The following is a 56555-nucleotide window of genomic DNA, read 5'->3' on the forward strand; positions in this document are numbered from 1 at the left end:
AGCGAGTAATCGCGCTGTGTCCGTTTCACACCTTGTCCCATCGGGTTCTCCATTTATTGGGGGGAAAGGTGTAAACCATATTCAGGACGGGACATGGCGATCAAAAAAGCCCGTCACCAAGGTGACGGGCTTTTTCATGGCATAGTGCCAGAGCACAAGGTGATGCGATTACAGCACCTTGGCGATCGCCTCGCAGAGGGGATCGATATTGGCGCGGGTAATACCGGCTACGCTGATCCGGCCTGAGCCGACGATGTAGATGGCAAATTCGCTCTTGAGGCGCTCCACCTGATCCTTGGTGAGACCGGAGAAGGAGAACATGCCGTTCTGCTCGCGGATAAAGCTGAAATCCTGGCTCACGCCGAGGGCAGCCAGCTTCTCGACCAGCAGCTCGCGCATCTCGCGAATACGCACCCGCATGGCAGCCACTTCTTCGACCCACTCGGCATAGAGAGCCGGATCGCTCACCACGGCGGTGACCACAGCGGCGCCGTGTGACGGCGGGTTGGAGTAGTTGGCACGAATGACGGTCTTGACCTGAGTGAAGGCCACATCGGCGATCTCTTTGGTCGCGCTCACCAGCGTGAAGGCGCCGACCCGCTCGTTGTAGAGGCCGAAGTTCTTGGAGAAAGAGCTCGCCACCAGCAGCTCGTCATGGCACTCGGCGAAGATGCGCAGGCCTTCGGCATCCTCTTCGATACCACGGGCAAAACCCTGATAGGCGAAGTCAAACAGCGGCAACCAGCCGGCCGCAGCACTCTGCTTGGCCAGCGCGCGCCACTGATCACTAGTGGGGTCGATACCGGTCGGGTTGTGGCAGCAACCGTGCAGCAGCACCAGCTCACCCGGCTGCACTTCGGCCAGCGAGGCCTGCATGGCAGCAAAGTCGAGCCCCTTGGTGGCGGCGTCGTAGTACTTGTACCACTTGACGGTCAGGCCCGCGGCCTGGAATACGCTGACGTGGTTGGCCCAGGTGGGATCGGAGATCCAGATGGTCTTGGCCAGACCGTTGCGCACCACGAATTCGGCCGCGATACGCAGGGCACCGGTACCGCCCGGCGCTTGCGCGGTCTTGGCGCGACCGCTGGCAACCAGCGCAGAGTGCTGCCCGAACAGCAGTTGCTGCACGATGCGGCCATATTCGATATTGCCTTCAATACCGAGGTAGTTCTTGGTCTTCTCGTCGGTCAGCAGCTTCTGCTCGGCTTTCTTGACGCAGTGAAGAATGGGGGTGGCACCGGACTCGTCCTTGTAGATCCCTACGCCCAGATTGATCTTGTGGCTGCGAGAGTCAGCGCGGAAGGCTTCGGTCAGGCCCAGGATCGGATCCGCTGGGGCGGCAACAACCTTTTCAAACATGGTATTCCCTGTATTCCGTTGAGTTCGTTGGGTGGCAAAGCGGCTTGATAAACAAAAGCGCTCATCTGGCGAGCGCTTCGTCAACTCTTTATATCACCGCGTTCAATGAGGGAAAACCGCTTTTTGGCTCGCTTTCAGGCCAATTTCAACCAACGGCATGCCACGCTGGCGCCAGCGCACACACCTCGGCCGACAAGCCACCATTGGACTCAACCAAACCGCTACAAACTGCTAACAATGACTTGGGGATCCGGCTCGGTTCCCACGGCCTAGCCTCAGTCAAAGGTTGGGCATACGCACTGAGGATGGGAGCCAGATCACGGGGCAGCCACCAGCTGGCCGGACGACCCAAGCGCTGGGCCAGCGCCTGCAGCCGATCCACCCCGGCAGGGTCGAGGGCGGTGAGATGACTCCACAACACATTGGGGGGCAAGGCGGCCACCACCTGCTGCAAGGCAAGGGGAGCCGATGGGGGTGCCCACACCAGCAAGGTGCCAGCATCAAGGGGCAACTCGGCAAAGGCGCCGACGCTGTCTGTGGTGATCACCCGCTCGATACTCCCCTCCCCCCACAGGATCTTGCCAAGACCCGCCAGGGTGCGCTCGGGCAGCGCCACCTCCCCCAGCGCCTGCAACCAGGGGGCTGCGTCGATCAGGGTGCCGCCGCTAAAAAAGAGGCTGAACGGCTGGGCGGCGCGCAAGCGCAACAGCTGATCGGCGCAGAGCCGGATCCCCTTGTCCTCGAAATCAATCTGCTCGTTGGGGGTGAAGTTCACTTCGCTCTTGCGATAGAGCGCCGCCAGCACCCGTTCGTTGACCAGCTCCCCCAATTGCCAGCCCTGTGCATGCAACCACTCCTCGGGCTCGGGGGGGGCGGTGGCGATCTCGGCCAGCATCAGTTCGCGGGTGAGATAGCGCCGCCCGGCCGGAGTGAGCTCATAGCTGTGGCTGCCATGGGCGAGCAGCAGCTGGTTATCCTTGAGCAGGCCCACCAGCGGTTGCCACTGGCGGCCACGGATCACCACAGGTGAGTGGCTCAGCAACTGCTGCGCCAGCGCCCGCCATTCGGGGTGACTAAAGTCGATCAATTACAATCCATCCCTGTCAGTGCTCAATCGGATAAACAGCCTGAAAAGTTACCGTTACAGGCCGATGACGCCAAGCCTCCCGCGCCAATTACGTGACCTCGCTCCCTGCAATTCTCCCCAAACAGAAGAGCCCACCGTGGGGTGGGCTCTTCCTTGGATAACACTCGACGCTTATTCGACGTTAAGACGCAACTCGGCATCGTGCCAACCCAGTGGCAGGGTCAGCAACTGATCGATCAGCTCCCGGCGATCGGATTTCTCCAGATAGGCAAGATAGAGCGGACGGCTCAGCGGCTGGCCCCCCTCCACCAGATGGAGCGCCCCCTTCTCGAGGAAGGGGCTAACCATCCGCCGTGGCAGGTAGGCAGCACCACCGTTGGCCAGCACGAACTGCAACGCCATGCTGGCGGAGCTGGAGTGCAGCACCGGGGTCTTTTGCAGGCTCTGCAAGCGGCTGGGTTGCGGCTCGAAGCTGGTGCCCCAGTCGAGGTGGATGTGCGGCATCTGCATCAGGTTGTCGGCATTGGCGGCCGGATCCCGGCTCACTAGCTCGAACACCAGCTCACCGATGGGATGCAGGGCAATCTCGTCGATCTTGGTGGGCTCGGAGAGCAGGGCCAGATCGAGGGAGCGCTCCAGCAACTGGCGGCAGAGATGCTCGCGGGAAGCTGTTTCCAGCCGCACCGCCAAACCGGGCGCCAGCGCATAGATGTGATTGAGCCAGTCGTTGAAATCGAGCTCCCAGAACACCGCGGGCGCGCCGATGGCCAACTGCTGGCTGAATCCCGGCGAGAGTGCCACATCCTGCTTGGCACGACCAAGGGTGTGCAAGATGGCGTCTGCGTAGGGCAGCAGACGTTCACCGGAGGCGGTCAGACGGATGTTGTTGCGATGACGGGCAAACAGACTGACACCCAGTTGCTGCTCTAGCTGGCGGATCCGGAAACTCACCGCCGACTGGGTCAGGTAGAGATTTTCAGCAGCCCGGCCAAAATGCCGGGTCTTGCTCACCTCGATAAAGGTCCGAAGCAGCTCGGTATCCATTAATCGATGGACTCGTCACTGCCACCACCGCTGCCACCACCGACATCAAAGCTGCCGCCACCGCTGCTCTCTTCGCTGGCGCCGCCAACGACGGTGCAGAGGCGATGAACGCGCTTGGGACCAATCACCTTGAGGTACTTGAACCACACCTTGGCATGGGGGTTGGCACCGGCTTCGCCGGATTTGACCTGCTCGACGAAGGCGGACTCGACATCGTCACGGGGTGCAAGGTTGCCCTGGTAGAGTGCCAGCATGGCGGTACCATACTTTTCCAGACTGTCCGCTTCGGCCACAGTGAATTCGCCACTGCGACGCAGGCCACGGGGAAAATGTTTGAAGTCGTTGAAACGCTTGTCTGATTCGAAGCTCATAGTGCTCTTTTTTCTGGTTAGTTTGACCTTTGCGGGCAAGTATCATCAGGCCATCGCCGAGTGCAAAATCAATTTTCTCACTATGTTAATAAATATCTTTTATCGAAGTCACTTTGCCCCATCGCTGACGCCGATTTTGTGGCATAACACACAAAAAACGTTGATAAATAATAAACTTATGTAAACGTGCAGCCAATTTGCACGTCACTTTTTGGACTGTGCAGGCAAAAATAAAGCGCCATACGGCGCTTTATTTATCACATCAGGTGAACCAGCTGAACCTTTGGTTCAAACATGCTTACTCAATCATGGCCGGTTGGGCCAGGTTGTCGGCACGCCACAGACGGTAGCGCACTTCATACTCCTGCGGCACGTAGATCACGAACGGCAGTTTTGAGTTGTAGTTCACGAAGAAGCCCTGACCGTAGATCTGGACGAAGGTCTCTTTCTGCTGGTTATCCGGGCACATCATCAGGGTGCTGATGGGGTCGGAGACCTTGCCCAGTTTCAGGTAGTTGTAGCCCCAGCCTTTGACGCTGTGCTGTTCCAGGTTGCCTGCAAAACGCGGTACGTTGCAATCAACCATCATCTTTTTGCCGACCTGCAGCTCGACCATCATGTCGGCTTCTTTTTCGACTTCAGGCAGGCGGATCACCACACGTTCCTGATTCACGTCAGCGGCTGGGAACATGCTGATATCAAATTTTTTCGGCTCGGCGGCGAAGGCATGGCCACCCAGCAACAAGGCGCCCAGCAGGCTAAAACGCAATACGGTTTTCATCTGTACCTCATGGGGTTGGTTCAACGCCGCTAGACTAACCGCTCTGCCGATTTCATGCCAGCGATCTGCTACGTAAAAACTGCGTAAAATGATGCAGATCCGGCACACCATGACGTGATCTGGCTATTTTCTGACAGGGCGCACACTCCCGTTGCAAGAGCCTGAAACAAAAAGCGAGGCCAATTGGCCTCGCTTTGCATTCAAATGGCGCCAGAGTGCTATTTGGCCGCATCTTGATGGGCCTTGATGACGGCCACCGCCTTGTCAGGGAAGTCACTGAACACCCCGTCCACATCAGCCTGATAGAGGAAGATGTTAAGGAGATCGGTAAAGTCCTTGGCATAGGCCGGGATCTGCCCCTCATCCTGACGGAAGGTATAGGGGTGAACTTTCAGGCCCGCCGCGTGGGCTTCTTTTACCATGCCGGTGAAGACCGGCTTGCCCAAAGTGCCCGGCTCGGTGACGATCATCGGCTTCCACGGGCCAATCCCTTCGGCATAGCTGGCGATGGTTTTCATCGCCCCCGGCTTGAACATCCAGTCATAGTTGTAGGGGGTCGCCTTGCCCTTGGCGTCGTAGACCATGGTCTCGTTCCAGTCGGTCTCGGCCATCAGCTGCACCAGTTTCAGATCCATACCCATGGCGGGCATCAGTTCGCTGTTGATGCGCTTGAGTTCATCGGCATCGAAGCACTGCAGATAGACCTTGTCATCCTTCCCGGTGTAGCCGTACTCCTTGAGCACCTTCAGCACCGCCTTGGAGATATCCTTGCCTTCGTGACGGAACAGCCAGGGCGCCTTGATCTCCGGGTAGATCCCGATGTTCTTGCCGGTGCTCTTGTTGAGCCCCTGAATCATCTCGATCTCCTCCTGGAAGGTATGGATCTTGAAGTCTGACTTCCAGAGCGGGAAGCGGGCCGGATAGACCGGCACCTGCTTGCCATCCACCAGCTGGAACGGCTCGGTCATACGCAGGGAGCGCACCTCGTCCAGGGTGAAATCCACCACATAATAACGGCCGTCCGGACGGGCACGACCGGGGAAGCGCGCCGCCACATCGGTGATGCCATCGAGGAAGTGATCGTGCATCACCACCAGCTGGTCATCCTTGGTCATGACCAGATCCTGCTCCAGATAGTCAGCGCCCATGCCATAGGCCAGCGCCTTGGACTCCAGGGTATGCTCGGGCAGGTAGCCGGAAGCGCCACGGTGGGCGATCACAACCTTGCCTTCATCGGCAGCCAACACGGGTAATGAGAGGGATGCCCCAAGGCTCAAGGCGATGAGAGAAACGGCGAGTTTTTTCATATGTGATGCTCTTTATTATTGTGTGTAGGTAATTGTTCTATCAGAGGTTTGTTGCATATTTACGGTGGAAAGCGGTGGGCAGCAGCGCACTGCCCACCGTCACTCATCAGCTCGCCTTGCGCAGAGCCTGATGGTATTGGTCGAGCCAAATCTGCAGCATCTGCTGCTCTGAGTCGTTCAGGCGCAGCCCCAGCTTGCTGCGGCGCCAGAGGATATCGTCCAGTGAACAGGCCCACTCCCGCTCGATGAGATAGCGCACTTCCGACTCGTAGAGACCGCTACCGAAGTGAATGCCGCGATCCTCTTTCAGCCAGAGACGGGCATGGGCGCCATAGGCCTCGGCAATGCGCAGGGCGCTGCGATCATCGAGCCAGTCAAACTCCAGCGCAAAGGCGCGGGCCAGCTCGCGAACCGAGCAGTCAAACTCGCCACCCGGCAGACGGCTGGTCGCCGTCCAGTCATCCCCCATCTGGCTAAACCAGGGCTTGAGCTTGTTGCAGGCAGCCTGCGCCAGCTTGCGATAGGTGGTGAGCTTGCCGCCAAATACCGAGAGCAGCGGCGCACCATCCGATTCGCCAGAGAGCTCGAGAGTGTAGTCGCGGGTCACCGCCTGCGGCGAGTCTGACTCGTCGTCACAGAGCGGACGCACCCCGGCGTAAGTCCAGATCACATCTTGCGGCGCAATTTGGCGAGTGAAGTGGGCGTTGACCACCTTGCACAGGTAATTGATCTCGGCATCGCTGATCTTCGCTTCCCGCGGGCTGCCGTGATGTTCCACATCCGTGGTGCCGATGAGGGAGTAGTCCTGCTGATAAGGGATAACGAAGACAATACGGTTGTCCTCGTTTTGCAGGATATAAGCCTCTTCGCGCTCATGGATGCGCGGCACTATCATGTGGCTGCCTTTAATAAGGCGAATGCCGCGGGGTGATTTCTCGTGCAGGCTCTCGTCATAGAAGGTCTTGACCCAAGGGCCCGCCGCATTGACCAGACCACGGCAGGTGGCGGTGAACTGCTCGCCCCCTTCCCGCTCCAAAGTGAGCGTCCAGTGTTTGGAACCGCGCACCGCCTTGATGCAGCGGGTGCGGGTCTGTACATCGGCCCCCTTGTCACGAGCCATCATGGCATTGAGCACCACCAGCCGGGCGTCGTCGACCCAGGCGTCCGAGTATTCAAACCCCTTATTGATCCCTGCGGTCAAGCCATCTTGCGGCAGGAAGCGCACGCCACAGCTCCCCTTGAGCTTGTCGCGCTTGGCCAGATTGTCATAGAGGAACAGACCGGCGCGGATCATCCAGGCCGGACGCAGGTGCGGGCGGTGCGGCAGGCGAAAACGCATGGGACGGGCGATGTGAGGCGCCATACCGAGCAGCACCTCACGCTCCGCCAACGCCTCTTTCACCAGCCGGAATTCGTAATGTTCGAGATAGCGCAAACCGCCGTGGATCAGCTTGCTGGAGTTGGACGAGGTGGCAGAGGCGAGATCTTGCGCCTCAAACAGGGCAACCTTCAGACCCCGTCCTGCCGCATCGGCTGCGATGCCGACCCCGTTGATGCCGCCACCGACGACAACCAGATCATAATGTTCGCACATGTTCACCTACTTTCATTTTTATGATTGCTACAACAGCAATGTTTGATTTCGCTCATTTTAGAACATGAAAATACAACAAACGAACATTTTATGGTGAAAGTGTGATCGCCACAGCCCGCCAGAGGTGGCAAAGGGGACAGGTCAGCTGAGCAAATGGCGTCGGGCCGAAATCAGCGGGTTACTAGCCAAAAAAACCAGATTGAATAGTGGTTTTGGCAATACCCATAAAGGGGTGAGATGACGCAGGAACGGGAGAGAGAAAGGAGGCCGCCCTGACGGGCGACCGGCACAGCCTGGGCGTGTTTCGCCGTCAGCAGATGTGGCAGGCGATCTGGTGTTGCGCCATCAATCGCGTCAGCTTTTCCGGTGGCTCCTGATCGGTAAAGAGGGCGTGGATCTGGCTGAGATTGCCCAGATTGACCATGGCATTGCGACCGAACTTGGTGTGGTCGGCGGCAAGGAACACCTGACGGGAGTGGGCGATGATGGCTTGGGCAATCTTCACCTCGTGATAGTCGAAATCGAGCAGGGAGCCGTCGTTGTCGATCCCCGAAATCCCGATGACACCATAGTCCATGCGAAACTGACCGATAAAGTCGCGGGTCGCCTCCCCCACGATGCCGCCATCGCGGTTGCGGATCTCGCCACCGGCAATGATGACGGTGAAGTCATCCTTGGCCGTCAAAATGCTGGCCACGTTGAGGTTGTTGGTGACGATGCGCAGCTCGCGGTGATCGAGCAGGGCGCGGGCAATGGCTTCGGTGGTGGTACCTATGTCGATAAAGAGCGATGAGCCGTCGGGAATATTGGCCGCAACCTCGCGGGCGATGCGCTCTTTCTCCTTGAGTTGCATCACTTTACGGGCGCTGTAGGCGGTATTGACGGTACTCGAATGCAGGGAGGCACCGCCATGATGGCGCCGGATCTTGTTCTGTTCGGCGAGATCGTTCAGATCCCGGCGAATGGTCTGGGGGCTGACGTCAAAGTGGGTCACCAGATCGTCGGTCGAGACAAATCCCTGCCGCGTCAGGACGTCCAGGATCTCCAGATGTCGTTGGGTTTGCTTCACGCTTGCACTCCGATGATGAGACAAAAAAAGGCCCCGGCAGATGCGGGGCCTTTTGGCAGTTTACCTGATCCCCTTTGGGATCAATAAGCTGAGGATCACGTTTTATGCCTTATGGGCAGCCGCTTTCTTGGCCGCAACGGCAATGTTCTCATGCTTGAGGGTCATCGCCAGCAGGATGATGGAGAGCACGCAGGAGACGGTCAGCACCATGAAGCCGCCATCCCAACCGAAGTGGTCAACGGTATAACCCAGCATGGCGTTGGCTGCCACGGCGCCGCCCAGATAACCGAACAGACCGGTGAAACCTGCCGCAGTACCGGCTGCTTTCTTCGGTGCCAGCTCAAGAGCATAGAGGCCGATCAGCATGACAGGGCCGTAGATCAGGAAGCCGATAGCCACCAGCGCCATCATGTCGATGGTCGGGTTGCCGGCCGGGTTGAACCAGTAAACCAGCACAGCCAGAGTCACCAGCACCATGAACAGGATACCGGCCGGTGCACGGCGGCCCTGGAACATCTTGTCAGAGATCCAGCCACACAGCAGGGTGCCCGGAATACCGGCCCACTCGTAGAGGAAGTAAGCCCAGGAGGAGTTGTCGACGGTGAAGTGCTTGGCCTCTTTCAGGTAGGTTGGCGCCCAGTCCAGCACACCGTAACGAATGAGGTAAACGAAAGCGTTGGCGATCGCGATGTACCACAGCAGTTTGTTGTGCAGCACGTACTTGACGAAGATCTCCTTGGCGGAGAACTCCTGCTCGTGGCTCTCGTTGTAATCCTTCGGATAGTCGTTCTTGTACTCCTCGATGGGAGGCAGACCGACCGATTGCGGGGTATCACGCATCACGAAGAAGGCGATCACCGCGATGGCGGCCGCCGCTGCCGCAGGCACATAGAAGGCGCTGCGCCAGTCGTTGAACCAGCCCATCCCGAGGATAAACAGCGGGCCAATCATGCCGCCACCCACGTTGTGTGCCACGTTCCAGACCGCAACCACTTCGCCGCGCTCTTTCTGCGACCACCAGTGCACCATGGTGCGACCGCAGGGCGGCCAGCCCATGCCCTGTGCCCAACCGTTCAGGAACAACAGCACAAACATGATGGCAATGCTGGAGGTGGCCCAGTGCATGGTACCCATCATGAACATGATGGCAGCCGAGAGCAGCAGACCGGCGGAGAGGAAGTAACGGGCGTTGGAACGGTCGGAGACGTTCCCCATCAGGAACTTGGACAAACCGTAAGCGATGGAGACCCCGGAGAGCGCGAAACCGAGATCACCACGGGAGAAGCCCTGCTCGATCAGATAGGGCATCGCCAGACTGAAGTTTTTCCGTACCAGGTAGTAGCCGGCGTAACCGAAGAAGATCCCGAAAAACACCTGCCAACGCATGCGTTTGTAGAAGGGGTCGACCTTGTCAGCCGGGAGCCTGTCGATGTGCGCCGCAGGCCTGAAGAGACTAAGCATGTTCTGCTTCCTTATTGTTGTTATGGGCGGTTGAGGATGCCCTGACCATTCCAACGAATCATGTGAGTCCACTGATTCGTAAGCGAGCCTATTGTGCTCATATGCGCTCATTTAATCTGTGATGCATGCTCAAATATTGCAGTTTTATTACAAATAAAAGCTCCAAATGAGAAATTACTCAGCAAGCGCCAGCCCTTGTGTGGCAAGGGTTACAAGCTACCCCCTAAGTGGTAACTGGCGTTAATCAAGATGCTTTACGTCACATTTTCTTAGCAATGAGTGGGATCTTGTCCACATTTCCTATGGAGGGGGGATGGTGAAATTATTGGGAAGGGTTATTTTCTGTCACGACCGATAACGAGCGCAAACGAGCATAACGTTTGCGCAAGACGCAAAAACAACAAGGAAACGTTTTTGGCGGCAACGGATAGACACAAAAAGATAAAACGGAACATCAAACCTCTACGGGTGGATATAAGGAACAAAAGTATGAGCATACAAAGACCCAATACCCTGCTTGGCGAGTGCATCGCCGAGTTTATCGGAACCGGCCTGCTGATATTTTTCGGCGTCGGATGTGTGGCGGCACTGGTGCTGGCTGGCGCCAACTTCGGGCAGTGGGAAATCTCCATTACCTGGGGTCTGGGTGTGGCCATCGCCATCTATGTGACCGGCGGCATTTCAGGTGCCCACCTGAACCCGGCTGTAACCCTGGCGCTGATGACCTTCTGCGGGTTCGACAAGCGCAAAGTGGTCCCCTACATCATCGCCCAGATGGCCGGTGCCTTCTGCTTCGCGGCCCTTGTCTACTTCCTTTATGGTAACCTTTTCACCCAGTGGGAAGTGACCCATAACGTGGTGCGCGGCAGCGTCGAGAGCCTCGGCACCGCCGGGATCTTCTCCACCTACCCCAATGCCCTGCTGACCAATATGCAAGCTTTTGCCGTCGAGTTGGTGATCACCGCCGTCCTGATGCTGGGCATCATGGCGCTGGGTGACAACAACAACGGCGCCCCCAAAGGTTTCGCGGCCGCTCTGCTGATCGGTATCCTGATCGCGGTGATCGGTGCCTCCCTTGGCCCGTTAACCGGTTTTGCCATGAACCCGGCCCGTGACTTTGGTCCGAAACTGTTCGCGTTCTTTGCTGGCTGGGGTGATGTTGCCCTGACCGGTGGTCGTGACAACCCCTACTTCTGGGTTCCGATCCTTGGCCCCATCGTTGGCGCCCAGATTGGTACCGCGCTGTATGTCAAAGTGCTGGCTCCCTGCGTCCCGGGCAACCGTGTCGTCACCACCGAGCAAGCGACCCAAACCGCCAAAGAAGAGGCTGCCGCATAAGAGCGGCCCCCTCCAACGTATAAAAACGTGGAAAATAGAAACGTGGAGAACATCATGTCTGCTGAAAAGAAATATGTCGTCGCTCTGGACCAGGGAACCACCTCTTCCCGCGCCATCGTGTTTGATCAGGATGCCAACATTGTCGGTACCTCCCAGCGCGAGTTCACCCAGCACTACCCGAAAGCGGGCTGGGTAGAGCACGACCCGATGGAGATCTGGGCGACCCAATCCTCCGTCTTTACCGAAGTGCTGGCCAAGACCGGCCTGCGCAGCGAAGAGATCGCCGCCATCGGTATCACCAACCAGCGTGAAACCACAGTGGTATGGGAAAAGGCCACCGGCAAGCCCATCTACAACGCCATCGTCTGGCAGTGCCGCCGCACCGCCGCCATCTGCGAGGAGCTGAAAACACGTGGTCTGGAAGAGTACGTTCGCGAGAACACCGGTCTGGTGCTGGATGCCTACTTCTCCGGTACCAAGGTGAAGTGGATCCTCGACAACGTGGAAGGTGCCCGCGAGAAGGCGATGAACGGCGAGCTGCTGTTTGGCACCATCGACACCTGGTTGGTCTGGAAGATGACCAATGGCGAAGTGCATGTCACCGACCCGACCAACGCCTCCCGCACCATGCTCTACAACATCCGCGAGCTGAAGTGGGACGAGAAGATGCTGGACGAGCTGGGCATCCCCATGTCAATGCTGCCGGAAGTGAAACCCTCTTCCGAAGTGTATGGCTACACCACCCGTGGCGGCGGCTCCCGCATCCCCATCGCAGGTATTGCCGGTGACCAGCAGTCTGCCCTGTTCGGCCAGCTCTGCTTTGAAAAAGGGATGGCCAAGAACACCTACGGTACCGGCTGCTTCATGCTGATGAACACCGGCACCGAGCCGGTTCGCTCCAGCAACGGCCTGCTGACTACCGTTGCCATCGGCCCGAAAGGGGAAGTGAACTACGCGCTGGAAGGTGCGGTGTTTATGGGCGGCGCCACCATCCAGTGGCTGCGTGACGAGCTGAAGATCATCCACGATGCCCGCGATACCGACTACTTCGCCTCCAAGGTGGGTGACACCAACGGTGTCTATCTGGTACCAGCCTTCGTCGGTCTGGGTGCGCCCTACTGGGATCCGTATGCTCGCGGCACCATGGTCGGTCTGACCCGTGGTGCCAACCGCAACCACATCATCCGTGCTGCGCTGGAATCCATCGCCTATCAGAGCCGCGATGTGCTGGATGCGATGCAGCAGGACTCCGGTATCAAGCTGGCAGCGCTGAAAGTAGACGGCGGCGCCGTAGCCAACGACTTCCTGATGCAGTTCCAGGCTGACATGATGCACACTCCGGTGGTACGTCCGACCCGCATCGAGACCACCGCCATGGGCGCCGCCTTCCTGGCTGGTTTGGCAGTCGGCTTCTGGAAGAGCTCGGACGAGCTGGAAGACAAGTTCAGCGTGGACCGCGAGTTCATCCCGCAGATGGACAGAGACGATCGCGCCAAACGTTACAACGGCTGGCAAAAAGCAGTTGAGCGTTCACGCCGTTGGGCTGAAGAGGATTGATCGGGCATCCGACATTCCGTTGAGATAAACCCCAGAGAGGCCGACCGCAATGTCGGCCTCTCTTTTTATGCTTTCCCTTGCCGGTTTCTGCCCCCTTCCCCGCTCATTGCTCCCTCCTGTTTTTCTGCCACCCTCTGTTGTCACCATCCGCCACAACACAATTGAGTTCTCTATCTATAATCATCATCTGGGTCGCATATGCGACCTTATTTATGAGGAGAGCGATATGGAGAGGGCGATACACCGTTTTACACTGCAATCACTCTGGTCAGGGCTCGGGATCCGCACCCGGATCCTCGCTGGCGTGGCGATACTGATGGCCATCGCCATCAGCTGCATCACCTTGATCCTCGAGCAGATATCCCACAGTCAGGCCCAGCAGCGAGTCGAACGTTACGAGCTGCCAAGCAGCGTGGATCGCATTGCCAACCAGCTGACCGCGCAGCTTATCCAGCACCTGACCGAAGCGCAGGCGCTGGCCAGCAACCGTTTTGTCATCGACTGGCTGACCGCTGGCATGCCAGAGCAAGAGTGGCCCGCCATGGAACGCTACTTTCAGGATCTGCAACGGCGGATCGGCGGCAACGTCTTTATCGCCCCCCGCCAGAGCAACACCCTGATCAACTTCAGCGGTGGCCCCACCGCCCAGAAATCGCTGAGCGAATCAGACCCGAAAGATGGGTGGTTTTTCGGCTTTCTCAAACGCAGCAAACCCTATGAGCTGAACCTCGACATCTCGGATTTTGACAAGCGCGCCTCCCTCTATATCAACACCGCCGTCACCCACGAGGGCAAGACCCTGGCGGTGGCTGGCACCTCCATCGATATGAGCGCCCTGAGCAAACTCATCAGCGGCTACCGGATCGGCAAGAGCGGTCAGGTCTATCTGGCCGACATGGAGGGCAATATCGAGATCCACCCCGAGCAGGAGGTAGAAGGGGCCGCCCACCACCAGCAATCCTTCCTCGATACCGTCAAGCGGCTTATTCCCAATGCCCGGGAACAGGTGGCCGTAGAGGCGCTAACGCTGGAGGGACAAACCTACCTCATCGCGGTGCGTTACATCCCCACCCTCAACCGGCTGCTGATTGGCGAGATCAACAGCGCCGAGCTGGAAGAGGGCCTGCAGGAATCCCGCCAGCTCATTATCATGGTCTCGCTCGCCATCGGCGGGATCGCCATGCTGGCCTCCGCCTGGCTGGCTCACTCCATCAGTCGCCCCATTCGTCAGGCTGCCGATGGCATGCACCACATCACCGCCGATCGGGATCTGGCAACCCGCCTCGACTTCTCTGACGAGTCGGAGCTGGGGCTGATGGCCCAAAGCTTCAATCGGCTGATCCAGAGCCTGAACCAGAGCTTCTCCCGCTTCCAGCAGTCAGGCAGCGCCCTCTCCGCCCAGTCGTCCCAATCCATGCAGCAGGCCCAGGCACTGGCAGGAGAAGCGTGCCAGCAGGCCCAGAGCATTCAGGAGCTGACCACTGTGGTCACCACCATCGGTGACAACGCCGAGCAGATCGCCAGCCGCTCTGAAGGGGTCAACGACGTGACCCAACGCATCGCCAACCATATGCTCAGCATCGAGCAGGATGTGACCCAGAGCGCCGCGCAACTCGACACCTTGCGCAGCAGCATCGGCAGCTCCTCGGCCCTGCTAGATGAGGTGGTGAAAGACAGCAACAACATCACCCAGATCATGAACCTCATCCGCGATGTCTCGAACCAGACCAACCTGCTGGCCCTCAATGCGGCCATCGAAGCGGCCCGTGCGGGGGATATGGGACGGGGCTTTGCGGTGGTGGCCGACGAGGTACGCCAACTGGCTGTGCGTACCCAGACTGCCACCAAGGATGTGCAGGATCTTATCTTGCGCCTGCAGGAGGGAACCCGGCAGGCCAGCAGCTCGATGGCAGACTCCCGCAACCTGAGCGAAGAGGGATACAACCGGATGAATCAGGCCAGAGAGGTGCTGGTTGATGCCACCAGCCAGATCAACCAGACCGCCCTCGAGATCAACGAGATCAGCGCGCTGGCGCAGGCGCAGAATCAACAGATGGGGCAAGCCAGAACCGCGCTCGACGAGCTGGCCATGGTGGCCGAACACCAGCGGGAACACGCGCAAGAGAGCAATGCCGCCAGCCGCGAACTGTTCGAACTGGCCAAGGCCATCGACGAGCAGATCCGCCAATACCGGATTGGCTAGACCCGGCGCTTCCCTCTCTACTCTCAATAACCAAGACGCCACCACAGGGTGGCGTTTTCATTTTGCAAATCATTTTGCCTGCGCTCTCGAAACGGGAATGACGAGAATAACTGCAAACCATTGATAATTAACATGAAAAAATGTGGAACGGCCATTGCTTAGTGATATCAGACTCACCAGAGGGATATCGCCATGAAACCGACCACTACTCAAGCGCCCGTAGCCCACGTCGCCACTCAAAAAGAGACACTGACCCCCCGCGAAGGCACCTTCCTGATGATGGTGGCCCAGCTAGTGGTGCTCACCTGCATCGTACTGGCCGCCACCATAGGCGGCCTCTCCTGGCAGTGGACCCTGCTGCTGGCCATTCCACCGGTGATCGGCGGCGCCCTGCTCAGCCGGGTATGGGGCAAACTGCCACGGTAACTGCGCTTCAGCTCACACACCTTCCCGAACCGGCGGCCGACCCTCAAGTCGGCCGTCTGTTTATCTGCCACCTGGCTAATGCTGATTGGCCGCAACGAAGGCGCGGCTTGTTTTTCGTTAAGCAAACCGCAGCGACGAACCGTTCAAACAAACCGCACAAACCAACCTGAACTACAGGGTATGGCTGCCCAGCTGCTCTTTAAGAAAATCGAGCCAGACCCGCAGCCGGATATCCCGCTGGGCATCGGAGTAGAAGACCGCATTGATGGGGCGCGAGGCGCCGCTGTTGCTGCGGGCCAGCACCTCCACCAGCGCGCCGCTCTCCCGATCCGGCCCGGTCATGAAATCTGACAGACAGACAATCCCCTGACCCGCCAGCGCCAGCTGACGCAAGGTTTCACCGCTGCTGGCACGCAGGCTGGGGGTGATGGCAAAGCGATCCCCCTGCTCGGCACTGAGCAGCGGCCAGTGGTTGAGGTGATCGGGATGCAAAAAGCCGAGCAGCTCGTGACCGCTCAGCAGATCCGCCGGTTGGCGCGGGGTGCCGCGCTCGCTCAAATAAGTGGGGGAGGCCAGCAGCCGCAGCCGCGAACGGCCCAGCGGCAGCGCACGCAGGGAGGAGTCGGTCAGCTCGCCGATGCGGATGGCCATGTCCACCCGCCGCTCCATCAGATTGATAAAGCCCTCCGAGCTGTGCAGCTGCAGCTCGATGGCAGGGTAGCGACGGCGAAACTCGCCGATGATCGGCACCAGCCGGTGCAGAATAAAGGGGGTAGCGGCATCTACCCGCAAGATCCCCTCTGGTTGCTCCCGGCGCATCAGCAGATGCCCCTCCGCCTCGCTCATCTCGGTCAGGATCTTCACCGCCCGCTGATAGAACCAGCTCCCCTCCTCGGTCAGACTGACCCGGCGGGTGGTGCGATTGAGCAGCACGGTAGAGAGTTTCTCCTCCAGCCGCTTGATACCGCGGCTCACCACCGAGTTGTCCATGCCGAGGTTCTCCGCCGCCTGGCGAAAACTGCCCGCCTCCACCACCGCCACAAACAGGGTCAGTTCATCAGAATGGGTCTTCATTGCTGTTATCCGGACAAGAGTAATGGGCCTTTATAGGCGTAGCTACTGTGGATTGGCAAGCGTGCTCAGACTGACGATCTTGTTTTTCGAAGAGAAATAACCAGAGAGAATCACTATCTCTCACCCTGTTTAATCAGTAGAATGCGATCAAGAGGAATCGTATGAAGCCAGATCATCAAGGAGATACATTAATGGAGTTTGAAGAACGGCTGGCTATTGCCCATCAACTACTGGCTGACAGTGGCCTCAAGGAATTTCACTACAATCCGTGGCTGTTCAAATTGCTGCGTAAACTCGGCGTCCCCGTCAAGCCGCCTTATTACGCGGGCTGTTTTACCAATTTCCTCTGTTCCGGCCTATCTATTGCGCCGTTATGGGGTCTGATTATGTGGACATTCGTCTGGCATCCAGAGGGAAGGGATCTTTTATCAGCCCTGTTCAACACAGCCATGTTCGCTGGCGTATTTGGTCTTTTCACCTTAATTGGACTCTGGCTCAAACGCCGGCAGCTTGGATTGACCCCATGGGAGCAGTTGGAGCACCAGCACATCAGTGAAGGCACAGCAGAAGAAGGTTAAAGCCCCTGCTGCGGATTGAAACTGAGTGCAATACAGGCTCTGAAGAGCACACTTTCACAGACTCGGACTCTCACCTTGCCGGATTTCGTTAAATTTTTTATCAGCTTTTCAATTAACTGCCTCATCCAAACCGCCATTGGCCTCTTGGTTCTCGCCTACAGGCTTTTCCGCCACCACAATGGCAACTGGCGCAGCTATCGACGAAGCTGGGATCCTCTCCCTCTATTTGCCTCCATTTTCCTTGGCATGGTGATCGCAAAAAAGCTTCATCCGGCCATCATGGCAGCCTTGTAGTGATTGGCCATAGCTTGGACGTTCAATCAAGTAGTTCACCAGATGATCAAACAGTTGTGCCCTCACTGTGAGATAAGCACTGGATCAAAGCGTCCATACGGGCCAGTAATATCTCTTTGCGGGTTTTAGGTGGTTTGCCATTGAACGCGCAATCAGCGAAGGTGAGCTGGTGACTCATGCAGAAACAGGGGTGTTGGCTACAAATTCAGACAATCATTCATAAAAATTTCTCACTACTGCTATTGCTGCTCTCCCCCCAATACTGTTTTGCGACCAGCGCCCTGTTTCCAGCAAGTCACGGCAGGCATACTGACCCTTCGTTTTTGCCAAGGAGGTTCAGATGTCATCACCCGTGATTGTGATTGCCCAGCTTGAAGCCAAACCCGAATTCGCCGCCCAGTTTCGCGCCGCCCTTGAGCCGCTGATTGCGGCCACCTTGCAAGAGGCGGGCTGCCAGCGCTATCAGTTGCATCAGGACTTGGACAATCCAAACAGCTGGATGCTCTACGAGGTGTGGGAGAGCGAAGCGGCCCTCACCGCCCATCAGGGTCAACCCCACTTTACCGAATTTGTCGCCAAGGCCGAGCCCTGGTTTGCCAGCAGCACCATTCGCCGCTATCAGCCTCTGGGCGCCTGACTGGCCCCTGTGCCACTTTCCACTTAGCCCATCAAGGGCCAACCACCACCCCATTGAGGAACGAGATGATCAATATGCCACCCATGGGTCTGGGCACTTTCCGCCTGAAGGGCGAGCCGCTGCTTGCCACCCTGACCAACGGTCTGGAGCTGGGCTATCGCCATATCGATACCGCCCAGATCTATGACAACGAAGCCGAGGTCGGCGCCGTGCTGACCCGCAGTACTGTTGCCCGCCACGAGATCTACCTGACCACCAAGGTGTGGACCAGCGAGTTTGGCCCGGGCAAGCTGATCCCGAGCCTTGAGGTGAGCCTCGAAAAACTGGGCACCGACTATCTGGATCTGGCGCTGATCCACTGGCCCTCCCCCAAGGATGAGGTGCCGATGGCAGTCTATCTGGAGCAGCTGGCCGAGGCCAAAACACAAGGCCTGACCCGGGAGATCGGGGTCTCCAACTTCACCGTGGCCCAGCTCAAACAGGCTATCGAGATTTTGGGGCCGGGGGCCATCGCTCACCAGCAGCTCGAGGTTCATCCCCTGCTGCAAAACCGCAAGGTGGTCGAGTTCTGTAAAGCCCAGGGTATCGCCGTCACCGCCTATATGCCGCTCGCCTATGGCAAGGTGCTGAGCGAGCCGCTGCTGATGGAGATTGGCAGACGCCACGGGGTATCGGCGGCGCAGGTGTCGCTGGCCTGGCTGCTGGCGCAGGAGATGACAGTGATCCCGAGCTCCACCAAGCGGGAGAATCAGGCCGCCAATCTGGCCGCTCTCGATATCACCTTGAGCAGCGAGGAGATGGCCGCCATCGCCACGCTGGATCGGGGCGAGCGCTGCGCCAATCCCGACTTTGCCCCTGCATGGGACTGACGCGAAAGGCGTGAGACTAACGCGAAAGAAAGGCTGGCTCGCCAGCAAGCCAAATTAAACAGGGAGAGCATCATGCTCTCCCTGTCTCTTTTCTTGCCTCACGCTTTGCAGCGCTTGCTGAACGTCCAGTCGCCACATTGATGCCAGATACAGCCCCGCAATCAGGGCGCGTTCTGGCAAAGGGCGGGATCGAATACCTGATTCCAGTCTGATTTCATGTCGACCACCACCCAGCCCCGCGCTTTTGCCTGTGCCAGCCCGTCGATCAGCTTGCCGCTGGCTGGCGGATGGCTGTCGTAAGCATATTCGCGCTTGGCATCGGTGTGGTGCACCAGCAGGCCGAAGGTGTGGTAATCCGGGTTGGTCGAGGTGTATTGCAGCATGGGCACGTCGCCATCGCTGTTGCCAAAGGCGCCGACCGGACGCTGCCCCATAAAGAGGTGAATGGCGGCCGGTTTCGCCTTGCTGTCATCGAAATAGGCGCCGTTCATGGTCTTGCGGATCTCGCTGCCCTCCCCGGTCAGGGCAAACTCGCCGAGGGTAAAGGAGCCAATCACCTGCTGGGGCGGGATGCCATACATCTGCTCGGACATCACCCGCATAAAATCGACGCCGCCGCCGGAGACAATCCAGGTCTGAAAGCCATTGTCCCGCAGATACCCCAGCAGCTGCTTCATCGGCAGATACCCGAGCTGATCGTAGTGGCAGCCAAAACGGGGATCCTTGCTGCTGTTGACCCAGCGAGTGACCCGCTCGGCAAACTCGGTGGTAGTCATGCCGCTGTGGGTCAGTCCCACCAGCTTGGCGAGCCCCTTCTCCCCCGATTTGGCCACGGCCTTGAGGTCGTTGTTCAGCACTGCCGCGACAATGGGGTCGGCCTTCCACTCCGGATGTTCCGGTGCCAGGCGCTTGATCTCGTCCATCGCAAACTGCAGCTGATAGGTCATGGGCGCTTCAGGCCAGAGGGTGCCGTCATTATCAAACACCACATGGCGCTTCTCTGGCGGAATAAAAGTGGCCTGTTGCTGATCGGTGGCATTGGTTACCCAGCGGGTGATCGCCTGCTTGGCTGCCGTGTCATTCCAGGCAGAGAGGGGATCGCTCTGGCCAGCCTGTACCGCAAAGGCACCGCACAGCAGCAAAAGAGAGGAGAGTCGATTCAATGCCATCATGTTACCTGTCAGCTGGATATTGCCTGTCTATTGCCTGTAGATGAAAGCGCACGGCCATCACAACACCGGCGCGCATGGATTCAACACACTCGGGTTTCACAGGGAAAATCCTATGGCGGCCCGCTTGTACTGGAGCTTAAGCAAGCTCAGAAAAGGAGCAGCGTTCATCCCGTTCTGCGAGGCAGATCACTGCGTTGCGCTCACGCCGCGGGCAACCCCCCCCCCCTCCCCATCGTCATTGCTGCTGATTTGGCAAAAGTAATTTGATGTTACCGTCATTTTTGCCAACAAAACCCATCGGCATACTGGCGCCATTCTCCCGTCGGGAGTCCCTATCCAAGGAGTTGTTATGCCACTGGCGTTATTTGCCCTTACCTTAAGTGCCTTTGCGATCGGCACTACCGAATTTGTGATCGTGGGGCTTATCCCCACCATAGCCCAGCAGCTTAATGTCTCGCTCCCCTCGGCGGGCCTGCTGGTCAGCCTCTATGCCCTTGGGGTAGCCATCGGCGCCCCCGTGCTCACAGCGCTCACCGGCAAGGTGCCGCGCAAGTGGCTGCTGGTGGGACTGATGGCACTCTTTACCGCCGGCAACCTGCTGGCCTGGCAGGCCCCCGGTTACGAGAGCCTGATCGTGGCCCGCATCCTCACCGGATTGGCGCACGGGGTCTTCTTTTCGGTAGGCAGCACCATCGCCACGGGTCTTGTGGCCAAAGAGAAGGCAGCGAGCGCCATCGCCATCATGTTCAGCGGCCTCACCGTGGCACTGGTAACCGGCGTACCGCTCGGCACCTGGATTGGTCAGGTCTTTGGCTGGCGTGAAACCTTTCTGGTAGTAAGCCTGCTCGGCCTCATCGCCATGGTGGGCAGCCTGCTGCTGATCCCGAGCAACCTGCCCAAGGGGGCAGCCTCGACCATCCGCGAGCAACTCTCGGTACTGACCAAAAAGCCGCTGCTGCTGGTCTACGCCAAAACCGCCCTTGGTTATGGCGGCGCCTTCACGGCCTTCACCTTCCTCGCCCCCATCCTGCAGCAGGTGAGCGGCTTTAGCGCCGGTGCGGTGAGCCTGATCCTGCTGGTGTACGGGGTATCGGTTGCCGTCGGCAATATCTGGGGCGGCAAGCTGGCCGACAAGATGGGCCCATTGCCCGCACTGAAACTGCTGTTTGCCGGTCTGGCGCTGGTGCTGCTGGCCCTCACCTTCACCGCACCCCATCCGGTGCTGGCCGTGCTCACCGTGCTGGTGTGGGGCGCCTTTGCCTTCGGCAACGTGCCGGGTCTGCAGGTACTGGTGGTGAAGCAGGCCGAACTGCACACCCCCAAGGCGGTGGATGTGGCATCGGGCCTGAATATTGCCGCCTTCAACGTCGGCATTGCACTGGGATCTGTGGTTGGTGGCTTGGTGGTAGAGCACCTCGGCCTGATGCACACCCCCTGGATCGGCGCCCTTATCGTTCTGCTGGCCTACGGGCTAACCCATGTCAGCGAGCGCCGCGAAGCCCTCCGGCTCGCTGCCTGTCAGGCATAAGCTGCGCCAGCAGGCGTCACGCAAGGGCGTGGCGCCTGCTGCAATCGGCGCGGCAGGCTTCTATGCTGTGACACAGCCTCAAGCCCTCAACTGTTTCAGTAACCAAGCCGGTCACCCTCGCATCATTTGCCACGGAGTCTGTTATGAAGGTGCTTATTGTCTATGCCCATCCCGAACCCAAAAACTTCAACGGTGCCCTCTTCTGCCACGCCATCAGGGCGCTGGAGCAAGCGGGTCACACAGTGATGACCAGCGATCTCTATGCCATGGGCTTTGATCCCGTCTCGGATCGACGCAACTTCACTGCCGCCAGCGATCCCGATTTTCTCAAGCTGCAACTCGAAGAGCTGGCTGCCACCGAGCAGGGCAGCTTTGCCCCGCAGCTGGAGCAGGAGATGCAAAAGCTGGAGGCGGCCGACCTGCTGATCTTCCAGTTCCCGCTCTGGTGGTTTGGCCTGCCCGCCATCCTCAAGGGGTGGGTGGATCGGGTCTTTGCCATGGGGCGGGTCTACGGTCAGGGCCATATCTACGAGAGCGGCAAGTTTCGCGGCAAGCGGGCCCTGCTGAGCCTGACTACCGGCGGCCCTGCCGAGACCTATCTGCCCGACGGCTTCAACGGCGATATCGACGGGGTGCTGCGCCCCATCCAGCGAGGGATCCTGCAATTTGTCGGCTTCGATGTGCTGCGCCCCCATATCTGCTATGCCCCGGTGCGGGTCTCGCAAGAAGAGCGGGAAGCCTGGCTCGCTCAGTGGGCCGAGCGCCTTGGCCAGATTGAGCAGGAGTCCCCCATCGCAGTCGGCCGCTACCAGTAACAGCTGCCCCCCCACACAGCACAAAAACAGCGAGCGGCCCCTGGCCGCTCGCTGTTTTTCACGCTCTGTCGTTATGGTTTTTGTTATCCGTGGGCAAGCCTTATGCCGCCTGTTGCACGCCTGCTTTGCCGGTCACCGCCCGCTTGAGCCAGTAGTCGAGGCTGACGTAGCGGCCACCACCGTAAACCAGCAACACCAGCAGCATCACGAAGTAGGTAGCGGCAAACTCCATCCCGTTGTTGAGCATCACGGGATCACCCAGCTCAGTGATGTAGTTGTAGCGACCGGGGAAGTTGGCGGCCAGCCACTCGATAAAACCGTTGAGGCGCAAGGTGGCCTCCATACTGCCAGTGGCGATGGCGTCCCAGCCGTGCTTCCAGTGCACCATGGCGCTCGCCACGCTCATCAGGAAGATGGTGGGAATGGCCATGATGCGGGTAAAGAGGCCAAGGGCGATGCAGATGCAACCCAGTACTTCGGTGCCCGCCGCCAGAAAGGCGAGCAGGGTCGGGAACGGCAGGTTGAGCCCCCCTTCCGAGACCGGCGCGCCAAACCAGGCGACCGTGCCGGCAAAGCCCATCACCTTGGAGTGGGCCCCCACATAGATGACCGGAATGAGATAGAGGCGAATGGCCAGCAGGGCCAGAAAATCGAGCCGCTTGCACTGGGCCACCGCCCGCTCGTACCACTGGATCAGAGTGTTGTTCATGGGAATTCTCCTTGGTGTTTGCTAAATGGGGGCAAGGGGCGGCCGGGCTGGCGCTCGCCAACGGGCAAGGTCAGCAGACCCAGCCGGTAAAAATGGCGTGCCCACTCGATCAGATCAAAGTCGCGGCGAACCTGTTGTACCTGTTGTTGGAACGCGGCTTGGGTGATCCCCGGCTGCTGTTGCAGCAGCTGGATCAGCGCCACATCCCATTCGCGCAAGCGCTGGGTCACCACCTGATGTTCCGGGCTGCGAAACAGGCCATAGAAGTGGTTGCCCTGCCGGGTCGGCACCACGCCGCTGCGACGAATGGCAAAGGGGAGCTCAAGCAGTTGCAGGGTGGGATTGAGCACAAACGGACTCTCCGCCGTCACCTCCTCCCCCGATATAACTTGCGGCACTACCCCTTCATCAATCTCGACACAGAGGCTGGCCCACTCGTACTCCAGCAGCGCCAGCCGCTGCCTGGGCCAGTTGAGAGAGCCCTCGCCGTGGCGATGCTGCACATAGCGGACAAACTCGGTGGCGATATGGTGAAACTCCGGGGCCTCGGCGCCGTGCTGGATAACAAAGCCCTCCACCAACTGCCACCTGTCCACCGGCGCCCAGCGAGCGTGGGTGAGCGGAAAGGCGCTCTCCAGCACCGACTCCACATTGGCGCGCACGCTGCGGGCATAGTGGCTGGCGATGCCATCCTGCGGCAGCCGCACCCGGCTCGCCAGCCAGGCGGTCTGCTGCTGCATTCGCTGCGGCGCCGTTTTGGACGCAGTGACCAGAGATAACCGTCTATCCATAACGCACCTCCCGCACCTGACGGTCGATCGCCTCACAACAGGCGCCATGCACCCGCGCCAGCTCGGCCTCCAGCTCGGCCAGCGGCGGCAGATGGTGATCCCGCTCCAGCAGCAGGGGACGCAGGCCATGGGTCTGCACCGTATAACGGGCCAGCGCCACCACCTCCTCGCACACCGGTTTGCCATGGGTATCCAATAAAGTGCCGTCTGCCTCTTCCAGATGACCGGCGATATGGAAGTAACGGATCGCATTGCTCGGCAGACCGGCGATCATCCGCTTGGGGCAGTAACCGTGGTTGCGGCTGTTTACAAAGACGTTGTTGATATCGAGCAGCAGCTCGCAGCCGCTGCGCGCCACCAGCTCGGCGAGAAAATCCTCCTCCGGCATCTCGTGGTCATAGCCGTGGTAGTAGGAGATATTTTCCAGCACCAGCGTGCGGGCCAGCGCATCCTGCACCTGCGCTATCCGCTCGGCCAGATAGGGAATGTTCTCCCACTGGCGCGGCACCGGCAGCAGTTCGTAGAGATAACCCTGCTGGTCACGGGAAAAGCTCAGGTGCTCGCTATAGATCTCTATGCCGAACTCATCCAGAAAGGTACGGATCTGGCTGAGCAGGGTGCGATTGAGGGGCTGACAATCGCCGAGGGAGAGGCTGAGGCCGTGAGCCACCAGCGGGTAACGCTCGGCCAACTGATGCAACTGCGCCCGCCTGGCGCCGCCGATGGCCATCCAGTTCTCCGGCGCCAGCTCGAGAAAGTCGATGCCGGGGCGGACGGGGCCGGAGCAGAGCGCATCCAGATGCTCCTGGCGCAGCCCGATCCCCCGACTGCGGGAGCTTATTGGCCGCATACCCCCTCCGTCATCTTGCTGCCGTTGCTGGATCTGTCGCCATCAATCCCATCGCCCGCCACGCCACACTTGCCATCGCGGGCGCGCACCAGCCGCCCCTGCGGATCACTGTCTAGGGCTTGCTTCTCGAAGCGCTTCTCGGTGCCGCACTTGCCCGCCGCACACTTGCCGCCGTGCTGTTCGCTGGGGGCGGCTTTCACCGGCGCATCGCTCGGGGTGGCCGCCAGCGCCAGCCCTGGGGTCAGGGCAATCAGGCTGGTCATGGCGATGGAGAGGGTCAGTTTGCCGGTGGTTTTGTTGCTGCTTGAGTTACTCATGAGCGGACTCCTTGACGGATGAAACGGGGTAGCTGGAGAGATCGCGGGCGGCCACGATCTGGCCGTGGAACTGCTGTTTGACGATGGCCATCGCCTCTTTCTTGTGATTGAGGCCAACCCCCATCCAGTGGTTGAGCACCAGCAGCTTGGGGTTCACCTCGGCGGCAATTTTGGCCACCACAGATGGCTTGGCATGGAGCGAGGCGGAGATAGGGTCGGCCCCTTCGTGGATGGCGAGCGGCATCACCAGAATGTCGGCCCCCTTGGCAAACGGCACAAAGGCCGGGTTGCTGCCGTTCTGATCCGCCGAGATGACGATGGTCCCCTCGGCGCTCTCGATGCGATAGGCCAGACAGGGCACGTCACCGTGAGGAATGCCGAGCGCGGTGATGGTCAGCCCATCCTGCTGATAAACGGTGTGAGGCCGCGGGCTCTGGTAGGGCACATCATGGAGAGTGATGGGGAAGAGGCCATCAGTGCCATCCTTGAAGCCGCTCAGGTAGGCATAAGCGCCCTTCTCCTTGTTGAAGAGGGCATCAAAGTAGCCGCTCATGCTGGGGAAAGCCGAACCAGCCTCTGGCCCCGCCAGATCCAGCGGATCGCTGCGTTCGAAGAAGTAGGCCCCCTTGAGCAGGGCGGGCAGGTCGGTCACATGGTCGGTGTGGAAGTGGGTGATGCCGATAAAATCGACCTCTTCGAGCTTGGCCCCCGCCTGGCCGAAGCGCAGGTAGACGCCGCCACCGGCATCGATCAGGATGCGGGATTTCCCCTTCCACCAGATCACCTCGCTGGAGGAGGCACGCAGGTCGTCGGAGATGGGGCCGCCACTGCCGAGCACCTGCAGGGTGAAGGTTTTATCCAGTGGCGTCAGTTGTACCGGTTCGGCACAGGCCGGGGCGACGGTGAGCGCGCACCCGATGGCCAGCGCCACCGCTTTCAATCTCTGTTTCATCACAATTACCTGTCGGTTGGTTGTCGGTTGAAAGTGTGTCGTTTGTGTCGTTTAAAGAGGGGGAGAGAGGGGCCGATGGCGACGTGTGAACGCCAACCACCGGCCGTGGCGGGGCGCGAACCCCGCCGTCAGTTACCGTCCCGTTCGTCCGCCTGCCAGCGCGCTTCCAGCCAGAGCAGGTTGCACAGGCCCAGCAGCAGGGCGAATCCGAGGCCCAAAATCCAGGTGAAGTACCACATAGCAGATCCCTTGAGGTCAGTAGAGTTGATGGCTGTCGCGCTTGATGCGGGCACGGTCGAGCTTGCCGCGCACCACCCGATAGACCCAGCCGGTGTAGCCCAGGTTGACCGGCATCAGCACCAGCACGAGGCCGAACATGATGGCCAGGGTCTTGTAGCTGGAGGTGCTGTCCCACAGGGTCAGGCTGCTGACCGCATCGAGGGATGAAGGCAGCACGAAGGGGAACAGGGCGATGGCCACCGAGCAGAGCATGGCGGCGCAGGCGATGGCGCTGGCCAGCAGCGCAATCCGGCCCCGCTCCAGCCAGGAGGCAATCCCGCTCACCAGCGGCGCCAGCGCCCCGATGATCGGCACCAGCCACAGCAGCGGATAGTCAAAATAGTTGCGCAGCCAGCCTCCGGCGTGGGGGATCACCCCCTTCATCAGCGGGCTGATGGCAGCATTCGGGTCAAAGGGTTGTGTGCCGACACCGGTCAGCTGAAACCCTTGCAGATCCACCAGATGCCAGCCGGCCAGCAGGTAGCAGAGGCTCACCAGCGGGGCCAGCAGGATGGCGATGCCCCGTGCGCGCAGCGCAGGGGTGCCAGTCACCTTGGCTTGCAGAAAACCGGCGCCGTGCAGTAGCAACAGGGTGATGGCGGTGGCCAGCACCGAGAGCAGCCAGCCCCAGTGGAAGTCGAACGCGCCGTAGTGCAGACGCAGCGCCGTATCGAAGCGAAACGGCAGCCCCTCCATCACCAGACCGATAGCCGCACCGAGGATGAGCGCCGGTATCAGGCCGCCGGCCACCAGCGCCCGATCCCACCAGCGGCGCCACAGCGGATCGGCCAGCTTGCTGCGATAGTCAAAGCCGACCGGACGCAAAAATAGCCCGAGCAGCAGCACCACCATGGGGATGTAAAGCCCCGAGAAGGCGGCGGCATAAACCAGCGGCCAGGCGGCGAAAAGGGCACCGGCGCCGGCAATCAGCCACACCTGATTGCCCTCCCACACCGGTCCCACGCTGTTGATCACCAGACGGCGGTCGTCGTCATCTTTCGACACCACCGGCAGCAGCATGGCGATGCCGAGATCGAAGCCATCCATCACGATAAAACCGACCATCATGAAGAGCACCAGCGCCCACCAGATGAGTTTCAGGGTTGCGTAATCCATCAGGCGATCCTCGCAAGTTCGGGTTGTTCACCGCTGTAGCGGCCGGTATGGAGAATGGCGGGCCCCTTGCGGATCACATGGCGCAACAGGAACAGCTCCACCACCAGCAACAGGGTGTAGATGGAACAGATAGCAATCAGGCTGAACCAGAGTTGGCCCGGCTGAAGCAAAGAGACCGAGGCCGAGACCGGCAGCACGTCGCTGATGGTCCAGGGTTGACGGCCGAGTTCGGCCACCAGCCAGCCCGCCTCGATGGCGATCCAGGGCAGCGGAATGCTCCAGAGCAGGGTCTTGAGCAGGCGCGGCGAGTCTTGCAGCCGGTTGCGGCAGAGCTGAACAAAGCTCACCACCATCAGCCCCAGCATGGTGACGCCAAGCCCCACCATCACCCGAAAGCCCCAGAACAGCGGTGCCACCGGCGGGATGGAGTCATCGACCGCTTTGGCAATCTCTGCCTCACCGGCCTTGGCGATATTGCTGGCATAGGGGGTGAGCAGCATGCCGTAGCCGAGATCCTTGCCGTGCTGCTCGAAGCGGGCACGGTTGGCCGGGCTGTCATCACCTTGCCGGATCTGGTCGAGAGCCTCGGCCGCCACCATGCCGCTACGAATGCGCGCCTCGTTCTGCACCTTGATATCCTTGAGGCCGGTCACCGCCTCGTCGATGGAGCGGGTGGCGATGATCCCCATCAGATACGGGATCTTGATGGCGGCGTGGGTGGTCTCGGCAGCCTGATCCGGGAAACCGAACAGGGTGAATGACGCGGGGGCCGGCTCGGTCTCCCACTCCGCCTCGATGGCGGCGAGCTTGACCTTCTGCACCTCGCCGGTGCGATAGCCCGACTCATCCCCGAGCACAATGACCGAGAGGATGGCCGCCAGCCCGAAGCCGGAGGCGATGGCGAAGGAGCGCAGGGCAAACTGCACCTCGGTTTTGCGCAGCAGATACCAGCTGCTCACCCCCATCACGAACATGGAGGCGGCCACATAGCCTGCCGCAACGGTGTGAACGAACTTCACCTGTGCCACCGGGTTGAGCAGCACAGCGGCGATATCCACCAGCTCCATCCGTTGGGTCAGCAGGTTGAACTCGGCCCCCACCGGGTTTTGCATCCAGCCGTTGCCGATCAGGATCCAGAGCGCCGAGAGGTTGGAGCCGAGCGCCACCAGCATGGTCACCAGCAGGTGCTTGCCGCGGGAGAGCTTGTCCCAGCCAAAGAAGAAGAGCCCCACCAGGGTCGATTCGAGGAAGAAGGCCATCAGCCCCTCGATGGCCAGCGGGGTACCGAAGATGTCCCCCACGTAGTGGGAGTAATAGGCCCAGTTGGTGCCGAACTGAAACTCCATGGTGATCCCCGTGGTGACCCCCATGACGAAGTTGATGCCAAACAGTTTGCCCCAGAAGCGGGTGATGTCCTGATAGATCACCTTGCCGGTCATCACATAAGCCGACTCGGCGATCACCAGGATCCAGGACAGCCCCAGCGTGAGGGGCACAAACAGGAAGTGGAACAGGGCCGTGGCGCCAAATTGCAGGCGAGACAGGCTGACCACGTCATCCGGATTGATCATGCGTCACTCTCTTTTGTTGTATTTGCCTTGCACGTTTCGTGCGTGACAAGTACATCACGGAGCATGACACCTATAACAGATGCAGTTATATTGAATTACACCTATAACAGTTGATCCAGATCATGTCCCTTTACCAGCAGTTGGCCGACCGCCTGCAAAGCCAGATCGACGATGGCATCTGGCAACCGGGGGAGCGCATCCCCTCCATTCGCCAGAGCTGCAAGACCCACGGGCTCAGCCCCATGACGGTATTGCAGGCCTATCAACTGCTCGAAAGTCAGGGGCGGATCCTCGCCCGCCCCCAGTCCGGCTACTACGTCAAAGCCGCCTCACCACAGGTCGTGCAGCACACGCCGAGCCAGACCCACTACAGCGGCTCGGTGGATATCAACGATCTGGTGTTCGAGGTGTTGCAGGCGAGCAAATCACGGGATCTGGTGCCCCTTGGCATGTCGGTGGCCGATCCGACCCTGTTCCCACATCCCCAGCTCGGGCGGGCCCTGGCCAGCTGCATGCGCAAGCTCGATCCCTTCAGCACGGTGGCCGACCTGCCCCCCGGCAACGAAGCGCTGCGCCGTGCCATCGCCCAGCGCTACGCCAGCGACGGGGTGGCGGTCAATCCGCAGGAGATCATCATCACCACCGGCGCCATGGAGGCACTCTCCCTCAGCCTGCAGGTGCTGACCGAGCCCGGTGACTGGGTGGTGGTGGAGTCCCCCACCTTCTATGGCGCCCTGCAGGCCATCGAGCGGCTGAAACTCAAGGCGGTGGAGATCCCGGTCATTCCGGGGGTGGGTATCGATCTGACGCTATTGGAAGACGCCCTCAGCCAAATGCCGATCAAGGCGTGCTGGTTGATGGGCAATGTGCAGCACCCGCTGGGCCACACCATGCCGGATAGTCACAAAGCGCGGCTGATGGCACTGCTCAACAGCCATGGGGTGCCGCTGGTGGAGGATGACGTCTATGCGGAGGTCTACTTCGGCCGCGAGCGCCCCAAGCCGATCCGCCACTGGGATCAGCGTGGCGACAGCCTGCTCTGCAGCTCCTTTTCCAAGTGTCTGGCACCGGGCTTTCGGGTCGGCTGGGTGGTGGCGGGGCCCCATGCCGAGCGGGTGCAGCGGCTGCAGCTGATGTCCACCCTCTCCACCAATGTGCCGAGCCAGCTGGCGCTGGCCGAGATGCTGCGCCAGGGCGGGGTCGATGCCCACTTTCGCCGCCTGCGCCACACCCTGGCCCAGCGCCAGCAGCAGATGCGGGCGGCCCTGCAACGGCTGTTGCCGGACGAGGTACGGATCTCCTCCCCCGATGGCGGCTACTTTCTCTGGCTGGCGCTGCCTGCCCATTTCGACAGCCGCACCCTGCACGCCAAGGCTCTGGGCAGCGGTTTTTCAGTAGCCCCCGGCGCGCTCTTTTCCAGTCAGGGACAACACAACCACTGCCTGCGCCTCAACAGCTCCCATCCCTGGAGCGAACAGCTGGAGCAGGCCCTCACCCGGCTGGCCGCACTGATTGCCGCACAACTCGGTGAAAAGTAACGAGGCAAAGAGCCGCTGACGAAACGAACAAAGGCCCGTAACGGGCCTGTGTAGTTGGGGAGTGACGCGCCTTGGCTCGCCATCAGAAACTAGTTATCTGGCCATGATCTGCGACTGCACCTTGAAGCCCAGCGCCTCGTAGAGCGCTTGGGCACGCTCGTTGAAGGCCATCACCTCCAGCCGGATTTGCTGAGCATCACGGGCCTTGGCCCACTCATCGCAATGGGCGATCAGCACCTTGCCAATCCCGCGAGAGCGGTGCAGCTCATCCACCACCACGGAGCCGATCCGGCAGAGAGGCAGCTTGCTGAGAAACGGTACGCTCTCATTGATATCGATCCGCGCCGTCAAAAAGCCCACCACCCTGCCATCCTGCTCGGCAACGCAGAACAGACGCCCTTCCGCGCCGATGGCGCTCAGCAAAAATGCCCGCTCCTCTGGCGAAGGGGGGCTGAACACTTCGGGATAGTGCTGATGGTGGATCTCTCCTATCTGCCGGTTCAGCTCGACAATGGCATCGATATCCAGTTCGCTTGCCTTGCGTATCTCCAACGGTTGCTCCTTGCAAAAAAGTGATGGTCCTGCGCCATCTTAGGGGCTGTGCTCCGCAATCCAAATAGGCTCATCCGTATCTTTTGGCGGGCAGCACAAACAACAACGCCCCTTGCACGGGGCGTTATCGGCAATCCATGGCGGTGAGGGATATCAGGCGGGGGCGTTAAGTTGGGCCACCTGCCGCTCGATGCTCCCTTTGAGGTTGTCATCGAGTTTGAGGGCGCGCGCCAGTTCGTCGAGATAACCGCGCTCCATAAAATGATCCACCTCGATGGCGAGCAGGGAGGCGAGATAGACCTCGGTGGCCAACTCCATGTCGGTCACTTCCCGTGCCAGCGCATGGGGATCGAGGGGGCGGGCCAGCTCGGCGTCAATCCAGCGGGCGACATCGCTCTGACCCTGTTCGGTCAGGTACTCCTGAATTTTCTGGCGCTCGGCCCCGTCGATATGGCCATCGGCCCGGGCCGCCGCCACCATGGCGCGCACCAAAAGCGCCGCGCGGGCATCCAGCGCATTGCCTTCCAGCCCACTGATGGGATGGGTGGGCTGGGCCGGTGCCGCCTGCTGGGCCTGCCAATCCTGATAGAGCTTGTAGGCCAGCCCGCCAAGGGCTGCGGCGCCGCCCACGGCAGCGGCCTTGCCACCATATTTGCGCACTTTTTTATTGCCCAGCAGCAGACCGAGCGCGCCACCGGCCAGCGCTCCCTGCATCTGCCCCTTGCGCTTGTCGCCGCCTTCGTTGAGCCAGCCTTTGCCAGCCCCCAGCAACTGTTCCAGCATCTGTTTCATGGTGTCACTCCTGCGGGTCAAAAAAGTGAAATCGGGATGAATAGAGCCAGATAGTGACCCCGCCCCCCTGAATCGGGGATGAACCCTTGACCGGGCAGGCCGATGGGGCAAAGCTCAGGGAAACTCTTCAGGCAATAAGGATGTAACTGTGCCCAATCGCGAACTGACCCTGCAATTTCTGGCCGAACCCTCCGACGTCAATTTCGGCGGCAAGGTACACGGCGGCATGGTGATGAAGTGGATCGATCAGGCGGGCTATGCCTGCGCCGCTGGCTGGTGCGGCGGCTATGCGGTGACCGTCTATGTGGGGGGGATCCGCTTTTTGCGCCCCATCCAGATTGGCCAGCTGGTAGAGGTGCACGCCCAGGTGATCCACACCGGCACCACCAGCATGCATCTGGCGGTGGATGTCTACAGCCGCCACCCCACCGAGACCGAGCGCCACAAGACCACCCACTGCATCATCATCTTTGTGGCGATGGATGAGCAGGGCAAACCGACCCCGGTGCCTCAGTGGCAGCCGGTGAGCGAGAGCGATCTGCAGTTGCAGCAGTACGCCAAAAAGCTCATTGCCCTGCGCGAGGAGATCGACAAGGAGATGCGCCAGCACCTCTGACCTTCATGCCTCATAGCCCGATACAGCGGGCGCTTTCGGCCAACGGCGGCGCCCCTGTATAATCCCCCCTCTTCCCGCAACCGGAACCCTGCCCATGTCACTGGAAACTGCCCCGCCCGAGGTGAAACTCGCGGTGGATCTGATTGAACTGCTGGAGACCAACCAACTGGCCCCGGAGCTGGTGCTGGCAGCACTGGCCATCGTGAAACAGGATTACGAGCGCAAGCTGGCGGAGGGGAAGGATCACTGATCCCCCCGTTTATCTTTCCGACTTCAGTTTTCCCCATACCACAAATTACTGCGGCCCCATCACCTCGTCACAGAGGGCGATCAGGGCCGCGCTCAAACGGGTGAGCGGCTCGCTCCCGCTTCCCCCGGCATGGAGCGCCAGCTCCACCGGCGCCACCTTGGGCCACTGGGTCAGGGCCAGCTGATCGGCGGGCATCAGCCGTTTGGGCAGCAAGCTCACCCCGATCCCCGCGCTCACCGCCCCCTGCAAACTGGCAAGGCTGGCGCTGACATAGGCGATACGCCAACGCCGCCCCAGACCATCGAGCGCCTCGGTCATCTGCCGCCGATAGAGCCCTTCGCTCGGGAACACCACCAGCGGCAGCGGATCCCGTTCCCGTGCGGGCCAGTCGCGACTGTCAACCCACACCAGCGGCTCGCGCCAGCTGGAAAGCGGCGAACCTTGGCCGCGCGTCTGCTTGACCAGCGCCAGATCCAGCTCCCCCGCCTCGAAGCGCTGCCAAATCTCGTGGCTCAGGCCACTTTGCACCTCCAACCGTACCTCGGGGTAGTCGCGGGCAAAGTCGGCCAGCACCGGGGTGATGGCGCCTGCGGCGAAATCCTCCGGCACCCCGAGGCTGAGCGATATGCTCCCCTCGCTCACCTGCTCCTCGGCCTGCGCCAGTAGCGCCAGAATGCGGCGGGCCAGCCCCAGTAATTTTTCCCCCTCCGCCGTCGCCACCACCTGACGACCGGAGCGGTCCAGCAGCGGACAGCCGAGCTGCTGCTCAAGGCGGCGGATCTGCTGGCTGATGGTGGATTGGGTCAGATGGACCCGTTCACCGGCGCGGGTAAAGCTGCCGGTGTCGATAATGGCGACAAAACTGCGCAGTAACAGGGGATCCAGCATGGGGCACTCCATTTACAAAATCACTGAAACTCATTCTATCATTTAATTTCCAAATGACTTTCGAGCCCGCTAGGCTGGCGTTTTTGCTTCCTTTGACGGTGATCAGCCATGTTCAGCCCCGATGACTCCGTGTCCCGAATGCCCCCTGTTTCTCCCAGAACCGGAAACAGCGCCCGATGAATCAACGAAATGCGGATCAACCCGCAGGCCAGACCGCCCTGCTGGTGCTGGTGATCCTGACTGGCCTTAACCTGCGCCCCTTTCTTACCGCCATCGGCCCGCTGAGCGGCGAGATTGGCCGCGCCCTGTCGCTGGGGATGGATACCCTGGCCTGGCTCACCCTGCTGCCGCTGTGGCTCATCGGAGTCGGCGTGCTGCTCACCCCGCGCCTGCGCAGCCTTGCCAGTGCCACCACCCTGCTGGGGCTGGCCCTGCTGCTGCTCGCAGCGGGCAGTGCCCTGCGTTTTGATGCCCAGAGCGGCCCCCTGCTGATCACTACCGCTGCGCTGTGCGGCCTGGGTTCGGCGCTGGTGCAGGGGGTGCTGCCCGCCCTTATCAAGCAGCACTTTGCCCGCAAGGTGCCGCAAGTGATGGGGATCTTCTCTGCCTGCATGATGGGGGGCGGTGCGCTCGGCGCCAGCCTCACGCCACGGCTGGCGGCCAGCCTCGACTGGTCGCAGGCACTGGCACTCTGGAGCCTGCCGCTGCTGCTGGCCCTCATCTGGCTAGGGTGGAAAGTGCGTCTGCCAAGCACCGCGGCGGTCGCCATTCCCCACGGCGAACAGCGGCTGATCACCCTGCCCCGCAACTGGCTGCTGATCGTCTGCTTTGGCATCATCAACAGTGGCTACGGCATAGTCGTGGCCTGGCTGGCCCCCGCCTATATGGCGAATGGGTGGAACGCTGCACAGGCGGGCGAACTGGTCGCCTGGCTGGCACTGGCGCAGACCGCCAGCGGCCTTGGCTTGCCGCTACTGGCGGCGCGCAGTCTGGATCGGCGGCCATGGATGGGGCTGGCGATTGCCATGCAGTTGGCGGGATTTGGCGGCCTCTGGCTGGCGCCAGACAGTGCCCCGATCCTCTGGTGCATGCTGTGCGGCGCCGGTCTTGGCGGCAGCTTTTCGCTGATCATGGTGATTGCGCTCGATCACCTGCCCGACCCGCGCCGCGCCGGCACCCTGAGCGCCCTGATGCAGGGCTTCGGCTTTATGCTGGCGGCCACCGGCCCCTGGGTGGCGGCACGGCTCTATCACTATGTGGGCGACTTTGCGGCCGCCTGGCAGTGGCAGTTGGGGGGCCTGCTGCTGATGAGCCTGCTGGTGCTGCGCCTCGACCCACGCCACTATCCCCGCGTCATGGGGTTACCGACCGCCAGCGAGCCAACCATCTCGGCGCCCCTCCCAACCAGCTCTGCAGTCCAAAACAACACACCGGCCTGAGGCCGGTGTGTTGGGGATAACCGTGTTAGGGATGACAAGATAGGCTGATGCAACTCAGAGGGGCAACTCAGCGCCCCTTCTTCTGCCGTCCGGTGTTAGCGGTGCGCGGCTTGCCAGCGGCCGGTTTGCCACCCTTGGGTGACCCTTTACCAGCACCACCTTTATTGGCAGCACCTTTGCCCGCCCCCCCCTTGCCTACCGGCAGCTTCTTCTCGAAAGCTTCCGGGCCCGGCACATTGGGGCGCCCGCCAATCTCGTGATCGTCATCGCGGCGCGGCTTCTTGCCCTGCCCCGGTTTGGCGCTTTGCGCCGCAGGGGCCTTGGCCGCCTTGGGTTTGTCGCCTTTGGCCGGTTTCACCTCGGAAGAGGAGTCCTCAATCAGCTTGAACAAATCGATCAGCTCGTCGTCGGTGAGATCGCGCCACTCGCCTACCGGCAGCCCCTTGAGGCTGACGTTCATGATGCGAATGCGCTCGAGCTTGGTCACTTCAAAACCGAAGTGCTCGCACATGCGGCGGATCTGGCGGTTAAGCCCCTGCACTAGCGTGATGCGAAAGACGAACGGCGCCTCTTTCTTCACCTTGCACTTCTTGGTCACAGTACCGAGGATCGGCACCCCGGCCGCCATGCCGCGCACAAACTCGTCGGTCACCGGCTTGTCGACGGTCACCAGATACTCTTTCTCGTGATCGTTGCCCGCCCGCAGGATCTTGTTGACCAGATCGCCGTGGTTGGTGAGGAAAATCAGCCCCTGCGAATCCTTGTCGAGCCGCCCGATAGGGAAGACCCGGGTGCTGTGGTTGACGAAATCGACGATGTTGTCCTTCTCGCCCGCCTCTGTGGTACTGACGATGCCCACCGGCTTGTTGAGGGCGATCAGCACCAGACTGTCCGCCTCGCGCGGCTCGATCACCTGACCGTTCACCTTGACCAGATCGCCAACCTGCACCTGATCACCGATCCCGGCCCGCTTGCCGTTGATAAAGACGTGGCCCTGCTCGATAAAGCGGTCGGCCTCGCGGCGCGAGCAGATGCCGCTCTCGCTGATGTATTTGTTCAGGCGCATGGATTCGTTAGCCAGCATGGGTTACCTGCCACAGGGTCTGGGCCGCGCCCGGTTGTGCCATTGCCGGTTCCGGCTGCGCCGGGGAGGCTGTTTGCTGCATCAGCCAATTCACTACGTCAAAGTTCTGCATACCATTCCATCTTCAAAAAAGGCCAATGCCAGCTTATCCATCAAAAAACGCCGCTACAGTAGCATAATTGCCCCCTTTCAGGGGCAGATAGTTGCAAGTTCGCAGCACCCAAGCGGGCATCTGCGGACAAGTTCACAGCGCCAGATGGCCCGCGATACAGCCTTTGAACGGCCAGCCTGATGCCAACGGCAGGATCAGGCGCCCACAGCCAGCGCGGACGAACGCCATCAACTATACATATCACCTTGTTTCCATTAGGCTTTAAGCCGGTTGGCAGCGCCTTGGATGCTGCGCCAAACTCGCCCGCCCAAAGGCGGCCCCCCTATCGCCAAGGATTGCGCCATGCTGGCTCACACTCGCCGCCTTGTTCGCCGTGCTCTGCTGACCCTGTTGCTGCTGTTGCTGACCGCATGGGCGGTGATCGCCTACTTCGCCTGGCAAGCAGCGCCGCTGCAGCTGTGGCACACTGTGGTGCCCCCCGAACTCAGTGCCGATGAGCTCGACAGCAGCGACTGGCAAGCCTATCTGGCCCGCGAAGCAGAGCTGTTCGAGCTGGTGGCCACCGAGGTAGTCGCCAAGACGCCGCCGGAGCAGCAACTGGCCAGCAATCGCTACTATCAGGACGCCCCCATCAATCCCGCCCGCTTTCAGCAGAACTGGAACCGCTCCTACCTGCTGCGCCCCGAGGGGGACGTCAAAGGGGTTGCTGTGCTGCTGCACGGCCTGACCGACTCCCCCTACAGCCTGCGCCATCTGGCCAGACGCTATCAGCAGCAGGGCTTTATCGCGCTGGGGCTGAGGATCCCCGGCCACGGCACTGTGCCCACTGGCCTCGTGGATGTGGATTGGGAGACTTGGCTGGCCGCCACCCGACTGGCGGTGCGGGAGGCCAGATTGCTGGCACCGGGCAAGCGGCCGCTCCATCTGGTGGGCTTTTCCAACGGCGGCGCGCTGGCGGTAAAATATGCGCTCGATGCGCTGGCCGACCCGAGCGGTGCGCTGGCAAAACCGGATCGGCTGGTGCTGATCTCCCCGATGATCGGGGTGACCCGCTTTGCCCGCTTCGCCGGGCTCAAGGCCGTGCCTGCCCTGCTGCCCGCCTTTGCAAACGCAGCCTGGCTCGACACCATGCCGGAGTTCAACCCGTTCAAATACAACTCGTTTCCGGTCAACGGCGCGCGCCAGTCCTATCGCCTGACCCACGCCATCCAGCAGCAGGTGCGCCAGCTGGCCGCCAGTGGCGAGCTGGCGGCGTTTCCCCCCGCCCTCACCTTCCAGTCGGTGATGGACTACACCGTCAGCACCCGCTCCATCATTGCCGATCTCTACCACTACCTGCCGGCCAACGGCAGCGAACTGGTGCTGTTTGATATCAACCGCAGCACCCTGTTTGGCCCGCTGATGAGCTCGGCCTCCGAGCTGGCGCTGCACCGCTTGCTGCCAAACGCCCCTCAGCACTATCGCCTCACCGTGGTGGGCAATGTGGACCCCGCCTCCCCCGCAACGCAGGCCAGAACGCTGGCCAGCGCCGACCAGCCTGAGCATATCCGTCCGTTGGGTATCGACTATCCCAAGGAGATCTACTCCCTCTCCCATGTGGCGCTCCCCTTCCCGATGGACGACCCCCTCTATGGCATGGCAGCGCGCCCGCAGCAGCGGGAGCAATACGGCATCAATCTCGGCGGTCTGGCCCTGCGTGGCGAGCGCGGGGTGCTGATCGTCAACCCCGGCGCCCTCACCCGCACCTCCTCCAACCCCTTCTACCCCTATCTGCAGCAGCGGGTGATGGAGACCCTCACCGCCCCTCCCGTGGCTCGGTCTGCAGCCGTAACCCCTGCCAGCAGCGGTCAACCTGATGCGGCCTATCAGGCAGAAGTGGAGCAGTTTTTACAGGAGAGCGACGAGAGCAGCTCGCCTTTCTAGGGCGTTTCTGGAGTATCGGCAAAGAGGCACTGGCGCTGGGTCGATGGCGATACAAGAAAGGGGCCGTCAATTGACGGCCCCTTTCTATTGATGATAGCGATGGAACTGATGGCTTGGTGGACTCAGGGATAGATGCTCACTTCTATCAGATTCTGATCCGGGTCGAGGAAGTAGAGTGATTCTGATAGGTGTTGCACCGTCAGGCGCCGCGCCAACCCTGTCAGGGATAGATGCTCACTTCTATCAGGTTCTGGTCAGGGTCGAGGAAGTAGATGGATTCTATCGGCCCACAGGCACCGCTTTTGGTCACAGGCCCCTCGACAATCTCCACCCCGTGGCAGGCAAGCTGGGCCATCACCTGCTCCAGCGGCCAGCGGGTGATAAGGCAGACATCTCCCGACCCCACCTGCGCCCGATTGCGCGGCTCCTGCCCCAGCAGTTGCAGATTGATCTTCTGGTTGCCAAACCCTACCGCCCGGCGCCCCGCACCGAAGGTGATGGCCTCCATATTGAGCACCGAACTGTAAAATTCCACGGCCCGTTCGATATCACTGACCGTCAATACCAGATGGTCGATATGGCTGATCATGGTTACCTCCTGGTGGTGATCTGGCTGATGTGACCGGCATATGCCCGCAAGCATCCGACTGTCGTCGCCACAGCGGGCAACCCCATCTTACCCGGCAAGGGAGAGCCCATGTGTGCCGTGGCGCGCAAAGCGAGCGCAAATGATCTGGTCAGATAAATTCGCGTTACTGCACCGCAGCGCACGCTTTGTCACGCTGGGCCTGCAGGGTCTCATCTTCGCTATCCATCGCCGCCAGAATCGCCTGATTGCAAGCCCGCTCTGCCAGCTTGGCAGGACTCTGCTTGGCATCCCCAATCTCTGCAATCATCGGCCGATAACTGACGGCCGCCGAGCAGTACATGGTGCGAAATTTGGGCAGTTGCCAACTGCTGTCATCCTGTCGGGTCAAGTCATCACACAGCTTGTGAAACAGGGCGGACGCCTTGACCGAGCACTGACTAAAACGCCGCACATCTTGCTCATAAGGACGGCAAACGCTCGGCTGCTGGATCTGCCACAGCTGAAAAGAGAACGGGACCGACTCCCCCTCATACTGCACCACCAGCGTCTTGGCCTCAGTGCCATAGATATCCGCAACCTGCTGCTGTACCAGATTGAGATAAGCCGAAAAAAGATAGGAAACCGGATCCATCACCACCTCCCTGTGGTTGTCACTGTCGGGCTGTATCACGAAAACCGGAGCGATTTTCAAACGAGTAACAGACGACAACAGCTTACTGATTTGGTTGGAAAAAATGATACTCTTCTCGCCACCCTCATGTACAACGTTCAAGGCTAAAGTGCGATGCAACAATGCGGTATTTATGAACAGCTCATTACTCAACTGCTGACATCTCGACTCGACCGCGAGCACTTTTACGTGGGGGAACGCCAACTTGAGCCTGCCGAAGCGGCAGTTTGGTTATCCAGATTTCTGAGCCGGGTTTTGGAATATGCGGTTGGTTCGGTAACTGGAGAGGATCAGCTGCAACGGCAGATTGAGCTGGCTAACCAGTTATTGCTTTGGCTAAAGGATCGCACACAAGACCCAGACTTTATTAGCGAGAACCTCATCGATAGTCAGGGAAAAATTCTGACAGCGCTCTACCAGTTGGATAACCCCATTTCCGCCAATTTAAAGCAATATGCCGAGGATATTTTCCCTCTGACAGGTCTCACTCAGAGCGAACTGTTTTGTGGCAGCAATGCGGGTTTGTCGATGGAGTCGGAGATTAAACGGGAGATATTATCGGCAGATAGCATCTGCTGGCTGGTCTCATTTATCAAATGGGCAGGTATCCGGATTTTCCGTCATGAGCTGGAAGAGTTCACTCGCCGCGGCCACCAATTAAAAGTAATTACTACCTCTTATATGGGAGCGACCGATGCCAAGGCAGTTGAATTTTTAGCCAGCCTCCCAAATACCGAAGTCAAACTCAGCTATAACACCCAGCGCGAGCGGTTGCATGCCAAGAGCTATCTCTTTTGCCGAAATACCGGCTTTCATACCGGCTATATAGGTTCCTCCAATCTCTCTCACTCAGCCCTCACCAGCGGCTTGGAGTGGAACCTAAAAATCACCTCGCAAGAGATCCCTCATATTATCGAGAAATCCCTGAGTACCTTTGAAACCTATTGGGAATCCGATGATTTTGAGCTGTTTGATGGCAAGCTCGAAAGCCGTACAAAATTGCAGCATGCACTGCAAGAGGCCCGTGGGGATGGGGACAAAAATAGTCCTGCCTATTTCTTTGATATCACGCCGTTTCCCCATCAACTGGAAATCCTTGAACAATTGGCGATGGAGCGCGCTTTACACCAGCGCTTCCGTAACTTGGTGGTTGCGGCCACCGGTACAGGGAAAACCCTGATCTCCGCTTTTGATTTTGCGCGTTTTCTGAAAACCAAACCCGACGCCAAGTTCCTGTTTGTCGCCCACAAAGAGGAGATCTTGCGCCAAGCATTGGCCTCATACCGCGGAGTGCTTAAACAATCCAATTTTGGCGAACTCTTGGTCGGCGGCGCCGTGCCGACCCACTACCGTCAGCTATTTGCCTCGGTGCAATCCTTGAATAACCAGCTGGCTAATTTACGTCTTAGCCCAGATTATTTCGATTACATCGTCATTGATGAGGTTCACCATATTGCGGCGGCCAGTTATCGCGGTCTGCTCGCCGCCTTTGAACCTCACATTCTGTTGGGATTAACCGCAACGCCAGAGCGCCATGATGGCGGTGATATTCTTGCCGACTTTTGTGGTGTCATCGCAGCAGAGATCCGCTTGCCCGAGGCCATCAATCGTCGCCATCTCTGTCCGTTCCAATATTTTGGTATCGATGATGATACTGACTTGCGCCAAGTGGCTTGGAAAAATGGCCGTTATGACATCACTGAACTCACCAATATCTATACCCACAATCAGCAGCGGGTACAGAAAATAGTCCAGAGCCTCAATGAGATCGTCACCGATATTACCAAGATCAAAGCGCTGGCATTTTGTGTGAGCCGTGAACATGCCGACTTTATGTGCAAGGCCTTTTTATTGAAGGGCATCAAGGCTGACATCCTCACCAGCGATAATCGAGACGAGCGGCATAGTAAACAACAAGATTTGCGCACTGGGGTTATCAATATTCTCTGCGTGGTGGACATCTTCAACGAAGGGGTCGATATCCCGGAAGTCGATACCTTGCTGTTTTTACGACCAACGGAAAGCCTCACTATCTTCTTGCAGCAATTAGGGCGCGGCCTGCGGCTGGCGAGTGATAAAGAGTGCTGCACCGTGTTGGACTTTGTTGGCAATGCCCGTGCTGAGTATGACTTTGCCCAGAAATTCCGGGCACTGGTGGGTAAAACTAATAAAGCAATCAGCCACGAGATCAAACAGGGCTTCCCTCACGCCCCCTTGGGCTGCCGCATCGAACTCTCAAAACAGACCCAAGAGTTAATTCTGAGCAATATCAAGAAGGCGACTCTCAATACCTCGCGCCTTATGGGCCTGATCCGCCGTTTCTCACAGGATTGCGATTTACCTCTGACACTAGCGAACTTTTTGAAGTTCTACCCTCACATCAGCCTTGAGGAGATCTACAAGCGCGGCAATTGGAGCACCTTGGTCAAACAGGCCCGCAACCATACCATTTCTGAAATGAGCGATGAGAAGTTGTCGACTCTCTACACCCGGGCCATCAAAACCCGGCTATTGGGCTGCGATGCGCTCCATTACTTGAACTTCTTACAAACCTTGGTGGAAAGCGCCTTTACCTTAACGGCCGAGCACGATGCACGCATGGCCTTGATGTGCCACTACGACTTCTGGCAACAGAGCGGCCCCAACGCAGGCTTTAGCTCCTTGGCGCACAGCCTGAAACAACTCAATCAACCAGAGTTAAGGGCCGAGCTGGCAGATCTGTTACCCATGCTGATCAACCGGGTGCAGCACGAACAAAGCACCATGCCAAACCTTCCCGGTAATCCGCTGCAACTGCATGCTCGCTATGCCAGAGAGCAAGTGCTGGTTGGCTTTGGCGCGACCACCTTCGCGCAGCAACCCACGGCTCGCGAAGGGGTCTATGTCATCGCAGAGCAAAATATCGAGTTGCTGTTCGTTACCTTGAACAAAACGGAACAGCACTTCTCCCCCACTACCCGTTATCACGACTACGCCATCAACGAGTCGCTGTTTCATTGGCAGAGCCAAAACAGCGCTCGCCCAGAGCGGGGTAAGGGGCTGAGTTACATTAACCACAGAGCAGAAGGTAAGCGCTTGTTTTTGTTCGTCCGCGAGCAGAGCAAAGATGAATTTGGCCGTACCCTTGGCTTTGTGAACTTTGGTGAGGTGGAGTACGTATCCCACACTGGCAGCCAACCGATGAACATAAAATGGCGTCTCACTACTCCGATGCCGCCATTTATGTGGAAAGAAGCCGCCAAATTGGCTGTTGGTTAGTAAGGCTTCTCACCCGGTGGGGATATGGCGCAAAACCCACCGAATTCTCGCCCAAAACCCCGGCTAAATTATCCAGTTGCATAATAACCATGCGGCCTTGCGGTTGTTTAACTGGCCCTAACGTCAGATAATACCGCCCGCCTTCAAACCCGGATAACCCGACTTTCAGTGACGGTAATTGATGACTGAGTACCTGCTTTTATTGATCGGCACCGTGCTGGTTAACAACTTCGTGCTGGTGAAATTCCTCGGCCTCTGCCCCTTTATGGGGGTCTCCGGCAAGCTGGAAACCGCCATCGGCATGGGGCTGGCGACCACCTTCGTGATGACCCTCGCCAGTGCCAGCTCCTATCTGGTGGAGCACTATATCCTGCTGCCGCTGGATATCGCCTATCTGCGCACCCTCGCCTTTATTCTGGTGATCGCCGTGGTGGTGCAGTTTACCGAGATGGTGGTGCGCAAGAGCAGCCCGACCCTCTATCGCCTGCTGGGGATCTTCCTGCCCCTCATCACCACCAACTGTGCGGTGCTCGGGGTGGCGCTGCTCAGCATCAATGAGCGACACGACTTTATCCAGAGCGTGATCTACGGCTTTGGCGCCGCCACCGGCTTCTCGCTGGTGTTGATCCTGTTTGCCGCCATGCGCGAGCGTCTGGTCGCCGCCGATGTGCCCGCGCCGTTTCGCGGGGTGTCGATTGCCATGATCACCGCCGGTCTGATGTCGCTGGCCTTTATGGGCTTTACCGGCCTTATCAAGATATAACCATGATCCATATTCTCTTTGCCATTCTGGTGCTCACCCTGCTGGCGCTGGCGTTCGGGATTATCCTGGGCTTTGCCGCCGTCAAGTTTCATGTGGAAGCAGACCCCATCGTCGATCAGCTCGATGCCCTGCTGCCCCAGACCCAGTGTGGCCAGTGCGGCTATCCCGGCTGCAAACCCTACGCCGAGGCGCTCGCCAACGGCGATCAGATCAACAAGTGCGTACCCGGTGGCGAGGCCACCATGCGCAAGATTGCCGATCTGATGGGGGTCGAGCCCCAACCGCTGGGGGGCAGTGACGAGGCCGCAGTGCCGGTCAAGAAGGTCGCCTTTATCCACGAAGATCAGTGCATCGGCTGCACCAAGTGCATTCAGGCCTGCCCGGTGGACGCCATCGTCGGCGCCACCAAGGCGATGCATACCGTGATTGCCAACGAGTGCACCGGTTGCGATCTCTGTGTCGATCCCTGCCCGACCGACTGCATCGAGATGATCCCGGTGCCCACTACGGTCGATAACTGGAAGTGGGATCTCAATAACGTGCATGTTCCGGGCAAGATTCCGGTCAAGATAGTGGAATAAACAGCGGAGCAACCATGCATTCCTTACTCGAACGTATCAAAGCCGGCACGCTCTGGGACTTTCACGGTGGCATTCACCCCGCCGACAACAAGCTGCAATCAAGCCAGAGCCCGGTGGTAGACGCCGGTCTGCCGCCACGCCTCATTATTCCGTTGCGCCAGCACGCAGGCCCCGCCGGCGATCTGCTGGTGCAGGTGGGCGACAAGGTCAAAAAAGGGCAGCCGCTGACCCGTTATGCCAAGGGGCGGGTCGTCCCTGTCCATGCCTCCACCTCCGGCACCATCACCGAGATTGGCAACCACACGGTTGCCCACCCCTCCGGACTCGGCGATCTCTGCGTCATTCTCACCCCGGATGGGGAGGATGAGTGGGGCGAGCGCAATGGCAAAGCCGATTACTGGAATCTGGAGCGGGGCGAGCTGCTCGAGCGCATCCAACAGGCAGGGGTAGCGGGCCTTGGCGGCGCCGTGTTCCCGACCCACAGCAAACTCGACGGCCGCGGCCAGCTCACCGAGATCCTGATCGTCAACGGGCTGGAGTGCGAACCCTATATCACCACCGATGATCGGCTGATGCAGCAATACGCCGACGAGATCATGGATGGCATCCGGGTGCTCAAGCACCTGCTCAAGCCCAAGCTGACCCTGATCGGGGTGGAAGACAACAAGCCCGAGGCAATCGAGCAGCTGACCCGCCATGCCACAGATGAGGATGTGCTGGTCAAGACGGTGCCGACCAAGTACCCCTCGGGCGGTGCCAAGCAGACCATTGAGCTGCTGACCGGCCGTCAGGTACCCAAGGGGGGCCGCGCGGTCGATATCGGCATCATGGTGCTCAACGTCGCCACCGTGTTTGCCATCAAGCGCGCCATTATCGACGGCGAGCCGCTGATCGAGCGGATCGTCACCCTCACCGGCGACAGCTTCAAAAAACCCGGCAACGCCTGGGTGCGCCTGGGTACGCCGGTGCGCTGGCTGTTGCAGCGTTTCGAGCTGCAACCGGAAGCGGAGCAGCGGGTGATCATGGGTGGCCCCATGATGGGCTTTACCCTGCCCCACGCCATGGTGCCTGTGGTCAAGGCCACCAACTGCCTGCTGGCGCCGACGCAGGCCGAACTGCCTGCCCCCGGCCCGGAGCAACCCTGCATCCGTTGCAGCGCCTGCGCCGATGCCTGCCCGGCAACCCTGCTGCCGCAAGAGCTCTACTGGTACAGCCGGGCCAAGGAGTATGACAAGGCCGAAAAGCTCAACCTGATGGACTGCATCGAGTGCGGCGCCTGCGCCTGGGTCTGCCCAAGCGAGATCCCGCTGGTGCAGTACTACAAGATCGCCAAAGACGACATTCGCGAAGCCCGCGCCGAGGCCGAAAAAGCCGAGCGCGCCAAGCAGCGTTTCGAGGCCAAGCAGGCCCGTTTCGAGCGGGAGAAAGCGGCCCGTGAAGCGCGCCATGCCGAAGCCGCCGCCCAGCGCCGTCAGACCATGACGGCCGCAGGCGGGGAAGATCCGGTGGCAGCCGCCTTGGCCCGTATCAAGGCCAAGCAGGATGCCCCCATCACTGCCATTGCCGCCACCGCCGAGGGCTTGCCTGACAACAGCGCGGTGATTGCCGCCCGCGAAGCCCGCAAACGGGAAGCGGAGGCGCGCCGCGCCGCCAAGCTGGCGGAGAGCGCAAACAGTGACACTGCCGCTGCGGCGCAACCCGCCGAGGCGGTTGACCCCGCCAGCGATCCCAAGAAAGCGGCCATCGCTGCCGCACTGGCCCGCGCCAAGGCCAAGAAAGCCGCTCAGGCTGGCGATAGCGCCGAGCCTGTGACTGCCGAAGCCGTTGCTGCCCCTGCGGTAGTAGATGTTGATCAGCAAAAGGCAGAGGTTGATCCGAAAAAGGCGGCGATTGCCGCCGCCATCGCCCGAGCCAAGGCCAAAAAGGCCGAGGCGAATGGTGAACCGGTAAGCGCAGCCAACGGCACGGCAGCCGAGGTCAACACGCAAAATGATGCCCCTGTCGATCCCAAGAAAGCCGCAATTGCTGCCGCTATCGCCCGGGCCAAAGCCAAAAAGGCGGCCCTGCAGGGTGACAGCGCTGAAGGCGATCTGACTGCAAACGCAGGCACCAGCGAATCCGCTGCAACCCAAAGCGATGCGCCATCTGCGGCCAGCGAAGCGGTTGATCCCAAGAAAGCCGCTATCGCTGCTGCCATTGCCCGCGCCAAGGCCAAAAAGCTGGCCCAGCAGGGCGAAAGTGCCGGTGTTGAGGATGCGAAGAGTGAGCCTACTGCCAGCGCGGAGACCCGCGACGTGGCGCTAGCCAAGAGCGAAGTAACCACCAGCCAAAGCGATACGACTGCAAGTGAAGCGGTCGATCCCAAGAAGGCAGCTATCGCCGCTGCCATCGCCAAAAAACTGGCCCAGCAGAGCGCAAGTACCGGTGCTGAGGTAGAGAATGCCGGTGCTGAGGTAGAAAGTGCCGGAGCTGAGGGTGAGCGCGCACCGGCCGAGCCGATGCAAAGCGATGCAGCCAGCAGTGAGCAACCACTTGCTGTCACTGCCGTGCCTGAAGCGAACGCCCCTGCAGCTGATGCCCCGGTTGATCCGAAAAAAGCGGCCATTGCAGCCGCGGTGGCCCGCGCCAAGGCGAAGAAGCTGGCGGCCGAGGCGGCCAGAGCCGCAGAGACCGCCGCTGAAGATGCCCCGTCAGCCGACCGAACAACCACAAGGTAATCGACAGACTCATGTTCAATATTGCGACTGCGCCGTTTGCCCATAACCGCAAACAGACCCGAACCCTGATGCTGCTGGTGATCCTGGCCTGCGTGCCGGGCTTGCTGGCCCAGACCTGGTTCTTCGGCTGGGGCTCCTTTATCCAGATCCTGCTGGCGCTGGTCACTGCGCTGCTGTGCGAGGCGCTGGTGCTCAAGCTCCGTGGCCGAGCCATCAAGCCTGCCCTGATGGATGGCAGTGCGGCGCTCACCGCCGTGCTGATCGGTCTCTCCCTGCCGCCACTGCTGCCGTGGTGGATGCTGGTGGTGGGCACGGCCTTTGCCATCATTGTCGCCAAACACCTTTACGGCGGACTGGGCCAGAACCTGTTCAACCCGGCCATGGTCGCCTATGTGCTGCTGCTGGTCTCCTTCCCGGTGCAGATGACCAGCTGGCTGCCGCCGGAGAGCGTGCGCGCCTACAGCCTCGGCTTTGGTGATGCGGCGTCGGTCATCTTCACCGGCTTTAGCCTCGACGGCTACAGCATGGCCCAGCTCAAGCAGGGGGTGGATGGCCTCACCATGGCGACCCCCCTCGATACCCTGAAAACCGGCCTGACTCAGGGACTCACCACAGGCGAGATCCTGAGCGGCCCGCTGTTTGAGGGCTGGGGCGGTATCGGCTGGAGCTGGGTCAACCTCGGCTACCTGCTGGGCGGCCTGTTCCTGCTGCAACAGAAGGTGATCAACTGGCGCATTCCCACCGCCATTCTCGGTGCCCTGCTGGCGGCCTCCACCATCGGCTATCTGGTAAGCCCGGATGCGACTGCCACGCCCATGTTCCATCTCTTTAGCGGCGCGACTATGCTGGGGGCCTTCTTTATCGCCACCGATCCGGTCAGCGCCTGCACCACGCCGCGTGGCCGACTGGTCTATGGCGTGCTGATCGGGGTGCTGGTCTACATCATTCGCCGCTTTGGCGGCTATCCGGATGCGTTCGCCTTCGCCGTGCTGCTGGCCAATCTCTGCGTACCCTTTATTGACAGCCTGACTCGCCCGAAAGTGTATGGAGCCCGTCGCCAATGATGTTTCTGCCCTTTTCCCCCATCACAGCTGACGGAGCCCGGACATGTTAAAGAGCATGCGCAAGAACGGCCTTATTCTGGCCATGTTCGCGCTCGGCTGTACCGCGCTGGTGGTACTGACCAACGAGCTGACCAAGGATAAAATCGCCCACCAGCAGCAGCTGGAGAAACAGCAGACCCTCTCGGTATTGCTGCCGGAGGGGAGCTATGACAACGATCTGGTGGCCAGCTGCAAGCAGGTGACCAGCAGGAAGTATCTGGGCAGCGATCAACCGCAAGCCCTCTATACCGCCAGCAAGAATGGCGTGGTGACCGGCTATGCGCTGGAGGCGATCGCGCCGGATGGTTACAGCGGGGCGATCCGCATCGTGGCGGGTTTTGATGCCAAGGGCACCATCACCGCCGTGCGCGTGCTCGCTCACAACGAGACCCCGGGTCTCGGTGACAAGATAGAGCTGAAGAAATCGGACTGGATCAACAGCTTTGCCGGAAAATTCCTGACCCATGATAACGAGCCCCAGTGGGCGGTGAAGAAGGATGGCGGCGAGTTCGATGCCTTTACCGGCGCCACCATCACCCCGCGAGCCGTGGTCAAGGCGGTGAAGAACCTGCTGAAACTGCAGCAGGAGCAACCCGAACTGCTCAGCAACGCCCCGGCTTGTCCGGCAGCGAACTAACGGAGTCGAGCCATCATGAACCAGATGGAACAGATTGAAACGGGCGCAGCCCCGATTGCCGAGCTGGAAAGCCGCAAGGGCGAGCTCAAGGAGCTGATGAGTCAGGGGTTGTGGAAGAACAACCCCTCGCTGGTGCAGGTGCTGGGGCTCTGCCCTACCCTCGCCGTCTCCTCCACCTTTACCAATGCGCTGGGGCTGGGCCTTGCCACCATGGCGGTGCTGGTCTGCTCCAACCTCGCCGTCTCGCTGGTGCGCAACTGGGTGCCGAAGGATATTCGCATTCCGGTCTATGTGATGATCATCGCCTCGCTGGTGACCAGCGTGCAGCTGCTGATGAACGCCTACACCTATGGCCTCTATCAGGCGCTCGGCATCTTTATCGCCCTCATCGTCACCAACTGCGTCATCATCGGCCGCGCCGAGGCCTATGCCTCCAAGAACCCGCCGCTGCTGGCGGCCCTCGACGGCCTGATGATGGGCCTTGGCTTTACCCTGGTGCTGCTGGTACTGGGCGGCATGCGCGAGATCATCGGCATGGGCACCCTGTTTGATGGCGCCGAGCTGCTGCTGGGCGAGTGGGCCAAATCCCTGCGCATCGAGCTGTTCCACGCCGATGCCAGCCTGTTGCTGGCGATTTTGCCGCCGGGCGGCTTTATCGGGTTGGGACTGTTGATCGCAGCCAAGAACGCCATCAACGACTGGCGGGACCGCAAACAGGCCGCTACCGTGGCCCACTGCAACGTTGCCCCGGCCCGCGTCCGGGCGACCGAGCTATGATCGGAAGCAAGGCATGAACAACCAGAAACGCAGAGAGATCCTCGAGCGACTGAGGGAAAACAATCCCCACCCCACCACAGAGCTCAACTTCAACTCGCCATTCGAGCTGTTGATCGCCGTGCTGCTCTCGGCGCAGGCAACCGATGTCAGCGTCAACAAGGCGACCGACAAGCTCTATCCGGTGGCCAACACCCCGCAGGCGATGCTGGATCTCGGGGTGGACGGGCTCAAGGAGTACATCAAGACCATTGGCCTCTTCAACACCAAGGCCGAGAACGTCATCAAGACCTGCGCCATCTTGCTGGAGCGCCACGGCGGCGAGGTACCGGAGAACCGCGAAGCGCTGGAAGCCCTGCCGGGAGTCGGCCGCAAGACCGCCAACGTGGTACTCAACACCGCCTTTGGCTGGCCCACCATCGCCGTCGATACCCATATCTTCCGGGTCTCGAACCGTACCGGTTTTGCGGTGGGCAAGAACGTGGATCAGGTGGAGGAGAAGCTGCTCAAGGTAGTGCCCGCCGAGTTCAAGCTGGATGTCCACCACTGGCTTATCCTGCACGGACGTTACACCTGTCTGGCTCGCAAGCCCCGTTGTGGTTCCTGTATCATCGAGGACTTGTGCGAGTACAAAGAGAAGGTCTATCCCGACAACTGATAGCCTCGCAACCGAGATTGAAAGCAGTACACATCACCAACCCGGAGAACTGAGCAATGAGAATTCTGCATACCATGCTGCGTGTCGGCGATCTGCAACGCTCCATCGACTTCTACACCCGTGTCCTTGGCATGAAGCTGCTGCGCAAGAGCGAGAACAGCGAGTACAAGTACACCCTGGCCTTCGTGGGCTACGGTGACGAGAAGGATGAAGCGGTGATCGAGCTGACCTACAACTGGGGGGTGAGCGAGTACGAACTGGGCTCAGCCTATGGCCACATCGCGCTGGAAGCAGACGACATCTATGCCACCTGCGAAGCGCTGCGCGCCGCCGGTGCCAAGATCACCCGCGAGCCGGGCCCGGTTAAAGGCGGCACCACCGTGATCGCCTTCGTCGAAGATCCGGACGGTTACAAGATTGAACTGATCGCCAAGAAAGATGCCGGTACTGGCCTCGGTGACAGCTTCTAAGCTGCCCTAATCTCACGGCCTAATGGCAGGATCAAAAAAGAGCGCAGATGCGCTCTTTTTTATGCTTCTCTGACCGGGCCGCAAAGCTAGATCTCGCCATTGCGCCCCATGCTGATCACCACCCGCCGGTTCTTGGCACGTCCCTGTTCGGTTTCGTTGGAGGCAACGTGCTGCTTCTCACCATGCCCCTCCACCGAGATCTTGCCGGGATCGATCCCCAGATCGACAAACACCTTCTTGATGGCATCGGCCCGCTTCTCGGAGAGTTTCAGGTTCGGCCAGCGGCCGCCATAGCTATCGCTGTAAGCATCGATCACCACTACGTCGATACTCTTGTCCGCCTTGATAAACTCGCTGATCATCGCCAGCCGCCGCTTGGAGGGGATGGAGAGCTGATCGCTGTTTTTGTCGTAGGTGAGCACGCTAAAGGCGATGTCATTGAAGCTGTAGGGCAACAGCCCGCTCAGACAGTCGATAAAGGCCTGATATTTCACCCGAAAGTTGACTGACGAGAGGGACACTCGCACCGCGCGGTTCTGGCGATACCAGTCCCGATACTGAAAAGTGGGCATCCGCCCCCCCTCCAGCTCGTCGAGCATGGTCCAGGCGGTTTGCCCCTCCACCAGCCCATCGAACTGCTGATAGAAGCGCAGTTGACTCACTTCTCGCCCGGCGATGCCCGGGCGCCATACCGGTGGCATGATGCCAAGGCTCACCGTCTGGGTCTGGGCCTGCGGCCGCTTGCCCTTGAGCTCGAAGTCGAGGTTGATCTTGCGCCCGGCACGGCTGACAAAGGCCCCCGTTCCCCAGTTGGGGATCGGGTGCTCGAGGCGACACTCAATCTGGGTATCGGAGGTCAAACGCCAGACGGATTGATCCAGACCGGCACCAAATTCGGTGACCCCAGCCTGTAACTGCATACTCACGGATATGCTGACCAACCCCAACACCCAAGCGTTCAATTGCTTGCCCTCCACACGATCTCACAAGAGATATCGGCGGCAAGAGGCCAAGCTTTAGCGACAAACTGCAAAGACGTGCCGTTGGTGTGGCAAAGGCTTGCCCCTCAGCGGCAACCGACCGCAAGCGGCGCCTATTCCCCCCTCTTAGCTCCGTGCCAACCGGCGGGAAGCTCGCTACAGTAAAGCCAGGGCAATCAGACGCCGCTTATCGGGAACCACACTCATGCACCGCTCTTGCTTCTCTTTATTGCAGATGTTGTTGCCAATGCTGCTGGCGCTATCCGGCAGCGCCGTCAAGGCCGCAACACAGGATCAGGAGTGGGCACAGGAGCGCGCCAATGCGGTGCTCTCGCTGATGACCTTCACCGTGGTGCCTGACATCACCGCCAGCAACCTCGATATCGGCAGCGGCACCAATCAATCTGCCGCCCTCAACATGACCCAGATCGGTGGCGGCGCAACCATGAGCGAAGCCGTGCCCATCTATCTGGAAGGGGCGATCGGCTTTAGCCGCTACGATCCCCAGTTTGTGGTGAGCAACGGCACCGAGAGCCGCACCCTCCCGACCAAGTGGAACAGCCTGACCGCTTCAGGCGGGATCGGCTGGGATATCGCCCTCCATGAAGACCCGCGCGGTGGCCACTGGGTGCTGCGCCCCATCGCCAACGTCTCGCTCGGTACCATGGCCAGCGATCTGCGGATCGGCAACTGGCTGCTGGAGCGCACCAAGGGCTACTCGCTGGATTTTCTCGATGGTGGACAGCTCAATATGTACGGACTGGGCGGCTCGCTGATGCTCGACTACGAGCTCTTTTCAAAGGCGCAGGATATCGATATCGAAGTGCGCTACTCCTACCAGCACCTGCAGAGCTTTGGTGGTACCTCGACCAGCGTCCGTGGTCACGCCGAGGCGGAGAACCTCGGTCTCTATCTGCGCCGCCGGGCCCCGCTATTCCACTGGACCCTGCTCGACAGACCGGTGCGCTATGTACTGGAGGGGGCCCATACCGCATATCTGGGGGAGCAGCGGGGGTTGCTTGGCTTTGACTCCCTCAACTCTATCGGCGCCGGTCTGGAGCTGGACAGCAGCAAATACGACATCATAGTCACCCGTACCCGGCTGGTTGCCCGCTATATGTTCAGCCACAACACCAGCGGTTATTCCATCGGGTTGGCCATGAGTTTCTGAGTCGTTATTTTTACCTGCCAAGAGTGGGCAATCCTCAGGGAAAGCACAGTAACACTCCGGATAATTATGCCCGTATTGATGGAGAATTTATTGATCTGCCCCCTTTCATATTTCTCACTACCCAGTCATATCAGGTAAAAATATCTTCCTGCTGACAGGCTAATTTCCCCCCTCGCACACCGAATATTGGAGTTTTTGTCTGTGTATTTACGGTGCGCAATGGCTCAGTGGCCCTGTGATGTCGCCAGCCTGCGCCCGCTTGCAACAGGAAAAATACCAAACGCCCGACATCACTGACCGATGGCCAACCTTATCGATGCCCATAAGGAACCAACCCGGAGATCCCCCATCATTTGCACAGTGACTTGAACAGCACCTAACCCATTGTTTTAAATGATTTATGTTTTTTCATATTTTATGAATCCAATTAATCCTGTTTTATTTTACTTACATCACCCGACTGCTAAATTTGGCGTCATCCCGGCAGGACGAGGCGCACTGAAACGACTGACTGCGGGCTACCGATAACAGGTGTGCAATGGGCACAGAAATAACGTTAAGGCATAGCAACCGTTATTTTGACGACATCACACTTGCTGATCCTTGTTGATTTGAGGTTATCTGATGAAAAAAACGCTGCTTGCTCTCTCTGTATTGGTCATGACCGGAACCGCATATGCAGGGGTGCCTGATTTATCCGCTAGCTGTCCTGGACATATTAATCTTCGCATCGAAGATGGCACGGCTTATATCAATAACCAGCAAATTCCACTTAAAAAAGTGAATTCAAATTTCTACGAGGCGAGCAAGGGGCGCACCACCCTCTCCATGGTGAAAAATGGCGACTGGGGCATCACCTATTTTGTCAAAAATGGCGACAGCGGCGCCTGCCAGCTCAATGACGATGAGAACGATGACGACGGCGATGATGAGAACGCCAGCAGCAGTGCCTACAACGGCAGCACTGCGCAAACCAAGGTTGCCGAGAACGCCTGCATGAACGCCGTTGCCAGAAAAGCGGGCGTCAGCCGCAGCAAACTGACCCTCGACTATGTGGCCGACTCCCAGGCGGGGATGATGATTGATATCAAGGGGCCCCATGACCGGCTCTGGCACTGCCTCACCGACGCCCGCGGCCATATTTCTGGCATCAATCAGGACTGATTTCGAGCCATGGCTCAACGGGGCCCACACCGACCGTGGGGGCTCCACCCCTTATCCATTGCAATTATTTGATACAGGTAAATGAAGATGAAATCCAAACAGACTCTGCTCAATGTCGCCCTCGGTTGCCTGCTGGCGGTCGGTATCTCCGGCTGTGCCGTGGCCAAAACCCATCACGGCCACAAGACCCATGCCCAAGCGCACGCTCAGGAAGGGGCCGTGCAGTATGGCGACGAGAGCCCGTGGGCTGGCAACTATAAAGCAGTCACTGACGATGGCCGCACTGTGGCTGAAATTCACGTCGATACCACAGGGGAGACCTATATCGATGGCAATCAGGTCAAACCAAGCCACAGCGGCAGCGACTACCTGAAATTCAAGCAGGAGACCATCACTTACACCCTGCGCAAAAGCGGCGCCAGCTGGAAAGACAGCGATGCCGGCACCAACGGCCGCATCCTGTTCGATTGATAATCCCGACACCAGCCTTGCCAGACACCAAGCCCCGCCAAGGGGCTTTTTTGCACCTGCGATTTACCATCAACCACAGCCCGCCCCGAAAAATCCAGCCTTGTCACAGAGTTAGTGCAATCTGTCACATATTCCTTTTGATGAAATTGTTAGGATGGCTCAATTCGGCACCTCATCGCCCCGTTCCAAAGCGAGTTGAAATGGACTTCACACCCGTTTTTGCTGTTCTGCTAGGCCAGCTCTGGTATCTGCTGCCCCTGTTGTTGATTGCCACCCTGATCAAAACGCCTTGGTTCAAAGGGATGGTTGGAGAGGCATTTATCAACTTGGGCATCCGGCTCTTTCTCGACAGACAGGAGTACCACCTGCTCAAGAACGTGACCCTGCCGACCCCGCAGGGCACTACCCAGATCGATCATGTGATCGTCTCTCGCTTCGGGCTATTTGTGATCGAGACCAAGAACATCAAGGGGTGGATATTTGGTAATCCAGCCCACAAAAGCTGGACACAGCAGCTCTATCGCCGCAGACATACCTTTCAAAATCCCCTGCGCCAAAACTATCTGCACCTGATGACGCTCAAATCCTTGCTGGGTCTTGCTGATCATCAGCTCCATTCGATTATCTACTTTATTGGCGACTGCACTTTTAAAACCCCCATGCCGGATAACGTGATGAACCGTGGGCTTATTCGCTATATCAAGAGTAAAACCACGCAGGTGTTGACCCCTGCCGAAGTCACCAGAGTGATCGACACAATCCAGCGGGGACGACTGGCCGCCAATTGGCAGACCCATAAACAGCATGTGGCGCAGTTGAAAGCACGTCACAGCGAGGTTCCCCGCCCGCCTTTATCCGTAGCTGCAATGCCTGTGGTCAATCAGGTGGTGAACGCCGCGCCAACCATCACCGAATCGCTCACCCAAGCAAATCCACTATGCCCCAGATGCGGCAACCCGATGGTATTGCGTACCGCCAAACGGGGGGATAACCGAGGCAATCGGTTTTGGGGATGCAGTGGATACCCAAAATGCAGATTCATTGTAAATCTCACAGGGAACAGCAAGGCATGAACTGCCACACAAGGGGAAACTCACTCTGACATCAAGGGCGGCCAATTGGCCGCCCTTGATGTTTCTTAGCGAATCGTCGCCATCTGCCGCACGCAGCGTTGCTCTCTGTCATCCACCCGCTTGGCAAACCAGGCGGTGGTAAGGTTTCGGGTGATTTTCGGGCTCTTTAGCTGAATGCCGGGCAGGATGGCGCGGGGCAGTCGCTTGCCCGCTTGCTTGTCGGCCAGGGTAAAGATGCGATGGTAGAGATCGGTCTCGGCAAATTCGGCGGTATCCCCTTTGCGCAGGCTCTGGTGGATCGCTTGCTTGCTCATATTGACCCGGTTGGCGAGGGTGTAGACGGCCAGTTCGGTATTGCCCGGCAGATCCGAGTCATAGCGGATCAGATCCCCGTCCAGCGCCAGAGTTTTGCCACTCAAACGGCTGACGGCAGCTTGAAAAGCGGCATTGCGACTGGCGTACCAGCCGGCGTTGAAATCGGCAAAGCGGTAGAGGGTATCCGGGTAGTCGGCGGGATAACCGAAGATATGTTTGGTGCCAAACCAGATGCCGCCGCGACGGGTAAAGACTTCGTGGCGGATGGAGTCCTTGATTGGATAGGGGTAACCACGGGCGTTGGCCTCGGCAAAGGCGATGCTCACCTGCATCGGGCCACCGGTATGCACCGGGTTGAGGTTGCCAAACAGCGTCTTGCCCATCGGCAGCATGCTGATCATATCTTCGAAGATTTCACTCATCTCCCGTTCGGTACGCAACTTGTCGATGCGCTCGGCATAGCTCTTGCCTGTGGGCGAGTTGATGGAGAGCGCGGCCCGCACCATAAATTCGGGGATCAGCAGCTTGGCTGCCCGTGAGTTGATCTCTTTCCAGGCGATCTTGCCAAGGCCCGGCACCACGGGGTCGGCCTGATAAGTGGCTTCCTGCTCCGCCACCGCCAGCACGCTACAGACGTTGTGATCATTCACCGTCACCCCCTGGGTGGTGAGCGCCGTCACCACGTCATTGGCCCATCCCTGTTTGTCCGGCACCTGACGGGGCAAGAAGCGCACGATGCGGCTCTTCATATCCGCCGGTTTGCGCGGCTGCATGGCAGGGGGCGTTTTGGGGTTGCTCACGCTCGCCTCTTTGGTGGG

General features: G+C 59.7%; 55 protein-coding genes (1 of these 55 running past the window's edge). 27 read left to right on the forward strand and 28 right to left on the reverse strand.

Features of this window, described 5'->3' with window-relative positions; all coding sequences use genetic code 11:
- Positions 1 to 168: 168 nt before the first annotated feature.
- The 9 genes from AB5Y82_RS17095 to glpT form a co-directional block, all read right to left on the reverse strand.
- Positions 169 to 1359 carry an amino acid aminotransferase gene (locus AB5Y82_RS17095; protein WP_005350888.1) on the reverse strand — a complete coding sequence of 397 codons (1191 nt, stop codon included), beginning with the start codon at positions 1357 to 1359 and terminating at the stop codon, positions 169 to 171.
- Between the two features lie 145 nt (positions 1360 to 1504).
- A complete protein-coding gene (locus AB5Y82_RS17100) occupies positions 1505 to 2446 on the reverse strand; it encodes a hypothetical protein (RefSeq protein ID WP_162632475.1) in 942 nt (313 codons plus the stop codon).
- Positions 2447 to 2617: 171 nt separating this feature from the next.
- Positions 2618 to 3490, reverse strand: a complete 873-nt coding sequence (gene hdfR / locus AB5Y82_RS17105; RefSeq protein WP_005337525.1) for an HTH-type transcriptional regulator HdfR — start codon at positions 3488 to 3490, stop codon at positions 2618 to 2620.
- A complete protein-coding gene (locus AB5Y82_RS17110; protein ID WP_005350885.1) occupies positions 3490 to 3861 on the reverse strand; it encodes a DUF413 domain-containing protein in 372 nt (123 codons plus the stop codon). The genes hdfR and AB5Y82_RS17110 overlap by 1 nt, the downstream gene beginning before the upstream one ends.
- Positions 3862 to 4159: 298 nt before the next feature.
- Positions 4160 to 4642 (reverse strand): serine protease inhibitor ecotin, encoded by a 483-nt coding sequence (gene eco / locus AB5Y82_RS17115; RefSeq protein ID WP_005337529.1) that lies wholly within the window; start codon positions 4640 to 4642, stop codon positions 4160 to 4162.
- 218 nt (positions 4643 to 4860) lie between these two features.
- On the reverse strand, positions 4861 to 5949 hold the full coding sequence (glpQ, locus tag AB5Y82_RS17120; RefSeq protein WP_111899559.1) for a glycerophosphodiester phosphodiesterase: 1089 nt from the start codon (positions 5947 to 5949) through the stop codon (positions 4861 to 4863).
- Between the two features lie 106 nt (positions 5950 to 6055).
- Complete coding sequence (gene glpD / locus AB5Y82_RS17125; RefSeq protein ID WP_111899558.1) at positions 6056 to 7543, reverse strand: glycerol-3-phosphate dehydrogenase; 1488 nt, start codon at positions 7541 to 7543, stop codon at positions 6056 to 6058.
- A 310-nt stretch (positions 7544 to 7853) separates the two neighbouring features.
- A complete protein-coding gene (locus tag AB5Y82_RS17130; RefSeq protein WP_005347045.1) occupies positions 7854 to 8612 on the reverse strand; it encodes a DeoR/GlpR family transcriptional regulator in 759 nt (252 codons plus the stop codon).
- Between the two features lie 102 nt (positions 8613 to 8714).
- Complete coding sequence (gene glpT / locus AB5Y82_RS17135; RefSeq protein ID WP_005337540.1) at positions 8715 to 10073, reverse strand: glycerol-3-phosphate transporter; 1359 nt, start codon at positions 10071 to 10073, stop codon at positions 8715 to 8717.
- A 489-nt stretch (positions 10074 to 10562) separates the two neighbouring features.
- Here glpT and AB5Y82_RS17140 point away from each other — a divergent pair, with 489 nt between their 5' ends.
- The 4 genes from AB5Y82_RS17140 (at position 10563) to AB5Y82_RS17155 (ending at position 15597) form a co-directional block, all read left to right on the forward strand.
- Positions 10563 to 11411, forward strand: coding sequence for an MIP/aquaporin family protein (locus AB5Y82_RS17140; protein WP_005350866.1), 849 nt, complete (start codon positions 10563 to 10565; stop codon positions 11409 to 11411).
- Positions 11412 to 11465: 54 nt separating this feature from the next.
- The gene (glpK, locus tag AB5Y82_RS17145; RefSeq protein ID WP_111899557.1) at positions 11466 to 12968 is read left to right on the forward strand and encodes a glycerol kinase GlpK; all 1503 of its coding nucleotides are present in this window, start codon (positions 11466 to 11468) and stop codon (positions 12966 to 12968) included.
- A 226-nt stretch (positions 12969 to 13194) separates the two neighbouring features.
- A complete protein-coding gene (locus AB5Y82_RS17150) occupies positions 13195 to 15171 on the forward strand; it encodes a methyl-accepting chemotaxis protein (RefSeq protein ID WP_111899556.1) in 1977 nt (658 codons plus the stop codon).
- 192 nt (positions 15172 to 15363) lie between these two features.
- The gene (locus AB5Y82_RS17155; protein ID WP_111899555.1) at positions 15364 to 15597 is read left to right on the forward strand and encodes a hypothetical protein; all 234 of its coding nucleotides are present in this window, start codon (positions 15364 to 15366) and stop codon (positions 15595 to 15597) included.
- Positions 15598 to 15768: 171 nt separating this feature from the next.
- Here the strand turns inward: AB5Y82_RS17155 and AB5Y82_RS17160 are convergent, their stop codons facing one another.
- Entirely contained in the window at positions 15769 to 16671 is a 903-nt protein-coding gene (locus tag AB5Y82_RS17160) for a LysR substrate-binding domain-containing protein (protein WP_111899554.1), read from the reverse strand.
- A 191-nt stretch (positions 16672 to 16862) separates the two neighbouring features.
- Between AB5Y82_RS17160 and AB5Y82_RS17165 the strand changes: the two genes are divergently transcribed.
- From AB5Y82_RS17165 to dkgB, 3 genes are all read left to right on the forward strand, one after another.
- Positions 16863 to 17249, forward strand: a complete 387-nt coding sequence (locus tag AB5Y82_RS17165; protein ID WP_111899553.1) for a DUF6404 family protein — start codon at positions 16863 to 16865, stop codon at positions 17247 to 17249.
- Positions 17250 to 17883: 634 nt separating this feature from the next.
- Positions 17884 to 18180: a putative quinol monooxygenase gene (locus tag AB5Y82_RS17170; protein ID WP_040097728.1), complete on the forward strand. Its 297-nt coding sequence runs from the start codon at positions 17884 to 17886 to the stop codon at positions 18178 to 18180.
- Between the two features lie 65 nt (positions 18181 to 18245).
- Positions 18246 to 19049 carry a 2,5-didehydrogluconate reductase DkgB gene (dkgB, locus tag AB5Y82_RS17175; RefSeq protein WP_111899552.1) on the forward strand — a complete coding sequence of 268 codons (804 nt, stop codon included), beginning with the start codon at positions 18246 to 18248 and terminating at the stop codon, positions 19047 to 19049.
- Positions 19050 to 19210: 161 nt separating this feature from the next.
- Here dkgB and AB5Y82_RS17180 read toward each other — a convergent pair whose 3' ends face one another.
- Complete coding sequence (locus AB5Y82_RS17180; RefSeq protein WP_111899551.1) at positions 19211 to 20218, reverse strand: HAD family phosphatase; 1008 nt, start codon at positions 20216 to 20218, stop codon at positions 19211 to 19213.
- Positions 20219 to 20570: 352 nt separating this feature from the next.
- Between AB5Y82_RS17180 and AB5Y82_RS17185 the strand changes: the two genes are divergently transcribed.
- Together AB5Y82_RS17185 and AB5Y82_RS17190 are read left to right on the forward strand one after the other, a co-directional pair.
- Complete coding sequence (locus AB5Y82_RS17185; RefSeq protein WP_111899550.1) at positions 20571 to 21749, forward strand: MFS transporter; 1179 nt, start codon at positions 20571 to 20573, stop codon at positions 21747 to 21749.
- A gap of 143 nt (positions 21750 to 21892) precedes the next feature.
- A complete protein-coding gene (locus tag AB5Y82_RS17190; protein ID WP_368174286.1) occupies positions 21893 to 22564 on the forward strand; it encodes an NAD(P)H-dependent oxidoreductase in 672 nt (223 codons plus the stop codon).
- 100 nt (positions 22565 to 22664) lie between these two features.
- Here AB5Y82_RS17190 and AB5Y82_RS17195 read toward each other — a convergent pair whose 3' ends face one another.
- The 8 genes from AB5Y82_RS17195 to AB5Y82_RS17230 all read right to left on the reverse strand — a co-directional run bounded on the left by AB5Y82_RS17195 (position 22665) and on the right by AB5Y82_RS17230 (position 29149).
- The gene (locus tag AB5Y82_RS17195; RefSeq protein ID WP_064338242.1) at positions 22665 to 23273 is read right to left on the reverse strand and encodes a DoxX family protein; all 609 of its coding nucleotides are present in this window, start codon (positions 23271 to 23273) and stop codon (positions 22665 to 22667) included.
- Positions 23270 to 24064, reverse strand: a complete 795-nt coding sequence (locus tag AB5Y82_RS17200) for a putative DNA-binding domain-containing protein (RefSeq protein WP_111899549.1) — start codon at positions 24062 to 24064, stop codon at positions 23270 to 23272. Before AB5Y82_RS17200 ends, AB5Y82_RS17195 begins: the two co-directional genes overlap by 4 nt.
- Complete coding sequence (locus tag AB5Y82_RS17205) at positions 24057 to 24914, reverse strand: DUF692 domain-containing protein (RefSeq protein WP_368174287.1); 858 nt, start codon at positions 24912 to 24914, stop codon at positions 24057 to 24059. Before AB5Y82_RS17205 ends, AB5Y82_RS17200 begins: the two co-directional genes overlap by 8 nt.
- Positions 24902 to 25231 carry a hypothetical protein gene (locus AB5Y82_RS17210; protein WP_111899547.1) on the reverse strand — a complete coding sequence of 110 codons (330 nt, stop codon included), beginning with the start codon at positions 25229 to 25231 and terminating at the stop codon, positions 24902 to 24904. Before AB5Y82_RS17210 ends, AB5Y82_RS17205 begins: the two co-directional genes overlap by 13 nt.
- The gene (locus tag AB5Y82_RS17215; RefSeq protein WP_111899546.1) at positions 25224 to 26183 is read right to left on the reverse strand and encodes an MBL fold metallo-hydrolase; all 960 of its coding nucleotides are present in this window, start codon (positions 26181 to 26183) and stop codon (positions 25224 to 25226) included. Before AB5Y82_RS17215 ends, AB5Y82_RS17210 begins: the two co-directional genes overlap by 8 nt.
- A 128-nt stretch (positions 26184 to 26311) precedes the next feature.
- A complete protein-coding gene (gene cydX / locus AB5Y82_RS17220) occupies positions 26312 to 26422 on the reverse strand; it encodes a cytochrome bd-I oxidase subunit CydX (RefSeq protein WP_005337572.1) in 111 nt (36 codons plus the stop codon).
- Positions 26423 to 26438: 16 nt separating this feature from the next.
- Positions 26439 to 27578, reverse strand: a complete 1140-nt coding sequence (gene cydB / locus AB5Y82_RS17225) for a cytochrome d ubiquinol oxidase subunit II (protein ID WP_111899545.1) — start codon at positions 27576 to 27578, stop codon at positions 26439 to 26441.
- Positions 27578 to 29149 carry a cytochrome ubiquinol oxidase subunit I gene (locus tag AB5Y82_RS17230; protein WP_111899544.1) on the reverse strand — a complete coding sequence of 524 codons (1572 nt, stop codon included), beginning with the start codon at positions 29147 to 29149 and terminating at the stop codon, positions 27578 to 27580. The genes cydB and AB5Y82_RS17230 overlap by 1 nt, the downstream gene beginning before the upstream one ends.
- 122 nt (positions 29150 to 29271) lie before the next feature.
- Between AB5Y82_RS17230 and AB5Y82_RS17235 the strand changes: the two genes are divergently transcribed.
- Positions 29272 to 30687: a PLP-dependent aminotransferase family protein gene (locus AB5Y82_RS17235; protein WP_368174288.1), complete on the forward strand. Its 1416-nt coding sequence runs from the start codon at positions 29272 to 29274 to the stop codon at positions 30685 to 30687.
- 93 nt (positions 30688 to 30780) lie between these two features.
- Here AB5Y82_RS17235 and AB5Y82_RS17240 read toward each other — a convergent pair whose 3' ends face one another.
- Positions 30781 to 31239, reverse strand: a complete 459-nt coding sequence (locus AB5Y82_RS17240) for a GNAT family N-acetyltransferase (protein ID WP_111899542.1) — start codon at positions 31237 to 31239, stop codon at positions 30781 to 30783.
- A 153-nt stretch (positions 31240 to 31392) separates the two neighbouring features.
- Positions 31393 to 32031 carry a tellurite resistance TerB family protein gene (locus AB5Y82_RS17245; RefSeq protein ID WP_042656069.1) on the reverse strand — a complete coding sequence of 213 codons (639 nt, stop codon included), beginning with the start codon at positions 32029 to 32031 and terminating at the stop codon, positions 31393 to 31395.
- A gap of 148 nt (positions 32032 to 32179) precedes the next feature.
- Here AB5Y82_RS17245 and AB5Y82_RS17250 point away from each other — a divergent pair, with 148 nt between their 5' ends.
- On the forward strand, positions 32180 to 32647 hold the full coding sequence (locus AB5Y82_RS17250) for an acyl-CoA thioesterase (RefSeq protein WP_005337580.1): 468 nt from the start codon (positions 32180 to 32182) through the stop codon (positions 32645 to 32647).
- A 94-nt stretch (positions 32648 to 32741) separates the two neighbouring features.
- Positions 32742 to 32897 (forward strand): pleiotropic regulatory protein RsmS, encoded by a 156-nt coding sequence (gene rsmS, locus AB5Y82_RS17255; protein WP_074042636.1) that lies wholly within the window; start codon positions 32742 to 32744, stop codon positions 32895 to 32897.
- A gap of 45 nt (positions 32898 to 32942) precedes the next feature.
- On the opposite strand, the gene AB5Y82_RS17260 is transcribed toward rsmS, so the two are convergent.
- Complete coding sequence (locus AB5Y82_RS17260; protein ID WP_368174289.1) at positions 32943 to 33785, reverse strand: LysR family transcriptional regulator; 843 nt, start codon at positions 33783 to 33785, stop codon at positions 32943 to 32945.
- A gap of 176 nt (positions 33786 to 33961) precedes the next feature.
- Here AB5Y82_RS17260 and AB5Y82_RS17265 point away from each other — a divergent pair, with 176 nt between their 5' ends.
- Positions 33962 to 35224, forward strand: coding sequence for an MFS transporter (locus AB5Y82_RS17265; protein WP_368174290.1), 1263 nt, complete (start codon positions 33962 to 33964; stop codon positions 35222 to 35224).
- A gap of 67 nt (positions 35225 to 35291) precedes the next feature.
- Here AB5Y82_RS17265 and rluF read toward each other — a convergent pair whose 3' ends face one another.
- Together rluF and AB5Y82_RS17275 are read right to left on the reverse strand one after the other, a co-directional pair.
- Positions 35292 to 36308, reverse strand: a complete 1017-nt coding sequence (gene rluF / locus AB5Y82_RS17270; protein ID WP_368174291.1) for a 23S rRNA pseudouridine(2604) synthase RluF — start codon at positions 36306 to 36308, stop codon at positions 35292 to 35294.
- Positions 36298 to 36420 carry a hypothetical protein gene (locus AB5Y82_RS17275; protein ID WP_368174292.1) on the reverse strand — a complete coding sequence of 41 codons (123 nt, stop codon included), beginning with the start codon at positions 36418 to 36420 and terminating at the stop codon, positions 36298 to 36300. Before AB5Y82_RS17275 ends, rluF begins: the two co-directional genes overlap by 11 nt.
- Positions 36421 to 36762: 342 nt before the next feature.
- On the opposite strand from AB5Y82_RS17275, the gene AB5Y82_RS17280 reads away from it, so the two are divergent.
- Positions 36763 to 38343 carry an alpha/beta hydrolase gene (locus AB5Y82_RS17280; protein ID WP_368174293.1) on the forward strand — a complete coding sequence of 527 codons (1581 nt, stop codon included), beginning with the start codon at positions 36763 to 36765 and terminating at the stop codon, positions 38341 to 38343.
- 220 nt (positions 38344 to 38563) lie between these two features.
- On the opposite strand, the gene AB5Y82_RS17285 is transcribed toward AB5Y82_RS17280, so the two are convergent.
- Together AB5Y82_RS17285 and AB5Y82_RS17290 are read right to left on the reverse strand one after the other, a co-directional pair.
- On the reverse strand, positions 38564 to 38932 hold the full coding sequence (locus tag AB5Y82_RS17285) for a VOC family protein (RefSeq protein WP_043825666.1): 369 nt from the start codon (positions 38930 to 38932) through the stop codon (positions 38564 to 38566).
- Positions 38933 to 39095: 163 nt separating this feature from the next.
- Positions 39096 to 39563: a hypothetical protein gene (locus AB5Y82_RS17290; RefSeq protein ID WP_323929850.1), complete on the reverse strand. Its 468-nt coding sequence runs from the start codon at positions 39561 to 39563 to the stop codon at positions 39096 to 39098.
- Between the two features lie 153 nt (positions 39564 to 39716).
- Between AB5Y82_RS17290 and AB5Y82_RS17295 the strand changes: the two genes are divergently transcribed.
- From AB5Y82_RS17295 to gloA, 9 genes are all read left to right on the forward strand, one after another.
- Positions 39717 to 42860: a DUF3427 domain-containing protein gene (locus AB5Y82_RS17295; RefSeq protein WP_368170713.1), complete on the forward strand. Its 3144-nt coding sequence runs from the start codon at positions 39717 to 39719 to the stop codon at positions 42858 to 42860.
- Between the two features lie 181 nt (positions 42861 to 43041).
- A complete protein-coding gene (gene rsxA, locus AB5Y82_RS17300) occupies positions 43042 to 43623 on the forward strand; it encodes an electron transport complex subunit RsxA (protein ID WP_005337600.1) in 582 nt (193 codons plus the stop codon).
- A gap of 2 nt (positions 43624 to 43625) precedes the next feature.
- Positions 43626 to 44204, forward strand: coding sequence for an electron transport complex subunit RsxB (gene rsxB / locus AB5Y82_RS17305; RefSeq protein WP_005350799.1), 579 nt, complete (start codon positions 43626 to 43628; stop codon positions 44202 to 44204).
- A gap of 14 nt (positions 44205 to 44218) precedes the next feature.
- A complete protein-coding gene (gene rsxC / locus AB5Y82_RS17310; protein ID WP_368174294.1) occupies positions 44219 to 46921 on the forward strand; it encodes an electron transport complex subunit RsxC in 2703 nt (900 codons plus the stop codon).
- Positions 46922 to 46932: 11 nt separating this feature from the next.
- Positions 46933 to 47985, forward strand: coding sequence for an electron transport complex subunit RsxD (gene rsxD / locus AB5Y82_RS17315; RefSeq protein WP_005337606.1), 1053 nt, complete (start codon positions 46933 to 46935; stop codon positions 47983 to 47985).
- A 43-nt stretch (positions 47986 to 48028) separates the two neighbouring features.
- A complete protein-coding gene (gene rsxG, locus AB5Y82_RS17320; protein ID WP_005359614.1) occupies positions 48029 to 48661 on the forward strand; it encodes an electron transport complex subunit RsxG in 633 nt (210 codons plus the stop codon).
- A gap of 24 nt (positions 48662 to 48685) precedes the next feature.
- Entirely contained in the window at positions 48686 to 49438 is a 753-nt protein-coding gene (locus AB5Y82_RS17325; protein WP_041202329.1) for an electron transport complex subunit E, read from the forward strand.
- Positions 49439 to 49451: 13 nt separating this feature from the next.
- Positions 49452 to 50093, forward strand: a complete 642-nt coding sequence (gene nth, locus AB5Y82_RS17330) for an endonuclease III (RefSeq protein WP_213386978.1) — start codon at positions 49452 to 49454, stop codon at positions 50091 to 50093.
- A 56-nt stretch (positions 50094 to 50149) separates the two neighbouring features.
- Positions 50150 to 50563 carry a lactoylglutathione lyase gene (gene gloA / locus AB5Y82_RS17335; protein ID WP_005337610.1) on the forward strand — a complete coding sequence of 138 codons (414 nt, stop codon included), beginning with the start codon at positions 50150 to 50152 and terminating at the stop codon, positions 50561 to 50563.
- Between the two features lie 86 nt (positions 50564 to 50649).
- On the opposite strand, the gene AB5Y82_RS17340 is transcribed toward gloA, so the two are convergent.
- Positions 50650 to 51525 (reverse strand): OmpA family protein, encoded by an 876-nt coding sequence (locus AB5Y82_RS17340; protein WP_005337611.1) that lies wholly within the window; start codon positions 51523 to 51525, stop codon positions 50650 to 50652.
- A 265-nt stretch (positions 51526 to 51790) separates the two neighbouring features.
- Between AB5Y82_RS17340 and AB5Y82_RS17345 the strand changes: the two genes are divergently transcribed.
- The 4 genes from AB5Y82_RS17345 to AB5Y82_RS17360 all read left to right on the forward strand — a co-directional run bounded on the left by AB5Y82_RS17345 (position 51791) and on the right by AB5Y82_RS17360 (position 55422).
- Entirely contained in the window at positions 51791 to 52714 is a 924-nt protein-coding gene (locus AB5Y82_RS17345) for an autotransporter domain-containing protein (protein WP_234887736.1), read from the forward strand.
- 624 nt (positions 52715 to 53338) lie between these two features.
- Positions 53339 to 53878, forward strand: coding sequence for a hypothetical protein (locus AB5Y82_RS17350; RefSeq protein WP_368174295.1), 540 nt, complete (start codon positions 53339 to 53341; stop codon positions 53876 to 53878).
- An 87-nt stretch (positions 53879 to 53965) separates the two neighbouring features.
- The gene (locus AB5Y82_RS17355; RefSeq protein WP_042057732.1) at positions 53966 to 54349 is read left to right on the forward strand and encodes a hypothetical protein; all 384 of its coding nucleotides are present in this window, start codon (positions 53966 to 53968) and stop codon (positions 54347 to 54349) included.
- Between the two features lie 200 nt (positions 54350 to 54549).
- Entirely contained in the window at positions 54550 to 55422 is an 873-nt protein-coding gene (locus AB5Y82_RS17360; protein WP_368174296.1) for an NERD domain-containing protein, read from the forward strand.
- A 65-nt stretch (positions 55423 to 55487) separates the two neighbouring features.
- Here the strand turns inward: AB5Y82_RS17360 and AB5Y82_RS17365 are convergent, their stop codons facing one another.
- Positions 55488 to 56555, reverse strand: partial view of a DUF1615 domain-containing protein gene (locus AB5Y82_RS17365; RefSeq protein ID WP_368174297.1) — the 3' portion only. It continues 84 nt past the right edge of the window; only the last 1068 of its 1152 coding nucleotides appear in the window; its start codon lies off the right edge, out of view; it ends in the stop codon at positions 55488 to 55490.

The organism is Aeromonas sp. s13 (genome assembly GCF_040907905.1).
GTDB classification, from domain to species: Bacteria; Pseudomonadota; Gammaproteobacteria; order Enterobacterales; family Aeromonadaceae; genus Aeromonas; species Aeromonas veronii.

Bases quoted from the DNA above. Each gene is read 5' to 3' on its own strand.
- AB5Y82_RS17095 (WP_005350888.1), bottom strand. From the start codon at position 1,359: ATGTTTGAAAAGGTTGTTGCCGCCCCAGCGGATCCGATCCTGGGCCTG.
- hdfR (WP_005337525.1), bottom strand. From the start codon at position 3,490: ATGGATACCGAGCTGCTTCGGACCTTTATCGAGGTGAGCAAGACCCGG.
- AB5Y82_RS17110 (WP_005350885.1), bottom strand. From the start codon at position 3,861: ATGAGCTTCGAATCAGACAAGCGTTTCAACGACTTCAAACATTTTCCC.
- eco (WP_005337529.1), bottom strand. From the start codon at position 4,642: ATGAAAACCGTATTGCGTTTTAGCCTGCTGGGCGCCTTGTTGCTGGGT.
- glpQ (WP_111899559.1), bottom strand. From the start codon at position 5,949: ATGAAAAAACTCGCCGTTTCTCTCATCGCCTTGAGCCTTGGGGCATCC.
- glpD (WP_111899558.1), bottom strand. From the start codon at position 7,543: ATGTGCGAACATTATGATCTGGTTGTCGTCGGTGGCGGCATCAACGGG.
- glpT (WP_005337540.1), bottom strand. From the start codon at position 10,073: ATGCTTAGTCTCTTCAGGCCTGCGGCGCACATCGACAGGCTCCCGGCT.
- AB5Y82_RS17140 (WP_005350866.1), top strand. From the start codon at position 10,563: ATGAGCATACAAAGACCCAATACCCTGCTTGGCGAGTGCATCGCCGAG.
- glpK (WP_111899557.1), top strand. From the start codon at position 11,466: ATGTCTGCTGAAAAGAAATATGTCGTCGCTCTGGACCAGGGAACCACC.
- AB5Y82_RS17150 (WP_111899556.1), top strand. From the start codon at position 13,195: ATGGAGAGGGCGATACACCGTTTTACACTGCAATCACTCTGGTCAGGG.
- AB5Y82_RS17155 (WP_111899555.1), top strand. From the start codon at position 15,364: ATGAAACCGACCACTACTCAAGCGCCCGTAGCCCACGTCGCCACTCAA.
- AB5Y82_RS17160 (WP_111899554.1), bottom strand. From the start codon at position 16,671: ATGAAGACCCATTCTGATGAACTGACCCTGTTTGTGGCGGTGGTGGAG.
- AB5Y82_RS17165 (WP_111899553.1), top strand. From the start codon at position 16,863: ATGGAGTTTGAAGAACGGCTGGCTATTGCCCATCAACTACTGGCTGAC.
- AB5Y82_RS17170 (WP_040097728.1), top strand. From the start codon at position 17,884: ATGTCATCACCCGTGATTGTGATTGCCCAGCTTGAAGCCAAACCCGAA.
- dkgB (WP_111899552.1), top strand. From the start codon at position 18,246: ATGATCAATATGCCACCCATGGGTCTGGGCACTTTCCGCCTGAAGGGC.
- AB5Y82_RS17180 (WP_111899551.1), bottom strand. From the start codon at position 20,218: ATGGCATTGAATCGACTCTCCTCTCTTTTGCTGCTGTGCGGTGCCTTT.
- AB5Y82_RS17185 (WP_111899550.1), top strand. From the start codon at position 20,571: ATGCCACTGGCGTTATTTGCCCTTACCTTAAGTGCCTTTGCGATCGGC.
- AB5Y82_RS17190 (WP_368174286.1), top strand. From the start codon at position 21,893: ATGAAGGTGCTTATTGTCTATGCCCATCCCGAACCCAAAAACTTCAAC.
- AB5Y82_RS17195 (WP_064338242.1), bottom strand. From the start codon at position 23,273: ATGAACAACACTCTGATCCAGTGGTACGAGCGGGCGGTGGCCCAGTGC.
- AB5Y82_RS17200 (WP_111899549.1), bottom strand. From the start codon at position 24,064: ATGGATAGACGGTTATCTCTGGTCACTGCGTCCAAAACGGCGCCGCAG.
- AB5Y82_RS17205 (WP_368174287.1), bottom strand. From the start codon at position 24,914: ATGCGGCCAATAAGCTCCCGCAGTCGGGGGATCGGGCTGCGCCAGGAG.
- AB5Y82_RS17210 (WP_111899547.1), bottom strand. From the start codon at position 25,231: ATGAGTAACTCAAGCAGCAACAAAACCACCGGCAAACTGACCCTCTCC.
- AB5Y82_RS17215 (WP_111899546.1), bottom strand. From the start codon at position 26,183: ATGAAACAGAGATTGAAAGCGGTGGCGCTGGCCATCGGGTGCGCGCTC.
- cydX (WP_005337572.1), bottom strand. From the start codon at position 26,422: ATGTGGTACTTCACCTGGATTTTGGGCCTCGGATTCGCCCTGCTGCTG.
- cydB (WP_111899545.1), bottom strand. From the start codon at position 27,578: ATGGATTACGCAACCCTGAAACTCATCTGGTGGGCGCTGGTGCTCTTC.
- AB5Y82_RS17230 (WP_111899544.1), bottom strand. From the start codon at position 29,149: ATGATCAATCCGGATGACGTGGTCAGCCTGTCTCGCCTGCAATTTGGC.
- AB5Y82_RS17235 (WP_368174288.1), top strand. From the start codon at position 29,272: ATGTCCCTTTACCAGCAGTTGGCCGACCGCCTGCAAAGCCAGATCGAC.
- AB5Y82_RS17245 (WP_042656069.1), bottom strand. From the start codon at position 32,031: ATGAAACAGATGCTGGAACAGTTGCTGGGGGCTGGCAAAGGCTGGCTC.
- rsmS (WP_074042636.1), top strand. From the start codon at position 32,742: ATGTCACTGGAAACTGCCCCGCCCGAGGTGAAACTCGCGGTGGATCTG.
- AB5Y82_RS17260 (WP_368174289.1), bottom strand. From the start codon at position 33,785: ATGCTGGATCCCCTGTTACTGCGCAGTTTTGTCGCCATTATCGACACC.
- AB5Y82_RS17265 (WP_368174290.1), top strand. From the start codon at position 33,962: ATGAATCAACGAAATGCGGATCAACCCGCAGGCCAGACCGCCCTGCTG.
- rluF (WP_368174291.1), bottom strand. From the start codon at position 36,308: ATGCTGGCTAACGAATCCATGCGCCTGAACAAATACATCAGCGAGAGC.
- AB5Y82_RS17275 (WP_368174292.1), bottom strand. From the start codon at position 36,420: ATGCAGAACTTTGACGTAGTGAATTGGCTGATGCAGCAAACAGCCTCC.
- AB5Y82_RS17280 (WP_368174293.1), top strand. From the start codon at position 36,763: ATGCTGGCTCACACTCGCCGCCTTGTTCGCCGTGCTCTGCTGACCCTG.
- AB5Y82_RS17285 (WP_043825666.1), bottom strand. From the start codon at position 38,932: ATGATCAGCCATATCGACCATCTGGTATTGACGGTCAGTGATATCGAA.
- AB5Y82_RS17290 (WP_323929850.1), bottom strand. From the start codon at position 39,563: ATGGATCCGGTTTCCTATCTTTTTTCGGCTTATCTCAATCTGGTACAG.
- AB5Y82_RS17295 (WP_368170713.1), top strand. From the start codon at position 39,717: ATGCAACAATGCGGTATTTATGAACAGCTCATTACTCAACTGCTGACA.
- rsxA (WP_005337600.1), top strand. From the start codon at position 43,042: ATGACTGAGTACCTGCTTTTATTGATCGGCACCGTGCTGGTTAACAAC.
- rsxB (WP_005350799.1), top strand. From the start codon at position 43,626: ATGATCCATATTCTCTTTGCCATTCTGGTGCTCACCCTGCTGGCGCTG.
- rsxC (WP_368174294.1), top strand. From the start codon at position 44,219: ATGCATTCCTTACTCGAACGTATCAAAGCCGGCACGCTCTGGGACTTT.
- rsxD (WP_005337606.1), top strand. From the start codon at position 46,933: ATGTTCAATATTGCGACTGCGCCGTTTGCCCATAACCGCAAACAGACC.
- rsxG (WP_005359614.1), top strand. From the start codon at position 48,029: ATGTTAAAGAGCATGCGCAAGAACGGCCTTATTCTGGCCATGTTCGCG.
- AB5Y82_RS17325 (WP_041202329.1), top strand. From the start codon at position 48,686: ATGGAACAGATTGAAACGGGCGCAGCCCCGATTGCCGAGCTGGAAAGC.
- nth (WP_213386978.1), top strand. From the start codon at position 49,452: ATGAACAACCAGAAACGCAGAGAGATCCTCGAGCGACTGAGGGAAAAC.
- gloA (WP_005337610.1), top strand. From the start codon at position 50,150: ATGAGAATTCTGCATACCATGCTGCGTGTCGGCGATCTGCAACGCTCC.
- AB5Y82_RS17345 (WP_234887736.1), top strand. From the start codon at position 51,791: ATGCTGCTGGCGCTATCCGGCAGCGCCGTCAAGGCCGCAACACAGGAT.
- AB5Y82_RS17350 (WP_368174295.1), top strand. From the start codon at position 53,339: ATGAAAAAAACGCTGCTTGCTCTCTCTGTATTGGTCATGACCGGAACC.
- AB5Y82_RS17355 (WP_042057732.1), top strand. From the start codon at position 53,966: ATGAAATCCAAACAGACTCTGCTCAATGTCGCCCTCGGTTGCCTGCTG.
- AB5Y82_RS17360 (WP_368174296.1), top strand. From the start codon at position 54,550: ATGGACTTCACACCCGTTTTTGCTGTTCTGCTAGGCCAGCTCTGGTAT.